44 protein-coding genes and 5 pseudogenes (1 of these 49 running past the window's edge) are annotated in these 57671 nt (G+C 73.9%); 35 read left to right on the forward strand and 14 right to left on the reverse strand.

What is annotated here, in order from left to right; genetic code table 11:
* Positions 1 to 1795: the 5' portion of an exo-alpha-sialidase gene (locus tag KYY02_RS19290; RefSeq protein WP_371239453.1), read on the reverse strand. 461 nt of this gene lie to the left of the window's left edge; the window shows 1795 of its 2256 coding nt (coding positions 1-1795); the start codon lies at positions 1793 to 1795; the stop codon falls past the left edge of the window.
* A 144-nt stretch (positions 1796 to 1939) separates the two neighbouring features.
* Between KYY02_RS19290 and KYY02_RS19295 the strand changes: the two genes are divergently transcribed.
* The 3 genes from KYY02_RS19295 to KYY02_RS19305 all read left to right on the forward strand — a co-directional run bounded on the left by KYY02_RS19295 (position 1940) and on the right by KYY02_RS19305 (position 5692).
* Positions 1940 to 2335 (forward strand): hypothetical protein, encoded by a 396-nt coding sequence (locus KYY02_RS19295; RefSeq protein ID WP_371239455.1) that lies wholly within the window; start codon positions 1940 to 1942, stop codon positions 2333 to 2335.
* A gap of 450 nt (positions 2336 to 2785) precedes the next feature.
* Complete coding sequence (locus KYY02_RS19300; protein WP_371239457.1) at positions 2786 to 3136, forward strand: hypothetical protein; 351 nt, start codon at positions 2786 to 2788, stop codon at positions 3134 to 3136.
* 504 nt (positions 3137 to 3640) lie between these two features.
* On the forward strand, positions 3641 to 5692 hold the full coding sequence (locus tag KYY02_RS19305; RefSeq protein WP_371239459.1) for a discoidin domain-containing protein: 2052 nt from the start codon (positions 3641 to 3643) through the stop codon (positions 5690 to 5692).
* A gap of 8 nt (positions 5693 to 5700) precedes the next feature.
* Here KYY02_RS19305 and KYY02_RS19310 read toward each other — a convergent pair whose 3' ends face one another.
* Positions 5701 to 7281 carry a glycerol-3-phosphate dehydrogenase/oxidase gene (locus KYY02_RS19310; RefSeq protein WP_371239461.1) on the reverse strand — a complete coding sequence of 527 codons (1581 nt, stop codon included), beginning with the start codon at positions 7279 to 7281 and terminating at the stop codon, positions 5701 to 5703.
* Positions 7278 to 7886 carry a TetR/AcrR family transcriptional regulator gene (locus tag KYY02_RS19315; RefSeq protein WP_371239463.1) on the reverse strand — a complete coding sequence of 203 codons (609 nt, stop codon included), beginning with the start codon at positions 7884 to 7886 and terminating at the stop codon, positions 7278 to 7280. Before KYY02_RS19315 ends, KYY02_RS19310 begins: the two co-directional genes overlap by 4 nt.
* Before the next feature lie 82 nt (positions 7887 to 7968).
* On the opposite strand from KYY02_RS19315, the gene KYY02_RS19320 reads away from it, so the two are divergent.
* From KYY02_RS19320 to KYY02_RS19360, 9 genes and pseudogenes are all read left to right on the forward strand, one after another.
* Positions 7969 to 9561: an FAD-binding oxidoreductase gene (locus KYY02_RS19320; RefSeq protein WP_371239465.1), complete on the forward strand. Its 1593-nt coding sequence runs from the start codon at positions 7969 to 7971 to the stop codon at positions 9559 to 9561.
* A 470-nt stretch (positions 9562 to 10031) separates the two neighbouring features.
* On the forward strand, positions 10032 to 10625 hold the full coding sequence (locus tag KYY02_RS19325; RefSeq protein WP_371239467.1) for a DUF488 domain-containing protein: 594 nt from the start codon (positions 10032 to 10034) through the stop codon (positions 10623 to 10625).
* Between the two features lie 61 nt (positions 10626 to 10686).
* On the forward strand, positions 10687 to 11031 hold the full coding sequence (locus KYY02_RS19330) for a hypothetical protein (RefSeq protein ID WP_371239469.1): 345 nt from the start codon (positions 10687 to 10689) through the stop codon (positions 11029 to 11031).
* 125 nt (positions 11032 to 11156) lie between these two features.
* Positions 11157 to 13388, forward strand: coding sequence for a catalase/peroxidase HPI (katG, locus tag KYY02_RS19335; RefSeq protein ID WP_371239471.1), 2232 nt, complete (start codon positions 11157 to 11159; stop codon positions 13386 to 13388).
* A gap of 133 nt (positions 13389 to 13521) precedes the next feature.
* Positions 13522 to 13752 (forward strand): hypervirulence associated TUDOR domain-containing protein, encoded by a 231-nt coding sequence (locus KYY02_RS19340; protein ID WP_371239473.1) that lies wholly within the window; start codon positions 13522 to 13524, stop codon positions 13750 to 13752.
* A 5-nt stretch (positions 13753 to 13757) separates the two neighbouring features.
* Positions 13758 to 14099 carry a DUF3140 domain-containing protein gene (locus KYY02_RS19345; protein ID WP_371239569.1) on the forward strand — a complete coding sequence of 114 codons (342 nt, stop codon included), beginning with the start codon at positions 13758 to 13760 and terminating at the stop codon, positions 14097 to 14099.
* Between the two features lie 474 nt (positions 14100 to 14573).
* Positions 14574 to 15536, forward strand: coding sequence for a YihY/virulence factor BrkB family protein (locus tag KYY02_RS19350; protein ID WP_371239475.1), 963 nt, complete (start codon positions 14574 to 14576; stop codon positions 15534 to 15536).
* Positions 15537 to 15684: 148 nt separating this feature from the next.
* Positions 15685 to 16218 carry a hypothetical protein gene (locus KYY02_RS19355; RefSeq protein ID WP_371239477.1) on the forward strand — a complete coding sequence of 178 codons (534 nt, stop codon included), beginning with the start codon at positions 15685 to 15687 and terminating at the stop codon, positions 16216 to 16218.
* A gap of 747 nt (positions 16219 to 16965) precedes the next feature.
* A pseudogene (locus KYY02_RS19360) lies at positions 16966 to 17232 on the forward strand (cellulose binding domain-containing protein); the annotation flags it as partial.
* 63 nt (positions 17233 to 17295) lie between these two features.
* Here KYY02_RS19360 and KYY02_RS19365 read toward each other — a convergent pair.
* Complete coding sequence (locus tag KYY02_RS19365; protein WP_371239479.1) at positions 17296 to 17718, reverse strand: DUF350 domain-containing protein; 423 nt, start codon at positions 17716 to 17718, stop codon at positions 17296 to 17298.
* 392 nt (positions 17719 to 18110) lie between these two features.
* Between KYY02_RS19365 and KYY02_RS19370 the strand changes: the two genes are divergently transcribed.
* The 4 genes and pseudogenes from KYY02_RS19370 (at position 18111) to KYY02_RS19385 (ending at position 20303) form a co-directional block, all read left to right on the forward strand.
* On the forward strand, positions 18111 to 18467 hold the full coding sequence (locus KYY02_RS19370) for a hypothetical protein (protein WP_371239481.1): 357 nt from the start codon (positions 18111 to 18113) through the stop codon (positions 18465 to 18467).
* Between the two features lie 161 nt (positions 18468 to 18628).
* A pseudogene (locus KYY02_RS19375) lies at positions 18629 to 18949 on the forward strand (ricin-type beta-trefoil lectin domain protein); the annotation flags it as partial.
* Between the two features lie 4 nt (positions 18950 to 18953).
* On the forward strand, positions 18954 to 19367 hold the full coding sequence (locus KYY02_RS19380) for a hypothetical protein (RefSeq protein ID WP_371239483.1): 414 nt from the start codon (positions 18954 to 18956) through the stop codon (positions 19365 to 19367).
* Positions 19368 to 19715: 348 nt separating this feature from the next.
* Positions 19716 to 20303 carry a tellurite resistance TerB family protein gene (locus KYY02_RS19385; protein WP_371239485.1) on the forward strand — a complete coding sequence of 196 codons (588 nt, stop codon included), beginning with the start codon at positions 19716 to 19718 and terminating at the stop codon, positions 20301 to 20303.
* Here KYY02_RS19385 and KYY02_RS19390 read toward each other — a convergent pair.
* Positions 20280 to 32081: a non-ribosomal peptide synthetase gene (locus tag KYY02_RS19390; RefSeq protein ID WP_371239487.1), complete on the reverse strand. Its 11802-nt coding sequence runs from the start codon at positions 32079 to 32081 to the stop codon at positions 20280 to 20282. The genes KYY02_RS19385 and KYY02_RS19390 overlap by 24 nt on opposite strands.
* Positions 32082 to 32208: 127 nt before the next feature.
* Between KYY02_RS19390 and KYY02_RS19395 the strand changes: the two genes are divergently transcribed.
* Both KYY02_RS19395 and KYY02_RS19400 read left to right on the forward strand, forming a co-directional pair.
* Complete coding sequence (locus tag KYY02_RS19395) at positions 32209 to 33660, forward strand: WGR domain-containing protein (protein ID WP_371239489.1); 1452 nt, start codon at positions 32209 to 32211, stop codon at positions 33658 to 33660.
* A 133-nt stretch (positions 33661 to 33793) separates the two neighbouring features.
* Positions 33794 to 34516 carry an FAD binding domain-containing protein gene (locus tag KYY02_RS19400; RefSeq protein ID WP_371239491.1) on the forward strand — a complete coding sequence of 241 codons (723 nt, stop codon included), beginning with the start codon at positions 33794 to 33796 and terminating at the stop codon, positions 34514 to 34516.
* Positions 34517 to 35206: 690 nt separating this feature from the next.
* Here KYY02_RS19400 and KYY02_RS19405 read toward each other — a convergent pair.
* Together KYY02_RS19405 and KYY02_RS19410 are read right to left on the reverse strand one after the other, a co-directional pair.
* Entirely contained in the window at positions 35207 to 36685 is a 1479-nt protein-coding gene (locus KYY02_RS19405) for a glutamate-cysteine ligase family protein (protein WP_371239493.1), read from the reverse strand.
* 92 nt (positions 36686 to 36777) lie between these two features.
* Positions 36778 to 37221: an SRPBCC family protein gene (locus KYY02_RS19410; RefSeq protein WP_371239495.1), complete on the reverse strand. Its 444-nt coding sequence runs from the start codon at positions 37219 to 37221 to the stop codon at positions 36778 to 36780.
* A gap of 139 nt (positions 37222 to 37360) precedes the next feature.
* On the opposite strand from KYY02_RS19410, the gene KYY02_RS19415 reads away from it, so the two are divergent.
* The gene (locus KYY02_RS19415) at positions 37361 to 37804 is read left to right on the forward strand and encodes a DNA-binding protein (RefSeq protein WP_371239497.1); all 444 of its coding nucleotides are present in this window, start codon (positions 37361 to 37363) and stop codon (positions 37802 to 37804) included.
* Between the two features lie 8 nt (positions 37805 to 37812).
* On the opposite strand, the gene KYY02_RS19420 is transcribed toward KYY02_RS19415, so the two are convergent.
* Positions 37813 to 38472 (reverse strand): lysophospholipid acyltransferase family protein, encoded by a 660-nt coding sequence (locus KYY02_RS19420; protein WP_371239499.1) that lies wholly within the window; start codon positions 38470 to 38472, stop codon positions 37813 to 37815.
* A 203-nt stretch (positions 38473 to 38675) separates the two neighbouring features.
* Between KYY02_RS19420 and KYY02_RS19425 the strand changes: the two genes are divergently transcribed.
* The 4 genes and pseudogenes from KYY02_RS19425 to KYY02_RS19440 form a co-directional block, all read left to right on the forward strand.
* On the forward strand, positions 38676 to 38870 hold the full coding sequence (locus KYY02_RS19425) for a hypothetical protein (RefSeq protein ID WP_371239501.1): 195 nt from the start codon (positions 38676 to 38678) through the stop codon (positions 38868 to 38870).
* A gap of 73 nt (positions 38871 to 38943) precedes the next feature.
* Positions 38944 to 39357, forward strand: coding sequence for an SRPBCC family protein (locus KYY02_RS19430; RefSeq protein WP_371239503.1), 414 nt, complete (start codon positions 38944 to 38946; stop codon positions 39355 to 39357).
* Between the two features lie 30 nt (positions 39358 to 39387).
* A pseudogene (locus tag KYY02_RS19435) lies at positions 39388 to 39872 on the forward strand ((2Fe-2S)-binding protein); the annotation flags it as partial.
* Positions 39829 to 41280 (forward strand): annotated as a pseudogene (locus KYY02_RS19440) (xanthine dehydrogenase family protein molybdopterin-binding subunit); the annotation flags it as partial. The pseudogenes KYY02_RS19435 and KYY02_RS19440, both read left to right, overlap by 44 nt.
* On the opposite strand, the gene KYY02_RS19445 reads toward KYY02_RS19440, so the two are convergent.
* Positions 41271 to 42107: a pentapeptide repeat-containing protein gene (locus tag KYY02_RS19445; protein WP_371239505.1), complete on the reverse strand. Its 837-nt coding sequence runs from the start codon at positions 42105 to 42107 to the stop codon at positions 41271 to 41273. The pseudogene KYY02_RS19440 and the gene KYY02_RS19445 overlap by 10 nt on opposite strands.
* 188 nt (positions 42108 to 42295) lie before the next feature.
* On the opposite strand from KYY02_RS19445, the gene KYY02_RS19450 reads away from it, so the two are divergent.
* Positions 42296 to 43267, forward strand: a complete 972-nt coding sequence (locus KYY02_RS19450; protein WP_371239507.1) for a pirin family protein — start codon at positions 42296 to 42298, stop codon at positions 43265 to 43267.
* Between the two features lie 590 nt (positions 43268 to 43857).
* On the opposite strand, the gene KYY02_RS19455 is transcribed toward KYY02_RS19450, so the two are convergent.
* The 4 genes and pseudogenes from KYY02_RS19455 to KYY02_RS19470 form a co-directional block, all read right to left on the reverse strand.
* Positions 43858 to 44808 (reverse strand): glycosyltransferase family 9 protein, encoded by a 951-nt coding sequence (locus KYY02_RS19455; protein WP_371239509.1) that lies wholly within the window; start codon positions 44806 to 44808, stop codon positions 43858 to 43860.
* Positions 44805 to 45182 carry a nucleotidyl transferase family protein gene (locus KYY02_RS19460; protein ID WP_371239510.1) on the reverse strand — a complete coding sequence of 126 codons (378 nt, stop codon included), beginning with the start codon at positions 45180 to 45182 and terminating at the stop codon, positions 44805 to 44807. Before KYY02_RS19460 ends, KYY02_RS19455 begins: the two co-directional genes overlap by 4 nt.
* On the reverse strand, positions 45179 to 45538 hold the full coding sequence (locus KYY02_RS19465; RefSeq protein WP_371239571.1) for an HAD-IIIA family hydrolase: 360 nt from the start codon (positions 45536 to 45538) through the stop codon (positions 45179 to 45181). Before KYY02_RS19465 ends, KYY02_RS19460 begins: the two co-directional genes overlap by 4 nt.
* A gap of 165 nt (positions 45539 to 45703) precedes the next feature.
* Positions 45704 to 45841: pseudogene (locus KYY02_RS19470) on the reverse strand (carbamoyltransferase N-terminal domain-containing protein); the annotation flags it as partial.
* A 383-nt stretch (positions 45842 to 46224) separates the two neighbouring features.
* Between KYY02_RS19470 and KYY02_RS19475 the strand changes: the two are divergent.
* The 3 genes from KYY02_RS19475 to KYY02_RS19485 all read left to right on the forward strand — a co-directional run bounded on the left by KYY02_RS19475 (position 46225) and on the right by KYY02_RS19485 (position 48217).
* Complete coding sequence (locus KYY02_RS19475; protein ID WP_371239512.1) at positions 46225 to 46419, forward strand: DUF2795 domain-containing protein; 195 nt, start codon at positions 46225 to 46227, stop codon at positions 46417 to 46419.
* Positions 46420 to 46620: 201 nt separating this feature from the next.
* Entirely contained in the window at positions 46621 to 47772 is a 1152-nt protein-coding gene (locus KYY02_RS19480) for a baeRF2 domain-containing protein (RefSeq protein ID WP_371239514.1), read from the forward strand.
* A 34-nt stretch (positions 47773 to 47806) separates the two neighbouring features.
* Positions 47807 to 48217: a DUF2795 domain-containing protein gene (locus KYY02_RS19485; RefSeq protein WP_371239516.1), complete on the forward strand. Its 411-nt coding sequence runs from the start codon at positions 47807 to 47809 to the stop codon at positions 48215 to 48217.
* 406 nt (positions 48218 to 48623) lie between these two features.
* On the opposite strand, the gene KYY02_RS19490 is transcribed toward KYY02_RS19485, so the two are convergent.
* A complete protein-coding gene (locus KYY02_RS19490) occupies positions 48624 to 49001 on the reverse strand; it encodes a DUF1330 domain-containing protein (RefSeq protein ID WP_371239518.1) in 378 nt (125 codons plus the stop codon).
* A gap of 1185 nt (positions 49002 to 50186) precedes the next feature.
* Here KYY02_RS19490 and KYY02_RS19495 point away from each other — a divergent pair.
* From KYY02_RS19495 to KYY02_RS19530, 8 genes are all read left to right on the forward strand, one after another.
* The gene (locus KYY02_RS19495; RefSeq protein ID WP_371239520.1) at positions 50187 to 51398 is read left to right on the forward strand and encodes an ATP-binding protein; all 1212 of its coding nucleotides are present in this window, start codon (positions 50187 to 50189) and stop codon (positions 51396 to 51398) included.
* Positions 51395 to 51796: a roadblock/LC7 domain-containing protein gene (locus tag KYY02_RS19500; protein ID WP_030861626.1), complete on the forward strand. Its 402-nt coding sequence runs from the start codon at positions 51395 to 51397 to the stop codon at positions 51794 to 51796. The genes KYY02_RS19495 and KYY02_RS19500 overlap by 4 nt, the downstream gene beginning before the upstream one ends.
* On the forward strand, positions 51793 to 52167 hold the full coding sequence (locus tag KYY02_RS19505) for a DUF742 domain-containing protein (RefSeq protein WP_030827099.1): 375 nt from the start codon (positions 51793 to 51795) through the stop codon (positions 52165 to 52167). Before KYY02_RS19500 ends, KYY02_RS19505 begins: the two co-directional genes overlap by 4 nt.
* A complete protein-coding gene (locus KYY02_RS19510; protein ID WP_371239523.1) occupies positions 52142 to 52744 on the forward strand; it encodes a GTP-binding protein in 603 nt (200 codons plus the stop codon). Before KYY02_RS19505 ends, KYY02_RS19510 begins: the two co-directional genes overlap by 26 nt.
* A 103-nt stretch (positions 52745 to 52847) precedes the next feature.
* Positions 52848 to 54149, forward strand: coding sequence for a cytochrome P450 family protein (locus KYY02_RS19515; RefSeq protein ID WP_371239573.1), 1302 nt, complete (start codon positions 52848 to 52850; stop codon positions 54147 to 54149).
* 106 nt (positions 54150 to 54255) lie between these two features.
* Positions 54256 to 55521 (forward strand): cytochrome P450, encoded by a 1266-nt coding sequence (locus KYY02_RS19520; protein WP_371239575.1) that lies wholly within the window; start codon positions 54256 to 54258, stop codon positions 55519 to 55521.
* Positions 55518 to 56324, forward strand: coding sequence for an enoyl-CoA hydratase/isomerase family protein (locus KYY02_RS19525; protein ID WP_371239525.1), 807 nt, complete (start codon positions 55518 to 55520; stop codon positions 56322 to 56324). Before KYY02_RS19520 ends, KYY02_RS19525 begins: the two co-directional genes overlap by 4 nt.
* A gap of 333 nt (positions 56325 to 56657) precedes the next feature.
* Positions 56658 to 57584 carry a GNAT family N-acetyltransferase gene (locus KYY02_RS19530; RefSeq protein WP_371239527.1) on the forward strand — a complete coding sequence of 309 codons (927 nt, stop codon included), beginning with the start codon at positions 56658 to 56660 and terminating at the stop codon, positions 57582 to 57584.
* Positions 57585 to 57671: the final 87 nt, after the last annotated feature.

Below are 57671 nucleotides of genomic sequence, written 5' to 3' on the forward strand. Positions count from 1 at the left end.
GACCCTTCGTCCACCACCAGTGGTGGAGCTCGCCGTCGGTACCGGCCGCCCACACGTGCTGCTGGGTGCCGTACACCACGGCGACCGGGTCACCGGCCAGGGAACCGGGGGCTGCCCAGGTCTGCTGTCGCAGTTCACCGCTGCCCTCGTCCCAGAAACTGTGCAGCAGTCTGCCGTCGGTCGCCCGTACGAACGCGTGCTGCTGACCGGGGGTCACCAGGGCCGCGGGTGCCCCGGCCACCGTGCCGGCCGGCAACCAGGTCTCCTGGATCACCGATCTGGTGGCTGTGTCCCAGAAGCGGTGCTGCAGGCCGCCGTCGGTGCCACGCACCAGTACGTGCTGCTGGGTGCCGTAAGGGAACGCCACCGTCTCACCGACGACGCCGGAGCCCCAGGTACCGCGCTTGACCGTGCCGTCGCTCTCCTCGAACCAGTGGCCGAGACCACCGGCCGGGGTGGGGGCGAACAGGTGGAGCTGGTCGGGCGAGCTCGTGGGGAGAGCCCCGGTGTACTGGTTGGCGGTCAGGGCGCCGGCGTTGTCCGGCTGGTCGAGGTCCGCCTCGGTGAAACCCGCCCACTTGATGAACTGGTGCTGGGCAGTGGTCCCCCCTTCGTACAGGATGCCGTACCGCCCCCCGGTCAGATCGACCATGTCGGAGTAAGCGGAGATGCCCTCCGTCACCAGTGCGCCCTGTGCGGGGGTCTGCCAGGTGAGGCCGTCGTCGAAGGAGGAGCGGATGGTCAGGCCCCTGCGTTCGGCGGTGTCGGCGGGCGCGGCCAGCAGCACCCGGTCGTAACCGTCCCGGTCCTCGGCGCGTATGGCCAGTGTGGAGGCCTGCACACCCGTCCTGGGCAGTGGCAGGGGTTCCAGCGGCGCGAAGTCCGCCTCGAAGGACAGCCCTTGGTCGCGGGAGACCGCGTACGCGGCTCGCACGGTGTCGGTGCCCTCCTCGTTGCGGGCCACCGCCATCAGGCTTCCGTCCGCACGTTCGAAGACGCTCAGCTCCTGGACGCCGAGCTCGGGTTCGGCACCGTGGGAGGAGGCGCCGGACTGCCAGGTGCGGCCTCCGTCGTCGCTGTAGATCAGGGCGCCGCCCTTCGGGTCCTGCAGGTGTCGGCCCGGTGCGAGCCGGAAGCCCATGCCGGCCACCATGCGTCCGGCTTCCGCGCCGCGTGTCAGCACGATGCCGTGCGAGGGACCGACGCCGAGCTGCCCCTCGCCGAGCGCCCCCCACTCCGGCTTCCACACGGCGGACGTGATGTCCCTCGCCGCTCCCCAGCTCAGGCCGTCGTCCGTGCTCGTTCGTACGAGGGCGCGCCTGTAGTTCTCGGTGTACAGCAGGACGATCTCGCCGTTCCCGGTGTTCACGATCGGGGTCGCGTTGTGCGGGAAGGCCAGGCCGCTCGCATTCTGCCTGCTCGCGGTCACCACGGTCAGCGGACTCCAGTTCGTGCCGCCGTCGGTGGAATGCTTCAGGACGATGTCGATGCGGCCGCTGTCGCCGCAGTCGTCGTTGCGGGCCTCGGCGAAGGCCAGGAGCCTGCCGCTGTCGGCGCGGACCACTGCGGGGGCGCGGAAGCAGGAGTAACCCGACTCACCCGATGCGAAGACCGTTCTGTGCCCGCCCGGCACGTCGCCGGCCGGCACCGTTTCGACGGGTGTCGCGCGCGATCCCGTGCCTGAGACGACTCCTCCCCAGAGCACCGTCAGAACCGCCAGTACGGTCGTCAGGACCGTGCCCATTCCGGCCGTGCGTCTCTTCTCGCCGTCATCGGCCGCTGTGACGTCGGACATCCCATGCCTTCCGTGTGATCAGCAACGGTCGTCAGTCTGTCGACCCGCCGTCCGGTTGTCAGCCGGGTCAGGAAACCGGAACCGGTTCCGGGTGACTTCGTCACCGGCGCGGTGAACACGCCCCTGCGAACGCGAAACCGCTGGTTGAACGGTGGCTTCCCCGGTGTCCGGGAGGAGGGACGCGGCGACGCGCCGGTGGTGCCGGACGAGGACCGGGGTGACCGTGAGAGGGTCCTCGAAGGCGTGACGGCGGCGCTCGACGGCGCCCCGTCCCTGCGGCGGACCGGGGTCCGAGCGGGAAACGGAGGCGGCGGGGACGCCGGTCAGCAGTGCACCCCGGCCGGGGAGCCGGCCGGTCACGGTGGCCCGGTCGAGAGCGGCACGGACCTCTTCCTCGGCCTGCGCGGCCGCGACCGGGGTGATCCGGCCCGGAGCGAGGCGGCGGCGCCGGCGCGGGAGGCCTGCCCGGAGTCGGCAGTCGGCAGGAGTTCCTGCCGCCGGGCCAGGACCCGCAGGTCCTCCGTCGCGCCGACGACCTGACGGTCTTCGGCCGTCGACCCGCCGAAGACCTTCGCAAGCACCGGGACGTCGCCGTCCGTCGGCACCGCGAGTCCGGCCTGGACATGTCCCAGGCCCCCCGACAGGCCCGGGGCGCTCGTGACCGATCAGGAGGAAGCCCGTTTCCCGGCCTCAGCCGGGCGGGCGCCGTGCACGGACGTGATCGTCATGTCCCCGTGCGTCCGGGACGCATCGGTCCCGGACGCGTCGGTCGCCCGCGCGCCGGCCGTGCTCGCGGTCGAGTCCAGGGCCCGGGCCGGACGGTCGTCGCCGGGCAGGCCGGTCTCGATCCCGAGGCCTTCCTCCACCGCCCGGCAGCGGGCCCGGTCCTCCACTCGCACCGGCGGCGCGGGCGAGGCAGACGCCACACCCTCCAGGCCATTCGCACCGTACGAGAAAACGCCCTGCGAAGTAGGGGTCTAGGCTGTGCCCATGGAGCAGCGGGAGATCATGCAGCGGGGCGTCGGGATCCTGACCGAGGCCCTCGAGATGCGGCGGCGGCTCCGTGCGGACCCGGACGCCGACGTGACGGGGAGCGGAGCCATCGCCCAGCTCCTGGAGGAGATGCTGCCGCGGATCCAGGTGCCGGCCGACGCGAGCGCGCGCGAGGTGGCGGCCCTCGTCACCGAGAAGCTGGGACCCGCCATCGTGCAGATCACCTCCACGCTCGCCTTCGCCTTCGTCCAGCTCGCCGAGATCCACGACGAGGGCCGTACCGACGTCTCCTCCGCCGACGTGCTGCGCTCCATCTCCCTGCACTACGAGAAGGGCGGCAAGGAGTAGTTCCGGCCGGCTGTCCCGTGCCGGGACGGCGCTCGGGCGGGCGCCCCGCCGAAGCCGAGCCCGTTTCCGCAGGGGTCCCGGTGCGCGGCCTTACGGACGCCGTTCGCGCGGCACTCCCGCCGTACGGGTTCGAGCCCTCGCACGGCGATCCGGGCGATCCGGTCGTCGAAGCCGTCGACGAGGACGGTGCGCGGGGCGTGACCCGCGCACCCGGGACGGCGCCCCACGGTGACCGGCCGGTGTTCCGCCGGCTCCCGTACGGCCTCGGTGTCACCCGCCGCACACGTCGGGCGTACCGGGCCGGGGCACCGGGGCGGTCGCCGGCCGGGACGCCGACGGAGAGGTTCAGGGGCACGGGACGATGCCACGGCCCGCGAGGTCCCGTGCGGGGCGCGCACAGGGACGGATGACGCGCGCTCCCTTGACGCCCTGCGCGCCAGTGGCGATCCTCGCCCCATATCTTTGCGCCGGTCATGACAACTCCGCAACGGAGGGACGTGCGTAATGACCACGTACCGCACACGACGGCACCCCGGGGTCGTCACGCTTCTCCTCCTCATGCTGGCCGCGGCCCTCGCACCCACGCCCAGTTCCGCCGTCGGCGGCGACTGGTGGGACCCGGTGGCCCGGCCCGCGCCCGATTCCGGGATCGGCGTCACCGGAGAGCCGTTCAAGGGCACGGACGCCGCGGGCGAGGTGCGCGGGTTCGTCGACGCGCACAACCACATCATGTCCAACGAGGCGTTCGGCGGCCGGCTCATCTGTGGCAGGGCCTTCTCCACGAAGGGGATCGCCGACGCGCTCAGGGACTGCCCCGAGCACTACCCCGACGGCTCGCTCGCCGTCTTCGACTTCATCACCAACGGCGGCGACGGCAAGCACGATCCGGTCGGCTGGCCCACCTTCGAGGACTGGCCCGCGCACGACTCCCTGACCCACCAGCAGAACTACTACGCCTGGATCGAACGCGCCTGGCGTGGCGGACAGCGGGTGCTGGTCAACGACCTCGTCACCAACGGCGTGATCTGCTCCGTGTACTTCTTCAAGGACCGCAGCTGCGACGAGATGACGTCCATCCGGCTGCAGGCCGAGCTGACGTACGACCTGCAGGCCTACGTCGACGGGATGTACGGCGGGCCGGGCAAGGGCTGGTTCCGGATCGTCACCGACAGCGCGCAGGCCCGCGACGTCATCGAGCAGGGCAAGCTCGCCGTCGTCCTCGGCGTCGAGACCTCCGAACCGTTCGGGTGCAAGCAGGTCCTGGACATCGCGCAGTGCGACGAGGACGACATCGACGCCGGACTGGACGAGCTGTACGGACTCGGCGTGCGCAGCATGTTCCTGTGCCACAAGTTCGACAACGCGCTGTGCGGGGTGCGCTTCGACGAGGGCACGCTCGGCACCGCGATCAACGTCGGGCAGTTCCTGTCCACCGGCACCTTCTGGCGGACCGAGAAGTGCGCCGGCCCGCAAGCCGACAACCCGATCGGGTCGGCCTCCGCGCCCGGTGCCGAGAAGGAACTCCCCGCGGGTGTCGAGGTCCCGTCGTACGACGGGGACGCGCGGTGCAACGTCCGCGGGCTCACCGAGCTCGGCGAGTACGCCGTGCGCGGCATGATGGAACGCAACATGATGCTCGAGATCGACCACATGAGCGTCAAGGCCACCGGCCGGGTGCTCGACATCTTCGAATCCGCGTCCTACCCCGGCGTGCTCTCGTCGCACAGCTGGATGGACCTGGACTGGACCGAGCGGGTCTACGGCCTCGGCGGGTTCGTCGCCCAGTACATGCACGGCTCGGAGGGCTTCGTCGCCGAGGCGGACCGCACCGGGGCGCTGCGCGACGAGTACGGCGTGGGCTACGGCTACGGCACGGACATGAACGGCGTCGGCGGCTGGCCGGCCCCGCGCGGCGCGGACGTGCCCGACGCCGTCGTCTATCCCTTCCGCAGCGCCGACGGCGGTTCCGTGCTCGACCGGCAGACCACCGGAGAACGCACCTGGGACCTGAACACCGATGGAGCCGCGCACTACGGCCTGGTCCCCGACTGGATCGAGGACATCCGGCGCGTCGGCGGGCAGCACGTGGTGGAGGACCTCTTCAAGGGCGCCGAGTCCTACCTCGACACCTGGAGCGCCTCCGAACGGCACCGGGCCGGGGTGAACCTCGCCGACGGCGCACAGGCAACGGCCAGTTCGGCGGAGTGGAACCCGTTCACCGGCCACGCGCCCGGCCGGGCCGTGGACGGCGACCGGAGCACCCGCTGGGCCAGCGGCCGGAGCGACGACCAGTGGCTCCGCGTCGACCTCGGCGTCACCCACCAGGTCGGGCGCGTCACCCTGGACTGGGAGCGCGCGTACGGGACGTCGTACCGCATCGACCTCTCCGCCGACGGCGTGAACTGGCGCACCGTCTGGTCCACCACCTCCGGCGACGGCGGCCTGGACACGGCCGTGTTCCCCCCCGCACCGGCCCGCCACGTGCGTGTGCAGTTCCTGGACCGGGGGACCGAGTGGGGGTACTCGCTCCGCGAGGTCGGCGTCCACGGTCGCTGACGCACGGCTCAACCGCCCTGTGGCAAGGCCCCGTCGACGAGTTCGCGCACCGCGTCGAGCGCCGCGGCCCGGTCGGCGGGGACGAGCCCGATGCGGGTGCGGCGGTCGAGCACGTCCTCGTCGTCGAGCGCTCCCTCGTGGCGCAGGGCCCAGAGCAGCTCGGCGCCGGTGACCGGGTACCCGGGCAGCACGGGCTCGCCCAGCCGGGGGTCCCGCGCGCCGAGTGCGTGCACGGCCGGCGCCTCGGTGCCGTACCGCCGGACGAGGCGGCGGGGCGCGGGCAGTCCGGCGAGGACGTGCGGCGGCGCGGCGCCCACCAGGGGCAGGGACACGGTGGGCGACGGGCCGGCCGGCAGCCCCCGGACGCGGACGGCGGTGTCGACGGCGTCCTCGGCCATCCGCCGGTAGGTGGTGAGCTTGCCACCGACGACGGTGACGACGCCCTCGCAGGAGGTGAGCACCGCGTGCCGCCGTGAGAGGTCGGCGGTTCTCGGCGCCGTACCCGAGCGCGCCGCAGTGGTGTCCAGCAGTGGCCGCAGCCCGGCGAAGGCGCCGGCCACGTCGGCACGGCGGACCGGCGCGTGCAGGACGGAGCCCAGGACGTCGAGGAGGAAGCCGATGTCCGTCTCGGGCGCCCGGGGGACCTCGGGGAGGTCGCCCTCCACGGGTTCGTCGGTGAGGCCGACGTAGACCCGGCCGTCGTCCTGGGGCAGGACGAGCACGAAGCGGTTGCTCTCCCCGGGGATCGGGATGTGCAAACCCGCGGTCAGCGGGCCGAGGCTCTCGGGGCGCAGGACGAGGTGGGTGCCCCGGGAGGGGCGTATCCGGACGCCGTCGACGAGGCCGCCCGCCCAGACACCGGACGCGTTGATCACCGCGCGGGCGCGGATCTCGCCCTCCTCGCCGGTGAGTTCGTCACGGACGCGGGCGCCCGTCGAGGTCAGCTCCAGGGCCCGGACCCGGGTCAGGATCCGTGCGCCGCGCCCCGCGGCCGTACGGGCGAGGGCGGTCACCAGACGGGCGTCGTCGGTGAGCCGGCCGTCCCAGGACAGCAGGCCGCCGCGCAGCCCGTCGTGCCGCAGCGCGGGCGCGAGGTGAAGGGTCTCCACCGCGCCGGTCCGGCGCGGCGGGGGCAGGGTGGACCGGGCCGTGCGGGCGGCCAGGCGCAGTACGTCGCCGGCCCGGAGACCGGCCCGGGCCAGGGCGGCCTGACCGCGCGGGACCAGCGGGGTGAGGGGCAGCACGAACGGCTGGGCCCGTACGAGATGGGGTGCGGTGCGCTCCATCAGCACCCCGCGTTCGACCGCGCTCTCGTGGGCGACGCCGAGCCGTCCGGAGGCGAGGTAGCGCAGCCCGCCGTGGATGAGCTTGCTGCTGAACCGGGACGTGCCGAAGGCCAGGTCGTGGGCGTCGACGGCGATCACGTCCAGCCCGCGGGCGGCGGCGTCCAGGGCCGCCCCGGCGCCCGTGGCGCCGAGACCGACGACCAGCACGTCGACGACGGGGCCGCCGACGGAGTCGGCCAGTTCACGTGCGCGCCGGCCGGCGGACAGGGACGAGGCGGGGGCGGGGCCGTCGGGGGAGTTCATGGCGTGAGGGTCCTCTCCAGGATGTCGCGCAGCTCGCCGAGGAACGCCTCGGAGGCGAGCTCGGGGTCGTCCTCGTCGGTCATGGTCCGCAGGGACAGGGTGAAGGACTGCACGATCAGCAGCACCGACCGCGCCTGCCGTTCGGGGTGGGCGGCGTGCACCGAGCCGTCGGCGTGCCCCTCGCGCAGGGAGCCGGCCAGCAGTTCCAGCAGGGCCTCCTGGCTCGCCCCGCGGCGGTCCAGCACGTAGGGGAGGAGCAGCTCGGGGTCCACGTCGAGGATCTTCCGGAAGAGCGGGTGGGCGCGGAAGGCGCGGACCGCAGCCACCAGCCCTTCGGTGATCACCTCACGCGTGGGCACGCCCGGCCGGTGACCGGGCAGCGCCCCGGAGGCCACCGCGATCCACTCCCGGGTCATCAGGTCACCGACCAGCGACCGCACGTCGGGCCACCGCCGGTACAGGGTCATCCGGGAGACCCCGGCGCGGCGGGCCACGTCGGTGAGCGTGGTGCGGCGGACCCCGACGGCCAGGACGCAGTCCCGCACCGCGTCGAGCACCACGTCGTTGTCCGAACCGCCGGAACTGTTGTGACGAATGTGCGTCATGTGTCACAGTGTAACGCCGCGGCGGCCGTCGGGCGGCATCCGCGGCCCCGTTCATTCCGACCGACCGGTGAGGACGAGAGCCATGGACATGCTGTGGAGCGGCTGGGGGGACCCGGCCGAGGCGACGCCGCTGCCCGACACGGTGATCGGGCTGTTGCGCGATCTGCTCGGCGTCGAGCCGCGCGGGGCCGGACCCCTCGCCCTCGAGGACCTGGCCGTCCCGCGGAGCCCACTGACGCCGGCCGCGCACCGCGCCCTGACCGGGGTCCTGGGCGACGCCGCCCACGTGCGCACCGACGCGGAGGCCCGCATCCGGCACACGCGCGGCAAGTCCACCCCCGACCTGCTGCGCATCCGCGAGGGCGACGTCGCCGCGGTCCCGGCCGCCGTACTCCTGCCCGGCGGTCACGACGAGGTGCTCGACGTCCTGCGGGTGTGCGCCGGACACGGCCTGACGCTGGTGCCGTTCGGTGGCGGCACCTCCGTCGTCGGCGGTCTCGCCCCCGAACGGCACGGCCCTCTCGTCGCCCTCGACCTGCGGCGCATGGACGGTCTGCTCGACCTCGACCCGCTCTCCCGCACCGCCACCCTGCAACCCGGCCTGCGCGCCCCGCGGGCCGAGGAACTCCTCGCCGAACACGGCTTCACCCTCGGCCACTTCCCCCAGTCCTACGAGTGGGCCACCATCGGCGGCTTCGCCGCCACCCGCTCCAGCGGCCAGGCGTCCGCCGGATACGGCCGCTTCGACGAGATGGTGCTCTCCCTCACCCTCGCCACCCCCGAGGGCACCCTCGACACCGGCCGCGCCCCCCGCTCGGCCGCCGGACCCGACCTGCGCCAGCTGGTCCTCGGATCGGAGGGCGCGTTCGGCGTCATCACCTCCGTGACCGTGCGCGTCCGCCCCGTTCCGCGGACCGCGGTCCACGAAGGCTGGCACTTCCCCTCCTTCGAAAAGGGGACCACGGCCCTGCGCCGGCTCGCCCAGGACGGGCCGCGGCCCACCGTGCTGCGGTTGTCCGACGAGACCGAGACGCTGATCGGCCTCGCGGACCCGGAGGCGATCGGCTCCGGCGGACGACAGGCCGCCGGCTGCACGGCCATCGCGGGATACGAAGGCACGGAGGAGGACACCGGGTACCGCAGGGAGCGCGCCACGGCCGTCCTGCGCGAGTGCGGCGGCACGCTCCTGGGAGAGGAGCCGGGCCGGCGCTGGGCGCACGGACGCTACTCGGCCCCGTACCTGCGCGACGCGCTCCTCGACGCCGGGGCCTTCGTGGAGACGCTGGAGACCGCGACGTTCTGGTCCCGCGTCCCCGGGCTGTACGCCTCCGTGCGCGACGCGCTCACCGCCACCCTCACCGGAGCCGGCACACCGCCCCTGGTCATGTGCCACATCTCGCACGTCTACGAGAACGGCGCCTCGCTCTACTTCACCGTGGTCTCCGCCCGGGGCGAGGACCCCGTGGCGCACTGGGCGCGCGCCAAGCACGCTGCGGGCGAGGCGATCCTCGCCGCCGGCGGCACCATCAGCCACCACCACGGGGTGGGCACCGACCACCGGGACTGGTACGTCCGCGAGGCGGGCCCGCTCGGCATCGAGGCCCTGCGTGCCGTGAAGCGGCGACTGGACCCGGCGGGGCTGCTCAACCCCGGTGTCCTGCTGCCCGCCGACTGATCCGGAACCCCCGGCCGTTCGTCCCCTCGCCGTCGGCCCGACCCGAAAGGCATCCCGGTGCGGCAGCTCACCGTCGTCGAACCCACCGCGGGCGCGGCCACCGAAGCGGCGGTCCCGCTCGCCCCGGCCGTGGAGGAATCCGCCGCCGGCGGGGAACCCGTGCGCGAGGTGCTGCGCCGCAGGGCGTCCGGCCCGGGGCGGACGGCGGTGGACAGGAGGTGGGTCCGCGTGCTGGAACGGTACGGCTTGGAGCCGCGCCACGAGGACGCGTCCGTCGTCCTGGGCGACCGTCCCTTCCACGCGCCGGCCCGCGCGCACGCAGACGGTGTGCGGCGTGAACCCGTACCTGTCGCCCGAAGTCCTCGAAGGGCTCGGGGAGACCGCGCCGGAGGCCTGCCCGGCACCGGAACCGGGCCGGCGCCGCGTCCGCCCGGAGCCCGCCGTCCGACCCGGCCGCCAGGAGGTGCCCCATGACCCCGCACGAGTTGTCGGCCTTCGGCCACGGCACCGCGGACCGGGAAGCGCTGACCGCACTGCTGTACGACGCGGGGATCTCCGCCGTCGTGGACGTGCGGATCGGCCCCGGCAGCCGCCGCGATCCCGACCTGGCGCGGACCAGGCTGGCCGAATGGCTCCCCGAGGCCGGCATCGCCTACCGCTGGGAACGGGACCTGGGCGGCTTCCGCAAGCTGCCGCCCGACTCGCCCGACACCGTCTGGCGCAACGCCTCCTTCCGCGGCTACGCGGCCCACACCCGAACCCCTGAGTTCGTCACCGCGATGGACACCCTGCTGGAGCAGGCCGCCCGTGAGCCCACCGCGGTGATGTGCAGCGAATCCGTGTGGTGGCGGTGCCACCGGCGGCTCATCGCCGACTTCGCCGTCCTGGCCCGCGATGTCCCCGTACGGCACCTGATGCACGACGGACGTCGCACACCGCACCACCCCACACCGGGCGTACGCCTGCGCCACGACGGGCTGTTGGTCTACGACGACACCGAAGCCGCGTCGCACGGGAAGGCGGCGGAGCGCAACCCGGAAGCCACCGACCGTTACCGGACGTGACCCAAGACTGGACCTGTTCGTTCTCTGGAATTATTCGTGTCCTGAGCTATAGGTTCGGCGCATGACCGCATCCCGGCCGCCGACCGTCGCCGAGGAGTTCCGCGGAGCGGGCCTGCGCGCGACGGCCGTCCGCGTCGCCCCCCTCGACACCGTCCGCCAAGGCGGCCGCTTCGCAGCCGGCGCGCTCGCCTCCCGAGCGCGCCGGCACCCGGGGCATGTGCCCCCGCAAGCGGTGTACGAGGCGTTGGACGCGCCCACCGACGCGGGGCTCGTGCGCCGTGTCGAGCCGGCCGGCGGCCCCGCACGCCACGAGGACCGGGTCGGGGGCAACACCACCACGTGGTGTGCCGTTCCCACGGCGTCGTCGCCGACGTCGACCGCGCGGTCGGTGGCGCGCCCTGTCTGACCGCGTCCGCCGCCCGCGGTTTCACGATCGACGAGGCCGAAGTCGTCCACCGGGGCCTGTATCCCGGCTGTTTTGCCTCCCGTAGTAGCCGAACTGCGCGAACCTCTTCGCCCGGAAGGACTTCCATGACCGAGAACCACGACGCGATCGTCACCGAACCCAAGACGGAGGAGGCGGGGGGCTGCCCGGTCGCGCACGGGCGCGCCCCGCACCCCACCCAGGGCGGCGGGAACCACCGGTGGTGGCCCGAGCGTCTCAACCTGAAGATCCTCGCCAAGAACCCGGCCGTGGCGAACCCGCTCGGCGAGGACTTCGACTACGCCGCGGCGTTCTCCGCCCTCGACCTCCCGGCGGTGAAGCGGGACATCGCGGAGGTGCTGACCACCTCGCAGGACTGGTGGCCGGCCGACTTCGGCCACTACGGCCCGCTCATCGTCCGGATGGCCTGGCACAGCGCGGGCACCTACCGCATCAGCGACGGCCGCGGTGGAGCCGGGGCCGGACAGCAGCGCTTCGCCCCGCTCAACAGCTGGCCGGACAACGCCAACCTCGACAAGGCCCGCCGCCTGCTGTGGCCGGTCAAGAAGAAGTACGGCAAGAGCCTGTCCTGGGCCGACCTGCTGATCCTCTCCGGCAACGTCGCCCTGGAGTCGATGGGTTTCACGACCTTCGGCTTCGCCGGCGGCCGCGCCGACGTCTGGGAGCCGGAGGAGGACGTCTACTGGGGCCCGGAGTCCACCTGGCTCGGCGACGAGCGCTACACCGGTGACCGGGAGCTGGAGAACCCGCTCGGCGCCGTCCAGATGGGCCTCATCTACGTCAACCCCGAAGGCCCCAGCGGCAATCCGGACCCGATCGCCTCCGCCCGCGACATCCGCGAGACGTTCCGCCGGATGGCGATGAACGACGAGGAGACCGTCGCCCTGATCGCCGGCGGCCACACCTTCGGCAAGACCCACGGCGCGGGCCCGGCCGACCACGTCGGCCCCGACCCGGAGGCCGCCGGCCTCGAGGAGCAGGGCCTCGGCTGGAAGAACACCTTCGGTACCGGCAAGGGCGCCGACACGATCACCAGCGGCCTCGAGGTGACCTGGACCGACACGCCGACCGCCTGGGACAACAGCTTCTTCGAGATACTCTTCGGCCACGAGTGGGAGCTGTTCCAAAGCCCCGCCGGCGCCCACCAGTGGCGGCCGAAGGACGGCGCCGGGGCCGGCACCGTGCCCGACGCCCACGACCCCTCGAAGAGCCACCAGCCGACGATGCTGACCACGGACCTCGCCCTCCGCTTCGACCCGGTCTACGGTCCGATCTCGCGGCGCTTCCTGGAGAACCCGGACGAGTTCGCGGACGCCTTCGCCCGCGCCTGGTTCAAGCTCACCCACCGCGACATGGGGCCCAAGGCGCTGTACCTCGGCCCGGAGGTGCCCTCCGAGACCCTGCTGTGGCAGGACCCGCTGCCGGAGCGCACGTACGACCCGATCGACGCCGCGGACACCGCCGACCTCAAGGAGCGGGTCCTCGCCTCGGGCCTGTCGGTCTCCGAGCTGGTGTCGACGGCGTGGGCGTCGGCCTCGTCCTTCCGCGGCAGCGACAAGCGCGGCGGCGCCAACGGCGCGCGCGTCCGCCTGGAGCCGCAGCGCGGCTGGGAGGCCAACGACCCCGACCGGCTGTCGACGGTGCTGCGCACGCTGGAGGGCGTCCAGGAGTCCTTCAACTCCGCGCAGACCGGCGGCAAGCGGGTCTCGCTCGCCGACCTGATCGTGCTGGCCGGCGCCGCGGGCGTCGAGAAGGCCGCCAAGGACGCCGGCTTCGACATCGAGGTCCCGTTCACGCCGGGCCGCGTGGACGCGTCGCAGGAGGAGACGGACACGGAGTCCTTCTCCGCGCTCGAGCCGACCGCCGACGGCTTCCGCAACTACCTGGGCAAGGGCAACCGCCTGCCGGCCGAGTTCCTGCTCCTGGACAAGGCCAACCTGCTGACCCTGAGCGCCCCCGAGATGACCGTCCTCGTCGGCGGCCTGCGGGTCCTGGGGGCGAACCACCGGCAGACGGCGCACGGCGTGTTCACCACGGCCCCCGGCACCCTGACCAACGACTTCTTCGTCAACCTGCTCGACCTGGGCACGACGTGGAAGTCGACGTCCGAGGACCAGACCCTGTTCGAGGGGCGCGACGCGGCCACCGGTGAGGTCAAGTGGACCGGCACCCGTGCCGACCTCGTGTTCGGATCGAACTCCGAGCTGCGCGCGCTCGCCGAGGTCTACGCGAGCGACGACGCCGGGGAGAAGTTCGTGAAGGACTTCGTCGAGGCGTGGGACAAGGTCATGAACCTCGACCGGTTCGACCTCGCCTGATTCCCGTCGTCCCGCTGCTCCGGGCCTGCCCTCCGGGGCCGGCCCGGAGGCGTGCCGCCCTCCGAGATGCGCTCGGGCCGTCGTGCCGCCAGGGTGGAACCGAGTCGACCACCGTGCGAAGGAGGCACCTGGGATGGGCAAGGGAAACGGCCGCGGGAAAGATCTCCACCGGGGCGACGAGGTCGCCTGGAGCAGCCACGGCAGCGAGACGACGGGCAAGGTCGAGAAGAAGATCACCGGGCGCACCGAGGCGGCCGGGCGCACGGTCGCCGCCTCCGAGGAGGAACCGCAGTACGAGGTGCGCAGCGAGAAGTCGGACAAGCCGGCGGTCCACAAGCCCTCCGCGCTCAGGAGGAAGAAGTGAGCGCGGTGGAACCGGAACGCGCGGACGAGACGTGGGACGAGTTCCGTGAGCTGGTCAACATGAAGCCGGCCGACCTCGAGAAGTGGCTGGCCACCGACGAGTCCCGCAGCGCGGGACAGCACGCGGAGGACGGTGAGTCGACCGGCCACGCGTCCGGCCGCCGTATCGTCGCCATCCTCCGCGCCGGGAGGAAGGACCTCTCCGACGACGACTACGCGCACATGCGCAAGGTCGTCGGCTACATCCGCCGCCACCTCGCCCAGCGTCCGTCCGGCGACGTACGGGACACGCGCTGGCGCCACTCGCTGATGAACTGGGGCCACGACCCTCTCGACGACGCGTCCTGAGACCACCGCCCCGGATCGCCCGCCGGGTCCCGAAGTCGCACGACTGTGCGGGATCCGCCCCGGCAGGGGCAGCCGGTGAGTACAACCACCGTGCACCGCCGCAGCGCCGTCCTCACCGCACCGGCCGTGTGAGCAGCGGACGGACGTCCCGTACGAGGTCCGGCAGGTGCGCACGACGTGCCCCGAGCCCGTCGACCGCGCTCTCCCGGCCGGCGGACAGGGCGCGCCCGGGCCCCCGCGTGGACGCCCGTCACCTCCCGCGAGGGCAGCACGGTGTGCGCGTCGGGGCGCTTCGCGGACCCCGGGGCCGGGGCGGGACCGTGGAACGAGGACCTCCTCGCGGAACCGCTCGCCCCGGCCCTCGCCGGCCACCCGCACCCCATCGCCGACCGCCTGCGGGCGAGAGGTGTGGCCGGGAGGAAACGGGCCATCAAAGAGTGGAGCATAGCCACTCGATGCGAGGAGCGTCCGCGTATGGGAACCGTGGTCCACGTCCCGCAGACCCGGGACATGATCGGAGAGGAACTCTCCGGGGACGAGGCGTTCGCCGCACTGCGGCACTACGGGGGCCTGCGGCTGCTGACCGACTCCCTCGCCCGCTTCCGCTACGCGGACGGCTTCTCCAACGCGCGGGCGCTCGCCTTCCAGTTCGTCCTCGGCATGGTGCCGTTCACCGTGGCGCTGGTCGGTCTGGCGACCTCCGTGCACACCGAGAGCGTGGGCCGGGTCATCGAACTCACCCTCGCCCGGATCGTGCCCGGTGCCAGCGCCGACGTCCTCGAGGACGCCTTCGGGGGGACCCGGCGCAGCGCCCACGACGACGTCGGGAGCGAGCTGGCGCTCTGGCTCGGCCTGGGCTTCGCCCTGCAGAACCTCGCCTCCGCCATGGGCCAGATCGAGCGGGGCGCCAACCGCATCTACGGGATCGAACGCGACCGCCCCCTCCCCCGCAAGTACGGCAGGGCCGTCCTCCTCGCGCTCACCGCGGGCCTGCCGCTGGTCCTCGGGTTCGTCGTGCTCGTCGCAGGCGACGCGGTGGGCGACGCGGTGGTCCGGGTGACCGGGGGATCCGGCGGCGCGGGGTGGTGGACCGCGCTGGAGCTGCCGGTGGGGCTGGCACTGGCGTGGGTCGCCTCGGCGGTGATCTTCCGCTGGTCGCCCCGGCGCGTCCAGCCCGGCTACACCTGGCTGGCCTTCGGCTCGGCCGTGCATCTGCTGCTGTGGGTCGCGGCCACGTGGCTGCTCGCCCTGTACGTCGAGGGCAGCGGCGCGTTCGGCGCCCTGTACGGGCCGCTCACCGCCTTCGTCGCGCTGCTGCTGTGGGCCTACCTCACCGCCGTCGCCCTCTTCCTCGGCATCGCCTTCGCGGCCCAGCTCGAGGCGGCGCGCGCCGGTGTCGACGCGGCGGTCCTCCCGGATCCGGGACCGGGCGCCTGACCGGCCGGGGCGAAGACGTCCGTCCGGAACTGGGCGTGGCGCCTGCGCGTTGTCGGTATGAGGTTGCACAATAATCGGAAAAGGAGATCAACTCCGGCGCCGCGCTGGGTAGACGGTCTCGTATCCCGGCTCCGGAAAGGTCCTGCTGATGTTCGCCACCGTCGACCGTCCGAACACCCTCGTCGCCCTGCCGACCGCGCACCGCCGACCGGATCACCGTCGTGGTGCACCGATAACGACCGAGTTCCCGGCCGTCCCCTCGCGGTCGCGCACCCCGGCCGCCCCTTCCCGGCCGCGCCCTTCGGCCGACACCACCCGCACCGACGTGCTACGCATCATCTCCGACCCCCGCACCCCCACGTACGTCACCGAGTACGCCAACGGCCGCCGCAGGTACAGCTACTGGCGCCCGCTCGACTCGGCCACCGGCACGGGGGGCTGTTACGCCGCCCTGCCCACCGCCGAGTGCGACGCGTTGCACGAGGCCGGACGGATCACCCTCGGTGAGCCGGTGGTGGACCCCAACCGCACGACGTACCGCGTCCGCCCCGCCGCCCGCGCCCAGCCGACCGCCCGCGCCCAGCCGACCGCCCGCGCCCAGTCCGCCGCACGCCCCGAGCCGACCGTCCGCACCCGGCCGGAGCCGGCACGCCCGGTACGGGAACGCGCCCGCGTGGCCTGACCGGGGCGGCGGCGCCGAGACTCGGCCGTGCCACCGGCGTGCCGCCCGTGACCGGATTCGTGTCCTGCTGCGGACCGTGGTGGTCGCGCGGCCGCATGTCGCGCGGAAGCTTGGCTCCCGATACCGTGTCCGGACGTGGTGTCTCGAGGTGGGGTTCCGGCCTCAGGGCAGATCGTACGCGGCCTTCGGCTTTCGACGGGATCCCGGAGGAGCCGGTCTCCGACGGGCTCGCCGACGCTATTGTCATGTTCCTGAAGTAACCCCCGCTCCGGGGGCGGTCCCATCCCCTCGGGGGCGCTGGTGCGCTTCCCCCCGGCACCGCTCCTGGCCCGAGCGGCCGCGGTTCTCGCGGGGGCGGTCAGCGGTCGCGCTCACCATGCCGACGGAGGAGCCGGGCAGCGCCGGCGCCGGAGTCTTCCGTGTCCTCCCCGGCGAGAGCGGCGCGCAGGTCTGCAAGGCGCTGGGCGCGGGCGGCGACACCGGCTACCGGTCGGGCGTACAGGGCGGCACCCACTGCGCGGCCCGGCCCGGAACGGCGCACGCCACTGCAGCGGGGCATCCAGAAGGTCCTGCTGGAGTCCGGGGCTCCACGGGGATGTTCGGGGTCTCCCCGGCCAAGTCCGGTGACTTCTCCGGCCGGCGGGACCGGCAGCTTCCGGACCTCGTCGACGGCGGCGCGAGCGGAGACTGCGTTGACGGCGGCACAGAGGGAGGCGACACGGGTCCTGCACCGCCGCCTGCCGCACGGTCGGCAGCCGGTCCGGCGGCTTCCGGGGCGAGGTGGCCGTACGCGACGACGGCGACGGTGTCCTCGACGGCTGGACCGTCGGCCTGACGCTCACGCCCGGCCGGTGCACCGGCAGCCGCCGGGACACCGGGACCGGCGGAGCGGTCACGGTGCGCGACAGCGACGAGGACGGCCCCGTGGCACCGGGCTCCACGACCGCCTTCGGCTCCACGGCCACCGGCGGCTCCTCGACGGCGCCGCACACGCTCACCTGCGCCGGCCCCTGAACCGCCACCGCCCGTCCTGCGCGTCCCGGGACGCGCAGGACGGGCGGCACGAAGGCATCCGCGTCAGGCTATGGAGGCCGAAACGACGGCGGCCACGGCGAGGTTGCAGGACGCCGTCACCCAGACCGCAGGGTGGGGCTCGGGTTCGACCAGCGTGGCGCCGAGCCGCCCCGGGGTGATGAGATCCACCACCAGGAACGCCACGGCCATCATCACCAGACCCAGCACGCCGAACGCCGCGGTCGACACCAGCCCCTTGCCGAAGTCCTCGTACGTGGTCCAGATCGACGTGAACACGATCCCGCCGATGCCGAGCAGCGCGGAGCTCAGCACCACCGCGGCGTTGCGGTTGCGCTCCTGCCAGATCTGCCGGCCGAGCTTTCCGGGCGTCAGCACGTCGACCAGGACGATGCCGAGGACCAGCAGAACCAGGCCGAGAGCGCCGTAGGCGGTGGCACGGCCGAGTCCGTTGACGATGTCGCTCATGGGGGTGCCGGCTCCGTAGCGTGAGGGATCGTGAGTGATCGCGGTCAAGGGCGACCAAAATGTAGCGCACCCGTCCGGCCCCCGTGCCGGGTGCTCCGTCACGGCCTCCGGCCGATGTCCTCCGCGCGGGCGACGAAGGGGGGCGGCGCCGTTCCTCTCCTCCGGCCCGCCGGCAGCGTCCTCGCCACCGCGGCCACGACCGGTTTGTGCGCGACCATGTCCCGCCCTCCAACGGCCTTTCCTCTTGCGGGAAATGTGGCGCATGGTGGCGCGAATGAGCGGCGACTCCACTGCATGCAAGGGAACTTGTTCGACTCGCGGGCAAGGAGTCATGCCTGAGCGCATCCGGGGCATCAGAAGTCGGTCGGACGGACCGAGAAGGAGGACCCGCCATGAGCAGGGGCAGCCGCACTCTCATCGCCCTGTACGTCACCGTCGCCCTCTGGCTCTCCTTCTGCACCGTACGTACCTGGGGCATCGTCCCCCTCTGGACCACCCTCGCGATGACGGTCGCCTCGTTCGCTCCGGTGATCGGTGTCGTGCGGGAGACCGTCATCGCCGACGAACGGCGCGCCGTCGCCGTCCTGCGGGAACGGGAGGGGCGCCGGGCGGCGTGGCGTGACGCGGCGGCCGCCGCGCTCGCCCGGGCCGAGGCGGAGGCCGCGTGCTGCGAACGCTGGTGGACGTCGTGCGCGACCGAGCACGACCCCCACTGCGCGCACCGGACCTCGTGGGGCACGACGGCGTGAACGGACGCCCGGAGACCGGCCCGGGTGCCGCATCCTCCCGTCCTGGTCCGTCCCAGGGGCTTGACGCCCTCTTGTCCCACTTCCTGAATCAGGTAGGTGCACCTTCCCCCACAACCTCGGTCGGCGTAGCCGGTCATCCGGGTCGCCGTACGGAAAGGGAGAGCCACGGCACGGCCGTACAGCTCTACGACTGCAACGGCACCTCCGCGCAGAACTGGACCGTGGGCTCCGACGGCACGATCCGCGCCCTGGGCAAGTGCCTGGACGTCGCCTCGGGCGGTACGGCCGACGGCACCCCCGTGCAGCTGTGGGGCTGCAACGGCACCGCCGCCCAGAAGTGGGTCGTCACCGGGGCGCGCGACATCGTCAACCCGCAGGCCGACAAGTGCCTGGACGTGACCGACGACAACCCCGCCAACGCCACCCGCCTGTGGATCTGGACCTGCACGGGTGCCGCCGACCAGAAGTGGACGGTGGGCTGAGCCCGTGAGACGTCCCCGCTCGGCCCCGGGCTGGACCACGGCGGTGTTCGGCCTGCTCGCCGCCGTTCTCGGCACGGTGGGCCTGGTCTCGCCGGCCGCACAGCTGTCGGTGCTCGGCCTCGCCACGCCCGGCGAGCGGGGGAGCGGCGACCACACACCGGCGTTCGTGACGGCGTCGTCGATGGCGGCGCTCAACATGGGCGTGTACTACGTGCTGGCCGCGCTCGCCGACTGGCGGGCCTTCTTCCGCTGGACGGTGCCCTTCAGGCTGCTGACCTGCACGGTGTTCACAGTCGCCGTGATCGGCGACAGGGCGCCGACGGCTTTCATCGGCGTGGCGGTGTGGGAGGGTCTCGGAGCTCTCGCGACGGGCGCCGCCCTCCGGTACGAACGGCGGGACGGGCCGGACGCGAGGTGAACACGGCGCCACCCCGGTCCGCCCCGGGGCGGCGGGTGGGTGCGGGGCCGGTCACCGCCGGGCCGCGGCGGAGGCGGACCACGGGTGGGCGGGCGCGCCCGGTCCCGGGCGCCGGGACGGCCGCCCGCGCCCCCGGTGCGGCACGTGGCGGCAGGGATGCGGGGCGAGGACGTCCGAGCCGCCTCGCCCGTTGCGCGGGCGGTCGAGCCGGTGAGGTGTCCGGCCGTCGGCCGGACATCGGGTTTCCGGCACCGTAGCTTTGCTTTTGCTTTGCCGTTCGGGAACGCGGCCGCGGTCGCGTTCGTTTGACCGGACGGACCGTGACAGCGACAGAAGAGGTGGCACCAGGTGGCGATGTTCGACCGGCTCAAGGAACAGGCCAGGGCTCTCCAGCAGTCCCAGGGCGCACGGACGGGCGGCGGCCAGCAGCACGGGCAGGGCTTCCCCCCGGGCGGCGGCCGGCAGCACGGGCACGGCTCCTCCTCGGGCGGCGGCACCAAGGCCCAGCTGATGGGGCTGTTCAAGTCGCAGCTCGCGTCGGCCAAGGCGGAGCTCAAGAGCGGCGCCTACCGGGACGCCAGCATGGCGATGTGCGCGCTGGTCGCCGCGGCCGACGGCCGGGTCGACCCGGCCGAGCGGCAGCGCGTGGAGGAACTGATCGCCTCCAACGAGGTGCTGCAGAACTTCCCGGCGGACCAGCTCCGCAAGCGGTTCAACGAGCACGTGGACCGGCTCACGGCCAACTTCGAGCTGGGCAAGGCCAAGGCGCTGGAGGACATCGCCAAGGCGGCGAAGAAGCCGGTCGAGGCCCGGGCCGTCGTCCAGACCGGCCTCGTCGTCGCCGGGGCCGACGGCAGCTTCGAGCCGGCCGAGCAGTACGCCGTGCGCGACGCCTGCTCGGCCCTCGGCCTGTCACCGACGGAGTTCGGCGTCTGACGTCGGCTCGGAAGGACCCGCACCCGGTGCGGGTTCGACGGGGTGACCGAGCAGGTGCAGCGGCGCCGCCGTGACCCCGGCTTCCTCCATGGCGTCCCAGTGGGCCCGCGCCACCGCCGCGTCCACCAGGCCGTGCACCAGCGGCAGCCGCTCGTCCGAGGCGCACAGCAGGGACTCGGTGCGGCAGGAGGCCAGGGTTCCCTCGATCCAGGGCTGGGCGAGATGGCCGGCTGCCACCGCGGCCGGGAGGTCGGCGGCGACCTCCCGGCCGGTGCGGCCGACGTGCAGCAGCCCGCCGCCCAGGACCAGGACGTCGCCCCGTTCCCGCATACGGGCGAGGGCCCGTCCGGTGTCGAAGCAGTGCGGGAAGGAATCGTCGACCACGACGGCACCGGGCCGGAGCCGGTCGACGTCGAGCACCGTCCTCGCCCCGCTCACCGCCGTCACCAGCAGATCCGCGGCGTGCACGGCGTCCGGCAGCATCCGCCGCGCCTCGACGACCTCCACCTCGCCCGCCAGGGCGCGTTCTTTCAGCCGGCGGCCGAGCTCCCCCAGCCGCGGCCCGCTGCCGCGTACGTCGCACAGCAGCAGACGCCGGGGCGGGCGGGCGGCCAGCGACAACAGCAGTTCGAGCGAGGACGCACCGATCGAACCCAGCCCGGCGAACGCCACCTCCAGGTCCGCGAGATCCCGGCCGGTCGCGTCCAGCGCCGCGTGCACGGTCCTGACCACCGACACCACCGTCGCCGCGTGCCCCGTCGTCACCGCCGACGGGTACTGCCGGTGCCGCAGCACGTCGAAACCGTATCCGGTCAGCGACGGGATCATCCCGGCGAGGGACACGCAGCGCGCTCCCAGGGAGGCGGCCAGCGACACCGCGCGAGCGGTGTGGTCCACCAGGCCGGCCCCCCGCCCGAGTTCGTCGGCGAACAGCGGCACGCACACGAAACCCGATCCGCCCAGCGGCGTGCGCACCGTCTCCAGCAGCCTCGGGCCGCCGTCGGGGAACAACAGGTCGCGCACCTCGGCCCGGGGCAGCGCCGCCTCGGACAGGCCGGCCAGCCGTGCGAGATGCTCCGGCGCCGGCAGATAGCCGACCAGAGCCGCGTCCATCGTCCCCCGCCGCTTCCTCGGCGGGGGCGCCACGACCCGGCGGTTCCCGGCGGCCCGTACCAGACGGCCGCGCACCGAGCGGACGAACCCGTCGAGCGCCGCCGACGAGAACGCGGCGGCGCAGCCCCGGACCGTGACCCGCAGCCCGTCACCGTCCGGCCGCACCGCCATGAACAGGTCCGTCGCCGACGACGGCGGCAGGAACATGCTGTCCCCCGCCTCCCACGACACCCGCAGCGCACCGTCGCCCCGCGGGGCCAGCGCGGCGAAGTCGAGGTGGGTGAAGAAGAACTGCGACGTCACGGGCAGACCGTCGGCGCGCCGGGGAACCACCTCCTCGTGGGCGCGCGCCTCCTCGGCCTCCGCCACGATCCGGCGCAGCGCGTCACCGAACTCCCCGTCCGTGAGAGGTGCCTCGGCCGCACCGGCCGGCCGCACGGGCACGGCGGTGGCGAACGGCCCGAAGATCCGGTGCGCGTCGGGCAGCGCACGGTCCCGGCCGCTGACCGCCAGACCCACGACCAGGTCCGGCCGGCCCGTCAACGCCGTCAACTCCTGGTAATAGGCGGTCAGCAGCGGGGCGTACAGCGTGGTCCGCGCGGCCGAGGCGACCTCGCGCAGGGCGGCCGTCAGCGTCGCGTCGAGCGTGAACACGGCCGACTCGAAACGCCGGTCGCCGCTCACGGCGGTGGTACGCAGCACCGGCGGCCGGTACGGGGCGTTCAGCCGGCCGGCCCGGGCCCGATGCCCCGCCGCTGCCGGTGTGCCGGCGTCGGCCACCGTCAGGGCGTGGTCGCGGAAGCCGGCCCGCGGCGCGGACGGCCCGGGCTCCGCACCGTCCGTCAACCGGTCGTACACCTCGGTCAGTTCTCGTATCAGCAGCGCCGAACTGTAACCGTCGCCGATGAGATGGTGTGCGTGCACCAGCAGGACGTGCTCCTCCCGTTCCAGGGTGAGCACCCGAAGCCGCAGCAGCGGCCACGCCCAGGGCTCCAGGCGCCGTCCGGCCTCGGCCGCGGCCCGCTCGTCCACCTCGGCAAGGCCGGCGACCGTCTCGAAGTCGACCGGTAGCCGCAGTGAGCGGGGCAGCTCCTGCTGGACGGGCGGCCGGGCACCGGCGGGAAAGACGGTGCGCAGCATGCCGTGGCGCTCCACCAGCACGTCCACCGCCCGCTGGAAGAGGTCCGGATCCAGCGGCCCGGACAGCCGGAGCCGCGCCAGCCACGTGCCTCCGCCCGGCGAGAGCGCCTCGGCGAGGAGGAACCCGCGCTGACCGGGAGTGACCGGGAACGGCCCCGGTCCCCGGTCGCCGGCCGGAACGGGCTCGGCGTCCCCGGTCGCAAGGTCCTCTTCCACAGCGGCGTCCACGGCCTCCGCCAGTGCGGCGAGGGTGCGGTGACGGTAGATCACGGTCGGCCGGGGCAGCGGCCCCGCCCGCTCCGCGAGCCGGGCGAACACCTCCAGGACGAGCAGGGAATCGCCGCCCAGTTCGAAGAAGTCGTCCTCCCGGCACACGGCGGTCACCCGCAGCACCGCGCACCAGATCGCCGCCAGCCGGCGCTCGGTCGCCGTGGCCGGAGGAGTCCTCCCGTCACCGGACGACGTGTCCGGGCCGCCGGAGACGGCCCCGGGGTCCGCCGCCAGCAGCGCCGGCCGGTCGACCTTGCCGGTCCCGGTCAGCGGCAGCGCGTCGACGGACGTGATCCGCGCCGGGACCATGTACGACGGCAGCAGCCCGGTCAGATGCCGGCGCACCTCACCCGCGACCGGCCGTCCGGCCCCCCTCCGGGTGGTGACGAAGGCGAGCAGCCGCCCCTCGTGCGCGAGCACCACGGCCCGCCCCACACCGGGACAGGTCTGCAGCGCCGCCTCCACCTCTCCCGGCTCCACCCGGTTCCCGCGGACCTTCACCTGGTCGTCGAGCCGCCCCAGGAACTCCAGGACGCCGTCCGCCGACCGGCGCACCCGGTCCCCGCTGCGGTACCAGCGCCGCCCCCCGCGCGTCGTGAACGCCTGCGCGGTCAGTTCCGGTTCGCCCAGGTAACCGGGGGTCAGACCGTCGCCCGCGATGAGCAGTTCCCCGGCCTCGCCCGCACCGCACACGGCGCCGTCGGCGCCGACCACCTCCAGCAGGGCGCCGGCCGCGGACCGCCCGATCGGCAGCCGCCGCACCTCGTCGCCCGGACGCGCCCCGATGACGTGGCAGGTGGCGTTGACGGTCGTCTCGGTCGGCCCGTACAGGTTCGCGATGCGCGTGCCGCTCCCGAACAGGTCGAACCAGCGCCGCACGTGCTCCACGGGCAGCTCCTCACCGCCGACGTGCACCCAGCGCAGCGCCGACAGGTCCACCGGCTCCACGCCCCGCGCCGCCCGCGCCTCGGCGGCCGACAGCAGCTGCTCCCACAGCGTCGGAACGGAGCTCCACACGGTCACCCGTGCCCGCTCCACGTGCGCCAGCAGCAGCTCGGGGTCCCGCAGCAGGTTCCTGGGCACGGTCACCACGGTGCCGCCCGCCATCAGCGGGGCGAGCAACTGGCGCACCGAGGCGTCGAAGCACGGCGAAGCGGTCTGCGCGAGCCGGTCCTCGGGGCCGTAACCGAAGGTGTCGACGGCCCAGTCGAGGTAGTTCTCCATCGCCCGGTGGGTGACCGGCACCGCCTTCGGGCGCCCCGTCGACCCGGAGGTGAAGATGACGTACGCGATCGCTCCGGGACCCGGCGCGGCGACGGTGCGCCCGTCGTCGTCGGACGGTTCGTCGGCCGCCACCGTCCGCACGCCGGCCAGGGTCCCGGCGAGGCGCAGGGTGGGGGAGTGGCACACCACCGTGGAGGCGCCCGTACGGGTCAGCTGATCGGCCAGTCTCGCCCGGGGGTGCTCCGGATCCAGCGGGACCCAGCCGGCCCCGGCCCGCAGGATGCCCACCACGCCCACCACCGTGTCCGCGCCCGGCTCGGTGAGCAGCCCGGCCAGGTCGCCCGGACGGACGCCGTGGGCACGCAGCCGTGCCGCGAGGGCGGCGGAGGCGCGGTCGAGCTCCCCGTACGTCAGGGACGTCTCCCCGGCGTCGACGGCGGTCGCGCCGGGGCACGCACGGAACCGGTCGAGCAGCCGGGCGACCAGGGGGAGGCGCCCGCCGGGCGGCGCGGACGGCGCCGGTCCGGGCGTGGGCACGAGCGCCGCCAGCTCCTTGCGGAACTCCCGGTCCAGACGGGCCACGGTGGCCCGCTCGAACAACGGCGCCGGGAAGTTCCACGACATGCGCAGCACCGGACCGTCCGCCCAGCACAGCAGGGACAGCCGGGTCGTCGCCGATCCGGTGCCGGCCGCGGTCGCCGTCACCTCCACCGGGCAGCCGGGGGCCGCCGCGGCCGGGAACCGGGCGAAGCTGAAGCCCGCCGGGCTCACCGTACGGGGCACGACGCCGCCGGGCAGCATCGCGGCCAGGTCCAGGCTGCTCACCCCGGCGTGCCGCTCGCTCTCCAGCCACAGGCGGCGCACCCGCTCCGCCAGCGCCACGACCGGTTCCTCGCCGTCCACCTCGCACAGCAGCGGCAGGGTGTCGGCGAGCGGACCGACGAGCCGCTCCACACCGTCGAAGCGGTCGTCGCGGCCGGCCCTGGCCACGTTCACGGCGACGTCCCGGCGTCCCGTCCACCGTGCGAGGCAGCGCGCGTACGCGGCGAGGAGCAGATGGAACAGGGACACGCCGCGCGCGGCGGCGAGCCGTTCGAGACCGGTGCTCAGCTCCGCGTCGAACGCGCCGTGGTGCTGCACGATCGGGCCGGTCGCCGGAGCGTCGGGATCACCGTCGTAGGGCAGTCGCAGGGGTGCGCCGCGCGCGGCGAGACGCTCCGCCCAGTGGCGCCGGACGGCGTCCGGCACGCCGGAGCGCCGCGTGCCCGCCGCGTACCGCGCGAAGTCCGGTGCGCAGTGCGTCTGCCGCGGTGCGGGCTCCCCGCGCCACAGCGCGGTGTACGCGGTCCACAGTTCCTCCGCGAGGAGGTTGAGGCTGTACCCGTCGACGGCCGCGTGGTGCACGACCAGCAGCAGATGGGCGAGTTCCGGCTCCCGGCGGAGCAGCACGGCGCGTACCGGCGGACCCGTCGTCAGGTCGAAGGGCCGGTTGCACACGGCGGATTCGACGCCGGCCACGTCCTCGGCGGCGCAGTCCAGCACCTCGTACCAGTCCGCCACCGCAACCGGCGCCGCCACCCGCTGCGCCGGCCGCCCGCCCGAGGTGTCCACCCGCAGCCGCAGCATGCCGTGCCGTTCCGCCAGGTGAGCCAGTGCCCGGCCGAGGACGCCGGTGTCGAGCGGGCCGCGGACCGTCAGCCGCAGGTGGCCGCGGGCCGGGACGTCCGGGTGCAGCAGGCTGCTGGTGTGCAGCGCGAGCTGGACGGGCGTCAGGGTGAAGGGCTCGCCGTCCGCGTGGTCCGGGGCCCGGTCGTCGAGGTGGGCGGCGAGTTCGCGCACGGTCCGGTGCTCGAAGAAGAGCGTGGTGGGCAGGGACCGCCCCAGCTTCCGCTCCAGCCGTTTGACGAGATCGACGGCGCCCAGCGAGTCCAGGCCCAGGGACAGGAACGGAGTGTCGTCGTCGACCGCCGTCGGCGGGACGTCGAGGGCCCGCGCCAGCAGCTCCCGCAGTACGGAGGCCGTACCGGAGGAGGCCGGGGGCCGCCCGCTCGTTCCGCCGGCCGTGGGGAGTCGCGCCGGGGCGACCGGGGGCGCCACGGGCGTCAGGTCGGCGAGGACCAGCTGTGCCGCGTCCGTGCCGCAGACCGACCGCAGGGCCGCCAGCGCGGGCGCCGTCGCCAGTGGCCGGCCGGCGGCGGTCGCGAGGCCGCCGACGCCTCCGGCGGCGAGGCCCGTCCGGCCGAACGGCCCGAGGTTCACCGACAGCCACGGGCGGCCCGCCCGCCGCTCGGCGCCGGCGAAGGAGTCGAGGAAGGCGTTCGCCGCCGCGTACGCGCCCAGGGCGCCGGCCAGGCCGGGAAGCACCGACGACACCGACGAGAACGCGACGCACACCCCGGGACGCTGCCCGTGCCGGTCCAGTGCCCCGGCCAGCAGGACGGTGCCGAGCGTCTTCGCGTCCAGCGCGTCCACCGTCTCCTGCACGTCCGTTCCGCGCAGGCTGCCGGGCCGGGCGACTCCGGCCGCGTGGAAGACGGCGTCCAGCGGGGGGAGGCCGGCGACGAGTCGTTCGACGTCCTCGGGGACGGCGAGGTCGGCCGTGACGTAGCGGGCGTCGGCGCCGAGTGCGGTGAGCTCTTCCAGCAGGCCCACGGGCGGGCGGGGGGAGCGGCCGGCCAGCACCAGGACGGGGTGGTCCCGGTCGGCGAGCTGCCGGGCGAGTGCGGAGCCGATGCCGCCGGCGCCGCCGGTGATCAGGAACGTGCCGTCGGCGGGCAGGGGGGCCGCGCCGGCCGTGCGGTCCCCGGTGCGTGGCACGACGGTCCGCACCGAGCGGTGTCCGGCCCGCCAGGCCACGGCTCCTTCCGCCTGCGGTGCCGACGTCTCGGCGAGCAGTGCCCGCAGGTGCTGTTCCTCGTCGTCGAGGGAGGAGAGGTCGATCCAGTTCGCGATCGCCTCCGACTCCTCGGGGACGGCCAGGGCGAGTCCGCCGAGGATCGCCTGGGCGGGGTTCGGGTGCTCCGGGCCACGGCCCGTGACGTGTGCGTCCCGGGTCACCACCAGCAGGCGGTGGGCGCCGGTGCGGTCGAGCAGGGCGAGCGCGTCGTGCAACGCCGTGACCGCCTCGCGCTGGTGCGCGGCGAGGTCCGCGGCCGTTTGCGGTCGAGCCGCGTCGGCGAGCAGGATCACGGTTTCCGCGGGCCCGACGGCGCCCGGCCCCTGGAGGGCGAGCCGGTCCGCCAGCCGGCGTACCGCTGTGGAATCCGCACCGGTCACCATGACGCCGGGGTGCGTCGGGGCGAGCCGGGGATGGGGGCGCGCCGCTCGGCGCTCACGGGGCGCCTCCTCCGGTGCCCGAACGGCCTGGGAGGCGCCCCCGGCGCCCACCCTCACCCGCCCCCGGCTCCGCTCGAGCAGGGGGAGCCCCGTCGCTCCAGCGGCACGACCGCCCGCGGCCGACGGTGGTGCCGCACGCCACGTGATGTCGTGCAGCAGGCCCCGTGCAGTGGGTTCGGGCCAGTGGGCACGTCGCCTGTACGGGTACGGCGGGAGCGGGATCCGGCGGTGGCCCTCGTCGAGGGTCGTGCGGTCCAGCGGTACGCCTCGGGTCCACAATCGCGCCACGGTCTCCAGCAACTCCCGTGGCCCGCCCGTCGGCACGGACACCACGAAGACATCGCCGTCCGCCGTGACCGTCCGGGTCGGGCCCAGTTCCACGAACGTGTCGTGACCCTCCTCCAGCAGACGCGCCACCGCCCGGTCGAACCGCACCGGCCGCAACGCGTGTTCGCGCAGGTGGTCCGGGGTCATCGACGGCTGCCACGCGGCGGTGAGCGTGCTCATCACCGGTGTCGTGGGCGCCGTCGGGGTCAGTCCGCGGGCCGCGTCCGCCAGGGCCTGTGCGACCGGCTCCATCAGCGGGGAATGGAAGGCGCGCGACACCCGCAACGGGCGGACCGCCGCGCCCTGTTCGGCGAGCCGTCGCGACGCCCGGCCGACCGCCTCCGGGGTACCGGAGACCACCAGTCGGCCCGGCCCGTTGTACGCCGCGACCGCCAGCTCGCCGCCAAAGGCGTCCACCAGGGCGGACACCTCCCGCTCCTCGGCGCCCAGCACGGCCGCCATGGCGCCCGGTGCGGTCGCCCCGCCCATGAGGCGGCCCCGTTCCGCCGCGAACGTGACCGCCTCGCGCAGGGACAGCATCCCGCCCGCGCAGGCGGCCGTGAGTTCACCGACGCTGTGCCCGACGACCGCGTCGGGGCGTACGCCCCAGGCGGTCAGTTGCCGGGCCAGGGCGACCCCGTGCGCGACCAGCAGCGGCTGCGCCACCTCCGTCGCGGCCAGGTCGTCCTCGGTCACGTCGCCGTCGACGCACCAGCCCGTCAGCTCCCGCCCGCACACCTCTCCGACGACCGCCGACGCCTCGTCGAGCGTGGCGCGGTACACCGGTGCCGTGGCGTACAGCGCCCGCCCCGGCCCCGGTCGCAGACCGCCCTGACCGGGCAGGACGAAGACGGTCCGGGGCCGGTGCGTCACCGTCCCGGTGATCGCGCCCCGTCGCGCCGTGGACGCCTCGGTGAGCCGTTCCCGCAGGTCGCCTTCGGCGACGAGCGCGAGACGGTGGGGCCGCTCGTCCCGTGCCGCGCCGGCCGTCGCGCAGACGTCGGCCTCGTCGAGCTCCGGGTGGTCGCGCAGGTGCTCCGCGAGCCGCGAGGTCCACGCCTCCAGCCCTTCGGCGCTGCCCGCCGAAAGGGTCAGCAGACGAGGCCCGTCGCCCGCCCGGCGCGCGGTGCGCACCGGCGCGGGCGGGGCCTCCTCCAGGACGGCGTGGGCGTTGGTGCCGCCGAAGCCGAAGGCGTTGACGCCCGCCCTGCGCGGTCCGTCCGACTCCCAGTCGGTCTCCCCGGTGACCAGGGCGAACCCGGCCCGCTCCACCGCGGGGGAGGGCGGGGCGTGGTGCAGCGAGGCGGGCAGCCTGCCGTGGCCGAGGGCCAGGACGACCTTCACCAGCGAGGGCAGCGCGGCCGCGTTCAGCAGGTGCCCGATGTTGGTCTTCACCGAGCCGAGCAGCCGGGGCCGGCCGTCCGGACGGGGCGGGAAGGAGTGCGCCAGGGACCGCAGTTCGACCGGGTCGCCGACGGCCGTGCCCGTGCCGTGCGCCTCGACGTAGGTCACCGACGCCGGGTCGACACCGCAGTCCCGGTGGGCGCGGGTGATCACCTCCCGCTGGCGCAGCGGATTGGGCGCCATCAGACTCAGCGACGTGCCGTCGTTGTTGACGGCGGTGCCGCGGACGACGGCGAGCACCGTGTCGTCGTCACGGTGGGCCTTCGCCAGAGGCCGTACGACGAGTGCCGCCCCGCCCTCGCCCGGTACGAACCCGTCGGCCGCCGAGCTGAAGGCGCGGCTGCGCCCGGTCGGCGACAGGGCCTGCGCCGCTTCCAGGGACCGGTGCGCGGCCGGGGTCAGATGCAGGTTGACGCCGCCGACCACCGCGATGTCGCACTCGCCGTCCGCGAGGCTGCGCCGGGCCAGATGCAGGGCCACCAGGCCCGAGGAGCAGGCGGTGTCCACGGCCAGGGCCGGGCCGTCCAGGTCGAGGCAGTGCGCCACGCGGGCGGCGACGAGGCCCGGGAGGTTGCCGGTCATGGCGGCCTCGGCCGGCGGCGCGGCGCCGGGGTCGGCCTCGGCGAGGACCTGCCGGTAGCCGCTGTCGCCGACGGCGGCGAAGACGCCGATCCGCAGGCCGCGTCGGCGCGGCCCGGCGTATCCGGCGCGTTCCAGCGCCTCGTGGGCGAGTTCGAGGAAGATCCGCGCCTGCGGGTCGAGCGCGCGCGCCTCCTCGGCGCCGATCCCGAAGTGCCCGGCGTCGAAGGCGGCGGGGTCGTCCAGGAAGGCGCCCCACCGCCCGTCCCGCGCCCCGCCCGTGCCCCAGCGTCCCGCGGGCACCGTCGTCACGGCGTCGCGGCCGGCGACGAGCAGTTCCCAGAACTCCTCCGGGGTACCCGCGCCGGGAAACCGGCAGGCCAGTCCCACCACGGCGGTCTCCGCGCTCCGGGCCGGCGTACCGCCCGCGGACTCCCGCTGCCCGCAGGCCTGCTGCCCCACGACGTCCAGGAGGTGGTCGGTGAGTGCGGCCACCGTGTCGTTGCGCATCACGGCCGGCCCGAGCGTCACGTCCAGCACCCGTTCCAGCTCGGCGAGCGCCTCCATCGCCTTGAGCGAGCCACCGCCCAGTTCGGCGAACCGGTCCCGGTCCCCGAACGACGGCTCCGGTGTCCCCAGCACCTTCGCCCAGACCTCCCGCACCGCTCCCCGCACCTGCGCGCGGGAGCGGGGCGCCGGCGCCGGGGCCACGGACGGCCGCGGCTGTTCCCGGCGCGCCGGGGCGGCCCCGGAGGCGGCCGTCGGCCGGTACGTCCCCGCCTCGAACCGGGACCGCATCCGCTGCCGCTGCACCTTGCCGCTGGTCGTGCGCGGGAAGGCGGACGGCGGCAGCGCGAACACCCGTACGTCGTCGTGGCCCAGCGCCGCCCGCACCCGTCCCGCGACCCGGTCCAGCACCCCGGCAGCGGAACGCGGTGGCCGGGCCCAGGCCACGAACACCGCCACCCGCTCCCCGCCGGTCGCCGGGTCGGTCGACCCGATCACCGCCGTCGTCCCGGGCGGTACCCCGGGCGTGGCCGCCGCGACCTCCTCCATGTCCGGTGCGTGGAACGTACGGCCGTTGACGAAGAGGACGTCCTTGTGCCGGCCGCTGACGCACAGCCGGCCGTCCCGGAGGAAACCGAGGTCGCCGGTGCGCAGCCAGCCGTCGGCGAAGGCGGCCGCCGTCGCCTCCGGCAGACCGTGGTACCCCCGGGCGACCTGCGGGCCACACACCTCGACGTGACCCACCCGCCGGTCGCCCAGCGGACGGCCGCGGTCGTCGGTGACCCGCACCGAGCACCCCGGAACCGGCAGTCCCACGTCCATCAACTCCACGGCGTCGCCGCCCGGTCCGCACTCCACCGCCCGTCCCCGGCTGAGCGCGGCACGCTCCAGCGCCACGGGCGCGGCCACCTCGCCCGGCGGTGGGAACGTGACGGCCAGGGTCGCCTCGGCCAGTCCGTACACGGGCGTCGCCGCCCGGGGATCGAGCCCGGACGGCCGGGTCCTGGCGGTGAAGTCCCGCCACACCGTCGCCGAGATCGGCTCGGCGCCCACCAGGAGCAGCCGTACCGTGCTCAGGTCGAGCCCGGCGAACACCTCCTCGGGGACCCGGCGGACGGCCAGCGCCAGGGCGAAGTTGGCGGCGGACAGCAGGGTGGCCCGGTGCGCGGCGGCCACCTCGAACCACAGCCGGGGGTTCTTCGCGAACGACAGCGGGGCGATCCTCACCTGCCTGGCCCGCGCGGCGAGCGGCGCCAGATGGGTGCCGATGAGCCCCATGTCGTGGAAGTACGGCATCCAGCTGACCACCACGTCCCGGTCGGTGAGCTCGGCGGCCCCGATCAGCTGGCGGAGGTTAGCCAGCACGGCGGCGTGGGTCAGCTCCACGCCCTTGGGCGACCCGGTGCTGCCGGAGGAGAACTGCAGGAACGCAAGGTCGTCCGGGGCGGCGGTGGCGGGCGACTCGACGGCGCGGGACGTCCGGAGCTCCTCCAGCCGCAGGACACGGGCGTCGTCCGGGAGCCGGCCGGCCACGTCCGCGCAGGCCTCGTCCACCGCGACCGGGGGACGGCCGAGGTGCTCCCACACGGGGCGGACCCGCCGCGCGTCGGGCGCCAGCGGCACCGGCACCAGGCCGGCTGCGAGCGCGCCCCAGAACAGGGGCTGGAAGTCCTCACCGCGGTCCGCGACCACCGGCACGCAGGCGCCCGGTGCGACTCCCGCGGCGCGGTAACCGCCCGCGACGCGCAGGGAGTCCTCCAGCAGCCGCCGGAAGGTGACGGGTGTTTCACCACCGTCCCCCCGGACGTGGACGATTACCTGGTCGGGGGTGCGGAGGGCGGCGTCCAGCAGGACGTCCAGCAGCGTTGCGGCGTTCATGGATCCGTTCGTTCACACGGGGGCGGCCGGCGGCGACGACCGACCCCATTGTCAGTGGCTGCGCCTACGGTTCGATCAGTAGGACCCGGCGGAACGGCCGCGGGTTCCGTCTGGGGAGGGCTTTGCCATGTCCGCTGGTGCCACGGTGTCGACGACGTATCTGGAGCTGTCGCAGGAGGACGGCGCCGCGCACAAGTTCTACGAAGTGACGGTCGACGGCCAGACGGTGACGGTGCGCTACGGCAGGATCGGTGCGACGGGACAGACCCAGACGACGACGTTCCCCACGGTCGCGAAGGCGCAGGCCGCCGCGGCGAAGAAGGTGGGGGAGAAGGTGCGCAAGGGCTACGCGCCGGCGGTGCGGGGACAGCGGGCTCCGCGCGCGGTGACCCGCCGTCAGGTGGCCTCGGCCCCGTCCACCGCGCGTGCCGTGGCCCCCGTGCTGTGGCGGTTCGGCACCGGCTCCTCGGCGTTCGGCATCCACGTCGACGACGAGCGCTGCTGGGTCGGCAATCAGTCCGGCGACGTCTTCACCCTGGACCACGAGGGCGAGGTGCTGGCCCGCTTCAGCCTGCCGGACGGGGTGAAGTGCCTGGTCGCGGACGACTTCTGGATCTACGCCGGCTGCGACGACGGCCGGGTCTACGACCTCTCCTCGAAGCTGCCGTTCGCCGCCTACGACATCGCCGCGGACGTCGACATCTTCTGGCTGGACATCCACGAGGGCGTGCTGAACGTCTCGGACCGCGCCGGCCGTCTCACCGTCATCGACCACGAGGACGAGCACCAGTGGACCCGCCGCAGCCAGGGCGAGCACGCCTGGATGGTCCGCGCCGACGACCGGGCCGTCTACCACGGCCACCACGGGGGCGTCACGGCCTACACGCCCGACGGCGGCGGCGAGTTGTGGCACACCCCCACCCGTGGCGGGGTGCTGTTCGGCTGGCAGGAGGACGACACCGTCTACGCCGGCACGGCGCACCGCGTGGTGCAACGGCTGTCGAAGACGACCGGCGCCGTCGAGGCCACCTACGCCTGCGACAGCGCCGTGTACTCCTGCGCCACCTCCCCGGGCGGGCGGTTCGTCTTCGCCGGCGACTCCGCGTCGTCCGTCTACTGCTTCGACCGGCACGGCACGCGCCTGTGGAAGCTCGGAACGGGAGGCGGGTCGGCGCTGTCCATGCAGTACCGCGACGAGCGGCTCTACCTGGTGACCACGGACGGTTCACTGGTGTGCGTGGACGCGAGCGAGGCCGCCGTCGCCGCGGCGCAGCAGGGCACGGTGCCGGTCGCGCGGGACGTCAAGCTCGCCGCGGCCCTGCCGACCTACGCGCCGGCCATGGCCGCGACCGCGGTGGCGACCGTCGCCCAGGCCCCCTCCGGCACCGTCGTCGTCGAATGCGTCCAGCACAACGGCCGGCTGCGCGTCCACGTCGTCTCCGAGGGCTACGACGATTCCTGGAACGTGCAGTTCCCGCGGGCGATACGGGTGCCCGGTGCACGCTACGTCGTGGACGCGCTGCACCCGGCGGCCGGCGGCTTCTACCGGGTGCGCGGCGAGATCCGCCGGCTGCGGTGACCGCCGGCGGGCGTACTCGGCGAACCCGTGAGCCCTGTGTGCGCCCCCGCACGGGCGAGGACAATGCAGTGCCCGTGATCGCCCCGTGAAGTGCCGTGCTCCCCGCCCCGTCGAGGAAAGCAGGTCGACCGTCGTGCTGTTGCGTCTGCCCACGTCCCTGTCCGAAGCTCAGCGGTGTCTGGCCGAAGGAGCGGTGCCCGTCGGCGGAGCCACCCTCGTGTGGGCCCTCTGGCAACGCGACGGTTTCCCCGAGCAGGCGATGTCCCTGCGCAGGCTTCCCCAGGCCAATCTCATGGAGCGCGAGGCGCTGGGCGCCGCCGTGCTGCTGCACCAGGTGGACGACCGGATGCCGGACGTGCTGCGCCGTGCGGCCTCCACCGTGGGTACCGGCGCCGTGCGCCGGACGGCCACCGTCGGCGGCAACATCGTGGGCAGCACCCTGCGCTGTCTGCTGCCCGCGGCGCTGGTCCTGGACGCGCGGGCGACCGTACTGGACCGGGACGGCGCCTACGAGACCGACCTGGCCGAAGTCGTGGCCAAGCGCCCTCTGCTGCTCGGTATCCGCTGGCGCGCCCCCTTGGCCAGTGGTTACCACAAGGCGGCCGGTGAGGCGGGCGGGCAGCCGCCCCTCGTCGTCGCCACCGCCGTGCACGCCGGGAGCGACGGTGCCCGCCGCCTCCTCGTCGCCGTCCGGGACGGCGACGAGGTGATCAGCGAGACCACGCCCTGTGACACCGGAGCCGAGGAGGCGCTGAGGACCCTGGACCGTACGGACCTGGGATCACTGTCCGCCCAGGCACGGGACGAGGTGCGCCGCGAGGTGACCGCGGTCCTGGACCGCACCGCCGGCCGCTGACGTCGGCGGGCCACCCGGACCGTCCGGGCGGCGCACCGGCGCACCGGCGCACCGGCGCACACCGCTCGGCGGACCCGCGGGGGCCGTCCACCCGTCGGCGGGTCCACCGGACGACGCCCCGCTCGGCCGCGCCCTCGGCAATCGCCGGGCCCGGGGAGGACGGTCCCCGACATGTCCTGGAACGCGACGAGCAGGACGCCTGTACCGTCGAGGTGCTGAGGGGGGGGCGCCCCCCGCGGGAGCGGACAGGCGGGCCGGCACATGTCCGGGGATCGCAGGTCGCCGCAACCGTCGCGGGGCCGCGGGGCCGGGCGTCACCAGGGGGGCGGGCGCCACGGCTGCTCCCCGGACGCCGACGAGACACGGCAGGAGGGACCCTGAGCGTCCGCCGTTCCTTCGCCGCGGAGGGGCACGCGCCGTCGCGCGGAGCGGGCCGCACGCACGTGGAGGAGGAGCGCCCCTCGGTCCCGGGTGAGGTCGCGCGCAGTGAGGCGCGGCGGGGCGGGGAGTATGCGGACCGGGGTGAGGAGGGCAGGCGGGGCACGGGCCGCCGGGGCCGCGGCGGCACCGAGGACGATTCCGCCTTCACCGGGCTCCACCGGAGCCGACCCCGGCGACCCCGGCGCCGGGCGCCGGCAGGGCGGACCGACGGACGGCGCACGGGGCCGGCCCGGGCGCCCGCCGCCGGGGTCAGTCGACGGGCCAGGTGTGGACCGGGGCGTTGAGGTGCATGTAGTCGATGTACTGCTGTGTCATGCGCCGCAGCGCCTCGTGCCGGCCGCAGTGCGCCGAGGCCTCGATGTGATGGAACATCTCCTTCTGCCACACCGCCCCGTTGCGGCCGGTGACACAGCGCTGCTCGATGACGCCGAGCAGCGGCTCGCGCCAGGCGCCGTCCATGCCGGAGCGCTCCAGCCCGCGGTGCGCCAGCGGCAGCAGCCGCCGCAGGACCAGTTCGGACGCCGGCACCTCGCCCATCCCGGGCCAGTACAACCGGGCGTCGATGCCGTACCGCGCCGCCGTCCGCAGGTTGTCCTCGGCGGCGGAGAAGGACATCCGTGACCACACCGGGCGGTCCTCCTCCACCAGGGCCCGGGTCAGTCCGTAGTAGAAGGCGCCGTTGGCGAGGGTGTCGGCCACGGTCGGGCCGGCGGGCAGCACCCGGTTCTCCACCCGCACGTGCGGTTTGTCCTGGGCGACGGCGTAGACCGGGCGGTTCCAGCGGTAGATGGTGCCGTTGTGCAGGGTCAGTTCCCCGAGCTCGGGGATGTCGCCGCGCTCCAGTGTCTCGGCGGGGTCCTGGTCGTCGCACAGGGGGAGCAGGGCCGGGAAGTAGCGGAGGTTCTCCTCGAAGAGGTCGAAGACGCTGGTGATCCAGCGCTCCCCGAACCACACCCGGGGCCGTACCCCCTGCACCTTGATCTCCTGCGGGCGGGTGTCGGTGGCCTGCTCGAACAGCGGGATGCGGGTCTCGTGCCACAGCTCCTTGCCGAACAGGAAGGGGGAGTTGGCCGCGAGCGCCACCTGGACGCCGGCGATCGCCTGCGCCGCGTTCCAGTAGGCGGCGAACTCCTCCGGGGAGACCTGGAGGTGGAACTGCGTGCTGGTGCAGGCGGCCTCCGGAGTGATCGTGTCCGCGTAGGTGCGCAGCCGGTCGACGCCGGTCACCTCGATGTGCAGGTCCTCCCCGCGCGCCGCGAAGATCTGGTCGTTGAGCAGCCGGTAGCGGGGGTTCTCCGACAGCGCTCCCTCGCCGACGTCCTCCTGGCGCAGGGTGGGGAGGACGCCCGTCATGATCAGACGGGCGCCGACCGACCTGGCGCGCTCCTCCGCGTGGTTCAGCGCGTCGCGGATCTCGGACTCCCAGGAGTCGGGGCCGCCCGCCGTGAGCCGCCGCGGCGGGATGTTGATCTCGAGGTTGAACCGGCCCAGCTCCGTGGCCCAGGCCGGGTCCGCGATCGCCTCCAGCGCTTCGGTGTTGCGCATCACGGGCTCGGCCCGGTCGTCGACCAGGTTCAGCTCGATCTCCAGCCCCACCTGGGGCCGCTCGGCCTCGAAGCGCGACTCGCGCAGCATCCGCGCGAACGTCTCCAGGCACTCCTGCATCTTGATCCGGTAGCGGCGGCGGTCCTCGCGGGTGAAGGTGAGCGCCGGGACGTCCCGTCCCATCGGTCTCCTTCCAGGGCTCTCGTCCTCGGAACCTGACCACCCCAGACTCGCATCAGAGGGCGGGTCCGACCACGCGAGTTTGGCCCGTCGTCCTAGGCGTCCTCGGCCAGGAAGGCGGTCAGGCCGTCGAGGAGCATGGTGCTGCCCTGCTCGGCCATGCCGCGCTCCTCCGCCGTGTCGCACGTCTGGCGGAGCGCGATCCGCGTCCGGCCGCCGTCCTCGGCGAGTTCCACGGCCATCACCGACGGCTCGGGCTTCCCGGGCACGTCCATCCCCACCACCAGCAGGCGGTTCTCGACGACGTCGAGGCAGGACCCGGTCAGCGGGAACTCGCCGCCGTCCGGCGTGACCGTGGTGGCCTTCCAGGCGCCGCCCGGCCGTACGTCCATCTGGACGGAGCCGGGCGCGGCGTACGCCCACCGGGCGTAGCGGTCCGGAACGGTCCACGCCTGCCACACCCTGCCCACGGGGGCGTCCAGCGTGCGGGTCAGGTGGTAGGAGAAGGCGTTGCCCGTGGTGGTCCGCTCGGTGCTCATGGCGTTGCCCCCTCGTCCTGTGTCCCGGTCGGCGGGTGAGTCCGTCGTAGGTGCAGACGTGCGGGGGCGCGGGGAGTCATCGGCCTCCGGAGAAAATTTTCCGTTGACAACATAATGTTCACTCTGTGATGCTCGTGCCATGTCTGCGACGGCCCACGACCAGTCCGACGACCCCTTCACACCGTCGAACTCCGACGCGGCACGGGCACAACGGGTGCATGCCTCCCTGTTCCGCATCGCCGAGCGGCACGCGGCCACGGACGCGCAGCGCCGCCGCCAGATCCACCCGGGCGTGATCGGCCCGCACGAGGCGGTCAGACTCGTGGCGTTCCTGCTCAGCGGCGCCGCGCTGCCCGAGGACGGCGAACCCGAGGTGGACCGCGCGGACATCACCGCCGCGCTGAGCCTCGTACCGCGTGCCCGCGCAGAGATGGACGAACTGGAGGTCGGCCTCCTGCAGATGGCGCGCGGGCGCGGCATGACCTGGCCGGAGATCGCCTTCGGCCTCGGTCTGCGCAGCCCGCAGGCCGCCCGGCAACGCTACGAACGCCTGGCCGGCCGCACCGACACGGACGACCGGTAGCCGCTCGGTCAGCCGTCGTGGGCCGGCTCGCCCGCGGCCCGGGCGGCCCGCCGCCAGGCGGCGGCGACCGCCCGGTGAGCCGTCTCCGTACCGGCCGCCGTCCCGGGCGGCAGGCGCACGGGACGCCCGATGTGGACGTGGAGGCGCGGACGGCGCACCGGAGCGGTGAGCACACCGGCCAGTTGCTTGGCGACCGGCCCGGAGGACAGCCGCCGGGCCCCCGCCTGCCCCACGGGCACGACGGCGGCTCCGGTCGCGGCCGAGAGCCGTGCCAGACCGGTACGGAACGGCCGGGGCGGGGCGCACCCCGCGTCCCGACGCGACGGCAGACCCCCTTCCGCGTAGACGAGCACATGGCGTCCCGACCGCACCGCCTCCGCCGCGGCCTCCAGCGCGTCCGCCGCGCGGGCCGATCCCCGGTGGACGGGAACATGCCCGCCCTTCGACAGAGCGCGTCCCAGCACCGGCACCCGCCACAGTCCCGCCGTCGCCAGGACGGCCGGTGCCACGCCCACCCCGCGCAGGGCGGCCAGCACGAGTGCCGGATCGGCCATCGAGTCGTGGTTGGCGACGAAGACGCTGCCCGCGGGGAACGGCCCGTCGGTCTCACGGGTGACGGTGAGCCGCCCGAACAACGGCAGCAGGACGGCGGCGGTACGACCGAGCAAGGGAGGTCCTTCCGGCAGACGGGTTCCTGCCGGCCAGCCTCGGGCGCGGCGGACTCCCCGCGCCTGAGTACGCGTACTCGGACCGGCGGTGCCGCCTACTCGGCCCGGGGCCGCAGACCGGGGCTGAATCACCCCGGGCACCCCGGGTACCCGCCAGGTCCTCGCGCGGACACGCCGCGCCGCCCCACCACGGGAGGCTGCCCATGGCCGACCTCGCCCCGATCGGCCCGCAGAGTGTCCTCAAGGGCGCCGACCGCCCCGCCGGCCGGGACGACCCCGTCTCGGTGGCGAAGAGCGACGGCGCGCAGGACATCCTCGTCGAGAAGCCGGGCCGGACCGGCACCAAGCGGTTCGACGGCCCCCACGAGGCGCGGAAGGCGGTCCTCGGCGACGCATAGCGCCGTGTCCCGGGGCTGTCCGCACGGCCGGTCCCGGACCTGCCGGACAACCGAGACGAGAGACGGTACCGCGATGACCGAGTACGAGCGTTCACACACGATGCCCGCATCACCCGAGCAGGTCTTCGACCGGGCGGCCGACGTCGACCGGATGGGGGACTGGCTGCCCGAGGCCCTGCACGTGCACGCCGAGGAGCTGCCCACCGTCACCGTGCACGAGGACCGCTCCGACGAGGACACCTCCGCGCTGCTCCGTGCCCAGCGCGACCAGATGCGGCTCGAATGGGGCACGCGGGAGCAGGGCGGCTACACCGGCTGGCTGCAGGTCGCCGGCATCGGCAGCGGGGCCAGCGAGGTCACGGTGCACCTCTCCTTCTTCGACGACGGCCACGACCCGGGGGAGAAGGCCGTCGGCGACGCCCTGGACTCCAGCCTCCGGCGCCTGGAGGAACAGGTACGGCTCCGTGCCGACGACGCCGCCGACTGACCGTCCGTCCCTCCGGAAGGCCACTCCACCATGAGCAGTGAGCCCACTCCCGAGCACCGCTCGGACACCGCGCTCGGGGTCAACGGCAAACCGCACGCCCTCCGCCTCGACCACCGGCGGGTCCTGCTGGACGTGCTGCGCGAGGCCTCGACCTCACCGGGGCCAAGAAGGGCTGCGACCACGGCCAGTGCGGGGCCTGCACGGTCCTGGTCGACGGCCGCCGCGTCAACAGCTGCCTGCTCCTGGCCGTGTCCCTGGACGGCTGCGACGTCACCACGGTGGAGGGCCTCACCGACGGCGGCGACGAGGAGCTGCACCCCCTGCAGCAGGCCTTCCTCGACCGGGACGCCTTTCAGTGCGGGTACTGCACACCGGTACAGCTCTGTTCCGCCGTCGGCACCCTCGCCGAGGCCGGGGCCGGCCACCCGTCCCAGGTCACCGACCCCGCCGTCCCCTCCGGACGGCCCGTTCGTCGTCGCCGACCACGTGGGCGGCGGCTTCGGCTCCAAGGGAACCCCGCGCCCCGACGTCGTACTCGCCGTCATGGCCGCCCGGGAGACCGGCAGGCCCGTCACCGTCGCCCTGCCCCGCCGTGACATGCCCGCCCTCGTCGGCCACCGGGCCCCCACCCTGCACCGGCTGAGGCTCGGCGCGGACACCGACGGCCGGCTGACCTGCCTGACCCACGAGATCGTCACGCACAGCTCCCGCGTCAAGGAGTTCGTGGAGCAGGCGGCGGTTCCCGCACGCGTCATGTACGCCACCCCGAGCAGCCGTACGCTCCACCGCGTGGTCCGGCTCGACGTGCCGACCCCGTCCTGGATGCGCGCCCCCGGTGAGTGCCCCGGCATGTACGCCCTGGAGTCGGCGGTGGACGAACTCGCCACCGCTCTCGGCACGGACCCGGTCCGGCTGCGTTTCCTCAACGAACCCGAACGGGAACCGGACAGCGGCAAACCGTTCAGCAGCAGGCACCTCACGGAGTGTCTGCGCGAGGGCGCCCGCCGCTTCGGCTGGGACCGCAGAAACCCCCGCCCCCGTACCCGGGCGGAGGGGCCCCTGCTCCTCGGCACGGGCGTCGCGGCTGCCACCTATCCCGTCCTCGTCCAGCCGTCCGCCGCCGAGGCATGCGCACTGCCGGACGGGACCTTCGTCGTCCGCGTCAACGCCACCGACATCGGTACCGGGGCCCGTACCGTGCTCGCCCAGGTGGCGGCGGACGCCCTGCGCGTGCCGCTGGACCGGGTACGGGCAAAGATCGGCGACAGCGACCTGCCGTCCGCGTCCCTGGCCGGGGGATCCTCCGGAACAGCCTCCTGGGGGTGGGCCGTGCACGACGCGTGCACCAGGCTCGCGGGCCGGCTGGGCGGCCTCACGGGACGGCTGCCCGACGAGGGCGTCACCGCCCACGCCGACACGACGGGCCGGGCGAACACAAAGAGCCCTTACTCGCGCCACGCCTTCGGGGCGCACTTCGCCGAGGTCGCCGTCGACTCCGTCACCGGCGAGGTACGGGTGCGCCGGATGCTCGGTGTCTTCGCCGCCGGACGCATCCTCAACGCCCGTACGGCACGGTCCCAGTTCGTCGGCGGCATGATCATGGGGCTGGGCATGGCACTGACCGAGGGCAGCACGATGGACGCCGCGTTCGGAGACTTCACCGAGTCCGACCTGGCGTCGTACCACGTGCCCGCGCACGCCGACGTGCCCGCCGTAGAGGCGCACTGGATCGACGAGCGCGACGGCCACCTCAACCCGATGGGCAGCAAGGGGATCGGCGAGATCGGCAACGTGGGCAGCGCGGCCGCCATCGGCAACGCCGTCCACCACGCCACCGGCGTCCGCTTCCGCGACCTCCCGCTGACCCCGGACAAAGTGCTGAACGCACTGACGGGACAGGCTCCCCGCGCCTCCTACCAGTGAGCAGGCCTGCCGAGGGAGGCGGGCAGCACGGTGGCCGCGTCGCCCCTGGCCGCGTTCAGCTGCGCCTGGGTGAGGAAGAGGGCGCCGGTGAGGTCGGCGCCGCCGAGGTCCGCGTCGCGCAGGTCGGCGCCGATCAGGTCGGCGTCGCGCAGATCCGCCCCGCTCAGGTCGGCGGCGACGAGGAGGGCTCCGCGCAGACTGGCCCCCCTGAGACCGGCGCCGGACAGCCTCGCGCCCATCAGATCGGCTCCGCGGTGGTCCTTCCTGCGGCCCGGGACACGGGCCCGGACGAGCTCACTGGCGCGCAGCAGCAGCGGGTTTACCTCGCCGCGCAGCGCGTTCACGTCCAGCGCGGTGATGGACTCGGCGCTTCCGCGGGTCAGGACCTCGATCCGGGCCAGCGCCCGCCGCAGCTCCTTGTGGACGGGCCGGGCAGCCGCGAGGTCGAGGGCCTCGGTGAGGTACCGCAGCAGCTCGTGCAGCTGCCGCATCACGGGGAAGACCTCGAACATGGCGCGCGCCGACTTCGGCGCCCGGCGCCAGTCGACGCCGCCGAAGGTGACCTGCGAGACCTTCTGACCGGCGCCGAAGCAGTCGAAGACGGTGCAGCCGGGGTAGCCCCGGTCACGCAGCCGCTCGTGGATACCGCAGCGGAAGTCCGTCCGGAGGTGGGAGCAGGCCTGCCCGGCGGCCTTGTCGACGGCGAAGTCGGCGGAGCGGGCGAAGGGCAGGGCCACGCAGCACAGGCCGAAGCAGTCGGCGCAGTCGGCCCGGAGGTCCGTGCGGCCCTCGGGCGAGGGAGGGGCTTCGTGCTGCGGTGACACCATGCGTACTCCAGTCGTGCGACGGGCACCGCGCGTCCGCGGGGCTCCGGGACCGGTCCTCATTCTCGCAGACGGCCCACGAGGCCCGTTCTCGCCCTTCCGGCCCCTCTCGCGGGATCATGGGATGTCCGGCCTGCCGTCGGCGGTCGAGCCGGAAGTGGAACTTTCATGGGTGGTGGAGGGATCAGCGCATGAGCAACACGGAGACACGCCCGACGGAGACGGTCTGCGGTGCGGACGCCGACGGACCGCCCCCGCCGGGCATCGAGGTCCTCACGCCGAGGGAGGTGCCCCTCGGCGGCCCCCGGGCCATGCGGGTGCGGCGGACCCTGCCCCAGCGGGCACGCACCCTCATCGGCGCCTGGTGCTTCGCCGACCACTACGGCCCCGACGACATCACCGAGTCCGGCGGCATGCGCGTCCCCCCGCACCCGCACACCGGCCTGCAGACGGTCAGCTGGCTGTTCAGCGGCGAGATCGAACACCGCGACAGCCTCGGCAGCCACGCCTACGTCCGGCCCGGCGAACTCAACCTCATGACGGGCGGGCAGGGCATCAGCCACTCCGAGGTCTCCACCCGCAGCACCCGCATCCTGCACGGCGCGCAGCTGTGGGTGGCCCTGCCCGAGGAACACCGGGACACGGCCCGCGACTTCCGGCACCACGTCCCCACCCCGGTCGCACTGGACGGCGGCGAGGCGCGCGTCTTCCTGGGCACGCTCGCCGGCGACACCTCACCGGTGCGCACCTTCACCCCGCTGCTCGGCGCCGAGATCACCCTGGACCCGGACTCCCGTGTGACCCTCGACGTGGACCCCGGCTTCGAACACGGGGCCCTCGTCGACACCGGCGACGTCCTCCTCGCCGGCACGCCCCTCGAGCCGGCCGAACTCGGCTACGCGCCCCCCGGCCGCACCGCCCTCACCCTGGCCAACCGGGCGAACGTACCGGCCCGCCTGCTGCTCCTGGGCGGACCGCCCTTCGAGGAGGAGATCGTCATGTGGTGGAACTTCATCGGCCGGTCGCACGACGACATCGTCCGGGCGCGCGAGGACTGGACGACGGGGACCCGTTTCGGCGAGGTCCACGGATACGAGGGGGCTCCACTGCCCGCGCCGGAGCTGCCGAACACACCCTTGAAGCCACGGGGGAGGGTACGCTGACCTGCGGGAACGTGGATCTTGAGCAAGGAGCTCGAGATCGCTGCTGCGCCTGGGGACCAGGGCACCGACGCGACTCCGCCCGGTCCGCATCCGTCAGCACGCCGCCGGGTTCCCCAGGAGGAACGCCTCGGGAGCGGCCGACCGGCCACCTGAGAGGCGGGACCGGGCAGGCGGTCCCCGTCCCTCGCTGTCCGTGGTCCGCCGGGCCTCGGTCCACGTGACGGCGGGTGGAAGAGCGCCGCTGCACCTCCTCCGGCATCCGTATCCGCGCCTCCCCCTCCGCCGTCAGTGCCCGGCGCTCGCGCAGCACCCACGGCCACGCGGCCGCGGCCTGCGCGAAGGCCCGGAGCGACACGGTGTCACGGGGCGCCGTGCGGGCCGGGTGCACGGTGCGGCGCAGTGCGGGACCGGCCGGGCGGCGCAGCCAGGTGAACCGCAGCGTGTTGCGGAGGGCGTGCGCCCGGCGCAGCGTCGCGCCCCGCGCACGGGGATCTCCGGCCGCTCGGGGAGGACGAGCAGGAGGCGCCGGGTGCGGGCCAGGCTCTCCGCGCGGTTGCGGGGGGCGATGACGACGTTCGTGGAGGCGCGGTTCATGAGGAGCGGAGGAGTGGATCCAGGGCTTCCAGCACGCGCTCGGGGCGGATCCGCAGCAGTGCCGGGTCGGTGCGGCGGCCGTGCGGATCGCCCTGCGGGCCGGGATGCCACAGCACTTGGTGGCGCGGGTGCGCGGGCGGCCCCCAGTGGCGGGGCGGGACCGGGCCGAAGAAGGTGACGGTGGGGACGGCGAGGGCGACGGCGAGGTGGGCGATGCCGGTGTCGCCGCTGACGACGGCGCGGGCACCGGCGACCAGGGCGGAGAGCCGGTCGAAGGGGAGGCCGCCGCCGAAGACGTCGGTGTCGGGCAGGCGGGCCCGCTTGGCGAGCCGTGCCACCAGGTCGTCCTCGCCCGCACCGCCGGTGACCACGACGCGGTGGCCGCGCCCGCGCAGGGCGGTGGCGACAGCCGCGTAGCGGTCGACGGGCCAGCAGCGGGAGGGGGAACCGGCGCCCGGGTGCAGCACGACCGCCCCCGGGGAGGGGGAGAGGCCCGCGGGGCGGGGCAGCAGCAGGTCGGTGGGGTCGGCGGGAATGCCGTAGAACTCCAGGAGGCGGCACCAGCGGTCCCGTTCGTGCTCCTCGGCCCACCACGGCGGCCCGTCGATCTCCGGGGTCTCCGGGTGGGCGAAGGCGAACAGCCGCCGTGGGCGCAGCGTCTGGAGCAGGCGGTGGCTGGGTGGTCCGTTGCCGTGCAGGTCGACGGCGACGTCGGGCGGGGGACCGTCCCAGTCGAGGCCGCGCGGTACGGCGCGCCCCGGGGCGGAGGCGGGCAGCAGCCGGTCGACGGCGCCCGTCGCCACGGCGACCGGGGCCAGTTCCGCCGGGGCGGCCAGCACCAGTTCATGCTCGGGCAGCCCCCGGCGCAGGGCGCGCAGCGCCGGCACGCCGGCGAGAAGGTCGCCGAGGCCGAGGGCGCGCAGGACGAGCAGGCGGGGGCGCGTCATCGGGATCCCTCCGCCGCCCGGGCCATGAGCGCGGTCGAGGACCGCCCGTCGAGGTACGGCAGCAGGACCGCCTGCCCGCCCCACTCCCCGAGCAGCGCCGCCTCGGGCAGGTCCGCGCCGGTGCGGTCACCGCCCTTGCCCCGGACACCGGGGCGCAGGTCGGTCAGCAGCCGCTCCGGCGTGTCCTCGTCGAAGACGGCCACCGCGTCGACGCACCCCAGGGCGAGCAGTACACGGACCCGGTCGGCCCGCGGGCTGACGGGCCGGCCCTTTCCCTTGCGGCGCCGTACCGACGTGCCGGAGTCGGCGCGGACGACGAGGCGGTCTCCGATGCGGCGGGCGGCCTGGACGCCGACTCCGATGTCGCCGATCACGGCGGCCCGCCCGGGTGGGGCGTGCGGCCGGCCGTCGAGGTGATCGTCCCCGGCCGGGGTTCGCGGCAGGGGCGGCCGTCGCCGGGACCGTGCGGGCAGACGGCCCACACGTCGAAGGGGCCGAGCAGGGCGTCGATCCGCTCGTTGACGCGGCGGACGTCGGCGGTGGGGAGCAGCCCGCGGGCGACGCCGGACTGGTTGGTGCCGACACCGGTGCCGATACCGTGTGCGCGGAGCAGACCGAGTGCCTCGCGCGCCCCGTCGACCGGGCGGACGCGGTCGGGATCGCCGTTGTGGGGGACGTCGTGGACGGGGGTGCCGTCGCGGTCGAACAGGACCGGACGGATCTCGTTCACGACGTCACCTCCGGCCAGTGGCCGGCGTGACGGTGGCGCCACAGCCCGCTCGGCCGGCGCCAGGTGGCGGCGGGCGGGATGAGCACGCTCGTGACGAGCATGGTGTTCACCCCGTGCCGGGCGCGCGGTCCAGGGGCGATGCGCGCCCGGGCGAACTCGCCGGTGCGCCGAGAACGGCAGCGGGCGTTTGCCGTGCTTGCGCCGGCTGAACCGCTCCTCCCCGGCCGCCGCGACCGTACGCCCGTCCGCGACGAGGGCGGCGGCCGGGTCGTGGAACAGGGCGTTGACACCAGGAATGCGCATGGAGGGTACTCCGTCCCGGACGACGTGCGGGGGCGCTCTGGCCTCGCGGGTCTCGCGTCGCGGTCATCTCAAACACTTGGAGACAACCGGCTCGGAGATCCCCGTGTCCGTCGCTCTCCCGCTCGGTGACCGTACGTCGCTTCGGTGGCCGCTGGGCGATCACGCGGGGGCCCGCAGCGTGCGGGCGGCCGTCACGACTCCGCGCGGTCCGGACCTCCACGGAACCGGGGCCGGCATGTGCCACGGGCGGTGCCGCCCACCTCACGGGGCACCGGGGCGGACGGACCGACATGCGCCGCCCCCTCCGCTGTGGACACGATGTACCTGCGGGCCCGGCATCACGGGCCCCACCGGAGGTCCGTCAAGACGGCGAGGAGACCACCATGGCGAACATCAGCCCGATCGACCTGCAGAAGGCGCTCAGGGGCGCCGACTACCCCGCCAGCCGCGACGACCTGGTCACGCTGGCCAGAAACAACGGTGCGGACGACGTACTCGTCGACGTACTCGTCGATGCCCCTGCGGGCGAGTTCGACGGGCCGGACGATGTCCAGAAGGCCGTGTTCGGGGACGAATAGCACGGACCGTTCCTGAGCGCACCGGTGTCGGGCTGCCGGCCCTCTCGAAGGACGACATGAGGACCGACGGGCCGGCGCGGCCGGGCGGACGGCGCTCCGGCCGTGGTCGGACCATGCAGGGTGGGACTCGCATGCCGGTTCGCGGTGTGTCTCTCGCCCTGCTTCGGGCACCCGGTCCGACAACGGACCGAAGGAGGAAAAGTGCAGCTGTCTTTCCTGCAACCGCTCTTCGACCGCCCGGGCCCGTGGGCCACCGTGTACTTCGACCCCGCACAGAACGACGAGTCGGGTGCCAAGCGGCGTGAGCTGTCCGTGCGCGAAGCGTGCCGGACGCTCGAGGAGGAGGGTGCTGACACCGCTACCACGGAAGCGGTGCGTGACGCTCTCCTGCAGATCGGACCCGCGGAGGACCCGGCGGGCCGAGTGGTCTTCGCGGCCGGGGGCGAGGTGGTGCTCAGCCACCGGCTCTCCCGCCCGCCGCAGCGGCAGATCGCCTGCTGGGCCCCGCTGCCCCGGCTGACGCCGCTGCTGGAGCTGGCGGGTCAGGACCCGGTCTGCCTCGTGGCGTACATCGACCGGACGGGCGCCGACTTCGAGGTGCGCGGGGCGGTCGGACCGCGGTCCGCGGGGCAGGTCGAGGGGAAGCAGCACCCCGTGCACCGTACGGCTTCGTCCGACTGGTCCGAGCGGCATTTCCAGCTCAAGGTCGAGAACACCTGGGAGCGCAACGCCGGTGAGATCGCCGAAGCGCTGAGTGCGGCCTACGAGGAATCCGGTGCCGACCTGATCCTCCTGGTCGGTGACCCTCGTGAGCGGCCGGCCGTGCACGAGAAGCTCCCCGAGGAGGTCCGCCGGGTCACGACGGAGACCGAGCACGGCGGCCGCGCCGCGGGGTCCGCCTCTCCCGCGCTGGAAGAGGCCATCGAGCAGGTCCGGCAGCGGTACACGCGTCACCGTGTCGAGGAGGCGCTCGACCGCTTCCGGGCCGGCCGTGTGGGTACCGACCGGCCCACGGAGGCGGTGGAAGGCATCCCGGCGCTGGTGGAAGCGGCCCGGGAACACCGCATCGACACACTGCTCGTCCGGCCCGACGGGCCGGAGCTGGACCGTGAGACGTGGGTGGGGGCCCGGCCCGACCAGGTCGCGGCGCGCCGGAGCGATGCCAGGACGCTGGGGGAGAGCGATCCGACGGCGGTACGCGCGGACGACGCGTTGCTGCGCGCAGCCGCCGTCACCGCCGCCGACGTACTGGTCGTTCCCCCGGCGGACGAGGACGGGGCGGACGCCACGGACGTCCCGACGGGCGGGCTGGGCGCCCTTCTGCGCTGGACCTACGAGACGACTCCGGCGTGACGGCGGCACAGGCGAGAGAGCGAGGTGTGGAGGAATGACGGAACGAGGAAGCAACCCGGTCGGTCCACGTACCGACGACGAGATGAAGCACGAGCTGGAAGGGCACCTGCGTTCCGGCCGACCCACCCACGTGGAGGAGGCGAGCGACCCGGAGCCGCCGGCGGACGACGACATCCGGGTGCACCCGGGCGGACCGGTGCCTCCTCCCGGCGAGGAACGCGACCGGGCGCGCGCCCGGTCGGAGGCGGACTCCCTGCGCCTCGAACTGGCACGTCACCTGGACCGCACGGCCTTCCCCGCCGACCGGCGGCCGGTGCTGGACCTCCTGGAGGCGCACCGCGCACCGGGCCCGGTGCTGGAGGCGGCGCGGAGTCTGCCGGAGGACGGCGCGTACGCCGATGTGACCGAGATCGTCGAGGCGCTCGGTCACCGGCCCACACGGTGACGACGGGAAGCAGGCGGACGGCTTCCGCGTGGCCGGACCACGTACGGGAGGTGAACGTCGAGGCAGCGGTACACCCGTTCCCCGCGCTACCCGGTGCCGCGCATTCGTGCGGCACACCGTCCGACGGAGGACGCCTCCACCGTGCTGAGGGAGGTCTCCCGGCACAGCTGTGCCGGTGGCCGGGGACGACGGGCTGACAAGCCCGGTCACCGCCCGGGACCCGACCGCACCGACGCCGGCCGAGGGAGGAAGCGCAACGAGCCGCACCGCAGGGGAGGTGTGCGGCCCGGCGCCGCCGAAGCGGAGAGCCGCCGTCGAGGACCCGCGCCGCAGGAGCCGACGGGGCGTGAAGCCCCGCTACCGGTGACCGGACCCGCAGGACGCGGACAGGGCACGGCCCTCGTGATCACCGGTCGCGACCGGAGGGCCAGGGGCTGGTCGGTTGGAGCACGGCCTCGGTCAAGGCCCGGGAGCGCAGAACGGTGATCTCCTGGTACTCGGGGTCGGCCACCATGCGGCCGAACGCCGCGCGGTCGGGGTAGCGGACGAGCAGCACCGCGTCCCAGGCCTGCCCGTCCTCGGCGACCAGGGGAGTGCCGCCGTCGCCGGCGTAGAGCAGCTCGCCTCCGTACCGCTTCAGGAAAGCGGCCGCCCGTCGCGAGTACTCCGCATAGGAGGCGCGGCCGTCGGGAGCGAAGCGCAGCAGGTTGAGCATGACCACGGGGCCACCGGGATCCTCCTCCATCAGCCGTGCGAGATCGGCTCCCCGGGGGTCGACGGCCATGGGCTCCTCCTTCTCGTCGTGGGCGGCGCACCGGTTCCGGCCGGACGAGGCGCCGGGCAGAAGCCTAGGGGACAGTCGGCCCTTTTGCATACCGTCCGGTCGGTCCGTCCTTCGGTGTGCGCCCGGCCCCGGGATCGCCGCGGCCTGCCGTGCTCGCGGAGGGCCGCCAGCGGTTCTGACGGTTCCGAAGGAGAGGAGTGGACCGAGGCCCGTTGCGACTTCTGTCCCCGGCCGGTGCCGGTGACGGAGGTGCCGCGCGGTGGTCGCAGGTCCTCGGCCGGCCGACAGGGGCGGGAGCCGAGCGCCCGGCCGTCAGCCGAGTGAGGTGATCAGGTCGTTGCCGGTCTGTTCGCGGCGGCGGCAGCCGGAGTTCCCTCCTGGCGGGCGCACGTCGATCGTCGGCGCGCACCGTCGTCCGCCCGGGACTCCGTGCGGGCATCCACGCGGCGTTCGGCCCGCGGTGCCCGGAGGCGGGACGGCCGGGGGGAGTGAAGCCGCCGGCCCGCCCTCGGGCCGTCCGGGGAGGAGGGCCGGCGCCCGGTGCGGTGCGGCGGCCGGGGCGAGGGGAGCCGGGCCCTCTTTACGGGCCTTTCGTCTGCCTGCGCCCCGGAGGTCCGTCATGCACCGGCCGCGGCCGGGCACCGTCCAGGACCGCGAGCGGTACCCGGACGGCACCGGCGACCAGGGCGTCCGCGACGAGGACACCGCGATGGACGGAGCGATCGCCCGCAGGCCGTGAGAACTTCACCCGCGTCCGGCCCCCGGCCCACGCCGGCGTCACGTTCACGTGGTGTTCACGTGGCCGCGAGGCGACGGCGGGGCCGTGTGGATTCCCTCGCCGCCGCAGGTCGTGTCACCGATTCCCCCTGACGCGCGGAAGGGCGTGCCGCGACGACGGCACCGGCTCGCCGACGCCGGAGGAGGGTGGGGCGTGTGGGTCTCGTGAGGGTCGCCGGGTGACCTCTCGAACAGACAGGCAGCAGTCGCCCGCCTGCTAAGATCATCGAACTTTCAGTAGGCTGGCGGCGCGTCACGAACGCGTACGGGGGACAGTCTCTAAGGCCCCATCGCTGAGGAGTTGAGGCTTGGTCCGCCGTGGGTCCGCGCCGTTCGACGGCCCGGACCCGTCCCACGCCCGCGCGGACCTGCCGAGCTCCCGGCGGGATGCGACTTGAAGAGAGTCTCATGACGTTATTGATAGGGGATCCGCTGTTGTGGATCCTGCTTGTGGTGCTCGCCGCTGCGGTGTTCGCCGTGCAGCGGGCTCGGAGAACCAATCTGACGCTCCGAAGAACGAAGAAGGACCTGGAGGCCCAACTGGCGCAGGCCCAAGGCCGGATCGGCCAGCTTCAGGAGCACATCACCGCCCAGGACACCCGGCACCGCGGTGACCTTGCGGACGTCCGGGCGGACGCGGAGTCGTCGACCAAGGCGGTGCTGAAGTCGGCGATGGGCACGCTCCAGTCGCTCGCCGAGGAGCAGCAGTTGCTGCTGGACGGGTTGTTGCAGAAGTACGGCAACGACACCGAGGTGCTGGCGGACCTGATGTCGGTGGACCACACCGGCAGCCAGTTCAGCCGCCGGGCCAAGGGCATCTCGGTGCTGTGCGGCGGATGGCTGGGCCGGCGCGAGGGCGTGGCGACCGTCTACGACGTGGCCCGCAGCGCGCAGGGCCGCATCAAGGACTTCAACCGGGTGAGCATCCACGCGCAGGCCAGCGTCGCCGTCACCAGCAAGGCCGTCGAGCCGGTGGCGGTGGTCCTCGCCGAGCTGCTGGACAACGCGACCACGTACAGCGCTCCGGGCACACCGGTCGAGGTCAACATCCAGGCCGTGCCGACGGGCGTGTGCTTCATCGTCGACGACGCCGGTCTGGGCATGGACCAGGAGACCAAGGACCGGGCGGCGGCGCTGCTGACCGCGGACGGCCCCGTCGACATCACCGGCCTCGGCGACCCGCCCCGGTTCGGGTTCGCGGTGTGCGGCATGCTCGCCGCCCGGTACGGCTTCGCCGTCTCCGTCGGTTCGGTGTCCCCCTACGGCGGAGTGCGCGCAGTGATCCGAGTGCCGGAAAGCCTTCTGGCGGCCGAGGCCGTCACCCCCACCGAACCCGCCCGTGAGCCCGCGGACCGGGGTGAGGAGAGCACCCCGCAGCGGCTGGCGCCCGTCCCGGTCGGCCCCTCGCACGTGGTGGGCACGACGACCGGCGGGCTGCCCAAGCGCCGCCGGCGCCAGGGGCCCATCTCGGTGGTGCCGGCCCCGCAGGACACGGTCGGCATCGAACAGCAGACGTCCGAGTCGGACGGTGAGGTGACCGCGTCGCGCCTGGGGGCGTTCGCGCGCGGCACCCAGCTCGGGCGGACCACGAAGACCACGGAAGGACCTGACCACCAGTGAACACCGACCTGTCGTGGGTGCTGAACGACGTGCTCGAGGTGCGGGGCGCCCGCCACGCGGTCCTCGTCTCGGGTGACGGCCTGCTGCTGCAGCGTTCGGACGAAATCTCACGCGACGACGCCGAGACGAACGCCGCCGCGATGAGCTCCATGCAGTCCCTGAGCCGGGCGGTCGCCGGTTTCGTCGGGGCGGGGCACGGCATCTGGAAGCAGACGCTGCTGGAGTACGACGGCGGCTGGATCTTCCTGATCGCGGCCGGGCAGGGTGCCTACCTCGCCGTCTCGGCGGCGCTGGACGTCGACATGGAGGCCATGTCGTTCCGCATGCAGAAGACGGTGGCGGCGCTGAGCAAGGCGATGAGCGTGGCGCCGCGCTCGGACAACGGTGTCGGCGTATGACGACGCCCGGTGAGGAAGCCCCCGTCACCAGTGACTTCGTCCGCTCCTACGTCATCACGGGCGGCCGGAGCCTGCCGTCATCGGACGAACTCGCGCTGCACACCTTGGTCACCCTGGCTCCCGAGCGGACGCTTCCGCTGGGGGCCGGTCCCGAGGTCAGGGCGATCTGGGAGCTGTGCGCGGGCGGTTACCTGTCGGTCGCCGAGGTGGCGGGCCACCTCGGCCTGCCCGTCGGGGTGGCCCGGCTGCTGCTCACCGATTTAGCGGAGCAGGGACACCTGCTGCGCAGGGCCGAACCGCCCCGGGCCCAGAACGTCGACAGAGCGACCCTCGAGAAGGTTCTGAATGGACTCCAATCCCTCATCGGCTGAGACGGACCAGAAGTCCATCTACGTCTCCAGCGCGGTGACCAACGCCGCCAAGATCCTCGTCGTCGGGCATTTCGCCGTGGGCAAGACGACCTTCATCGGCTCGTTGTCGGAGATCACTCCGCTGCGCACCGAGGAGAAGATGACCCAGGCGTCCGTCCACGTCGACGACCTGCGGGGCGTGGCGGACAAGACCACCACCACGGTCGCCCTGGACTTCGGCCGCCTCACCCTCAGCGACGACCTGGTGCTGTACCTGTTCGGCACCCCGGGACAGCAGCGCTTCATGCAGCTGTGGGAGGACATGGCCCGCGGCGCGCTCGGGGCCCTGCTCCTAGTCGACCCGGGTCGTCTGGAGGAGACCTTCCCGGTCATCGACCTCGTCGAGCGGTACGGCCTGGAGTACGCCATCGCCGTCAACTGCTTCGACCCCGCCGTCACCTACGCCGAGGCCGAGGTGCGCGAGGCGCTCGACCTGCTTCCGGACACCCCCGTCGTCTACTGCGACGCCCGTGACCAGCAGTCGTCCGCCAAGGCGCTGATCGCCCTGGTGCGTCACCTGCTCGACCGCGCGGCCTGACCGCCCCGCGCCCGCCCGGACCGGGAACAGCGGTTCTTCGACCCCTAAGGAAGACTCCATGGATCCCCAAGCACCGTCCGCCGTCACCGTCGGCAGATGCCCGATGCACGACGCCGCGTTCGCCGCCGACCCCCAGCAGGTCTACGACCGGCTGCGCGCCCACGCCCCGGCCGGGCCCGTCGAGCTCGCCCCCGGCGCGGACGCCACGCTGGTCGTCGGCCACGAGACGGCGCTGCGCGTACTGCAGAACACCGAGCTGTTCGCCCGCGACGCCCGCCGCTGGAAGGCGCTCAACGAGGGTCGTATAGGCATGGACAATCCGGTGCTGCCCATGATGGCGTACCGGCCCAACTGCCTGTTCACCGACGGGGCGGTGCACCTGCGGCTGCGCAAGGCCGTGGTGGACAGCCTGGCCCGGCTCAACATCACCCGGATCCGGCGTGACGTCGAGCCGATCGCCGACTACCTGCTCGACCGGTTCAGCGAGCGGGGCCGCGCCGATCTGCTCAACGACTACGCCAAACTGCTTCCGCTGCTGCTGTTCAACAAGCTGTTCGGCTGCCCCGCGGACATCGGCGACACCCTCACCACCGCCATGTCGTCGATCTTCGACGGCAAGGACGCGCTGCGCGCCAACGAGGACCTCACCGCCTGCCTGATGGAGCTGATCGCGCTCAAGCGGCGCCACCCCGGTGACGACGTCACCTCCTGGCTGATCCAGCACCCGGCCGGGCTGACCGACGAGGAGCTCAAGGACCAGCTGGTGATGCTGATGGGGGCCGGCGTCGAACCCGAACGCAACCTCATCGGCAACACCCTGGTGCTGCTGCTCTCCGGGGCCGGCGGCAGGCAGAGCGGCATGCTGATCGAGGAGGCCCTCGACCATGTGCTGTGGAACCAGACGCCCATCGCCAACTACGCCACCCACTACCCGGTCCAGGACGTCGACCTCGGCGGCCACGTGGTGGAGGCGAACACTCCGGTCGTCATCTCCTTCGCGGGCGCCAACAGCGACCCCGCGCTCGCCGAGGCCCGCCGTACGCACAGCAAGGGCGCCCATCTGGCCTGGGGAGCCGGCCCGCACGCCTGCCCCGCCAAGGACCCGGCGCAGGTCATCGCGACCACCGCGATCGAACGGCTCCTCAACGCGCTGCCCGACCTCGCCCTGGCCGTGCCGGAGGAGGACCTGCAGTGGCGGCCGGGGCCGTTCCACCGGGCCCTGGTCACGCTGCCCGTGACCTTCAGCCCCACGCCCGCCACCCGGATGGCGTCCGCGCTCCAGGGCCGGGCCCAGGCACCGGGTGCGCAGCAGCCCTTCCAGGAGGCCGCGTCCGCGCCGGTCCGGCAGGAGCCGGCACGGAAGAAGGGGTTCTGGAGCAGTTTCCTGGACATCTTCCGTGTCTGAGGCACGGCATGTGACAGGAGCAACACGCAGAGGCGCATGACACAGGAGGATGGGCGGGTAGGTTCCGGCGGTGTTGATCAGTAGCGCCCAGCAGAAGGAGCTCTGTGTGACCACCGTCGGCGACATACGCGGTACCGTCCAGGACCGCCGAGCCGTCATCTCCCTTCTCCGCCGCCTGCGTTCCGACGAAGGGCAGGCCGACCCCCTTCCCATATGGGAGGGGATGCGCGCCCTGGGGGACGTCGTGCGCGCCCCCTGGGGCGGTTACTTCGTCACCGGGTTCGAGGCATGCAGCCAGGTCCTGCGCGGCAGGAACTGGCTGGTGCCGGACTTCGCCTGGCAGGAGCGGCAGCCCGATCCTGAGCGCTGGCAGGCACCCGCCACCCGTGAGATGACCCGCACCCTGCCCCGCCTCAACGCCCCGACGCACACCTGCCAGCGGCGCGCCCTGGGCAACCCGTTCGACCGCACCACCCTGGAGAGCATCCGGCCCCGGGTCGCCACTCTCGCCGCCGGCCTGCTGGACGGCCTCGAGGAACGCCTGCGTGCCGACGGGGAGGCCGACTTCGTCACCACCGTCGCCGAGCAGCTCCCCCTGTTGACCGTGGGCGACTGGCTCGACATCCCCCCGGAGCACCACGCGCACATCCTGGACTTCACCCATCGGCAGGTCTACGCCCAGGAACTGCTGCCCACCAAGAGCGAACTCGCCGTGTCGGCCCGGGCCACGCTGGAGATGCGGGCCTACTTCACCGAGTTGATCCGGCAGCGGCGGGCCCGCCCCGGCAACGATGTCCTCACCGGCTGGATCCACCACTGGGACGCCCAGTACCCCGACGACCGGGCCGCCGCGGACCAGGTGATCTACGACCTGACGATGTTCATCACCATCGCCTCGCTGGAGACCAGCGCGGTACTGCTGGCCAACGCCGTGTGGTTCCTCACCCAGGACCCCTCCCGCGCCGCATGGCTGCGCCGGCACCCGCAGCACATCGACGACGCGGTCGAGGAGACACTGCGCTACGACCCGCCGGTGGTCGTCAACTCCCGTGTCGCCGCGGACGACACCGTCCTCGCCGGCACACCGATCGCCAAGGACACCACCGTCCACGTGCTGTACGGGGCGGCCGCCCACGACCCCCGCCGCAACCCGGCCCCCCATCTCTTCGACATCCGGCGCGGAGGCGGCCACCTCACCTTCGGCGGCGGCGCCCACTACTGCCTCGGAGCGGCGCTCGCCCGGCTGGAGGCCCGAGAACTGCTCACCCAGGTGTTGGAACGTTTTCCCACGCTGCGGCCCCTCGAACCCCCCGCCTACGACACCTCCCGGGTCGTCTTCCGTCGCATCACCTCCCTGAGAGTCACCGCATGAACGCCCTGCCCCCCGCCGAACAGTTCGCCGGGCTCCCCGCCGCACCTCCCTCCGGCCGGACGCTCAGGACCCTGCGCACCCTCCGGCAGGGACCTCTCCTCACCGTCGAACTGAACGTCCCCGAGCAGGGCAACGCCGTCACCGACGCCATGCTGGACGACCTCCTCACCGTCCTCGACGACCAGGACCCGTCGGTACGGGTCCTGGTGCTGGCCGGCGCCGGCGACGACTTCTGCCTCGGCGGCGACCGCGGCGAGTTCGCCGAGCACCTGGCCCTCGACCCCACCGGCGGCGGCATCCGCGCCTCCGGGACCCGCGCCCGGCGCGTGTGCGAGGCGCTGACCGCCAACCCCGCCGTCACCATCGCCCGTGTCCAGGGCAGGGCCATCGGCGCCGGACTGGCCCTCGCCCTCGCCTGCGACCTGCGGGTCGGCGCCGGCACGGCCACCTTCCGCCTGCCCGAACTCGCCCTCGGCCTGCCCACCGCCTGGGGCGGGCTGCTCCCGCGCCTCATCAGCGAGGCGGGGGCCGCCCGCGTCCGCGACATCGTCCTCACCGGGCGCGTCTTCGACGCCCACGAGGCCCACTCCCTGTCGATCCTGCAGAAGGTCGTCCCCGGTGACGCCCTCGACGCGGCCGTCACCGCCTGGGCCAAACCCGTCCTGCGGCGGCCGGCTCCCGCCCTGCGGGTCACCAAGGCGCTGCTGCACTCCCTCACCGCGTCCACCCGCCTCGCCGACGCCTCGGTCCTCGACCCCGAACTGATGGCGGCGGTCCTCACTCAGCAGCACCGGCCCGGCTGACCGCAGGCGCGCCACCCGGCGGCCGGTCGCGGCGATCCGCACCGGGCAGGCGGGCGTCTTCGGCAGGATGCCGGCGTCTCCCGCCACACCCACGACACCGCCGTCGAGGAGCCCGGCCGCCGCCGGGTCGTCCCGGGCTCCTGGCCGTGGACCGCCCCGGCCGCTGGTGCCGGACGGCCCGCCGCCGAGGTCGTCGGCCCGCAGAATCCGAGAACGCCCCCCACGGCCCCGGCACACCGCCGCGCCCGCGCGGCGGCCGGCACGCCCGGCGCGTGATCCACGGTCCCGAAAAACCGTTGCGCTCCGGGCCCCGCGACCGGATTCTTGTGCCTCATGCCCTACGCAACGCGTCCCGCGGCGCTCACCGACGCGCCCGCCGTCACCGAACTGCTCAACAAGGTCGACGAGATCGAGATCGGCCGACCCGAGACCGACCTGCACACCGTCGAGGCCGATCTGAAGCATCCCGATACCGACCTGGAGCGGGATTCCTGGCTCACCTGGGACGGGGACCTCCTGGTGGCGTACGGGCTGCTGTGGGACGAGTCCGACGGCGAGCGCATCGACATCGACCAGTACGTCCTGCCAGGCCACCAGGAGGCCGCTGCCCGAATGCTGCAGGCCATGGAGGCCAGGGCGCTGGAGAAGGCCCGCGAGAACGGGGCGGTACGGGCGGTGGTGCATCTGCACCTCAATGTGGCGCCCACCCTCGACACCGGACTCCTCCGGGCACGCGACTGGCGGATCGTACGCCGCTACCACGTGCTGCGCCGCCGCCTGGACCCGGCGCGGGACCCGTTCCCCGAGGTGCCCGCAGGCGTGCGGGTGCGCAACTGCGTCGCCGAGGCGGACCGGTCGCGTGTCCACGCGCTGTACCAGGAGTCCTTCGCCCACCACTTCGACTTCCAGCCGCGTACCTGTGAGGCGTGGCTGCACGACATCGACGCCGAAGGGCTGGACTGGTCCCTGGTGTGGATCGTCGGCACCGAGGACCTGGGGGACGTCGGCTTCCTGCTCGCGCGGAACGACCGCGAGGCCATGGGGTGGATCCGCAGCCTCGGTGTGCTGCCCGCGGCCCGCGGCCGCGGACTGGGCGGATTCCTGCTGCGGCACGCGTTCGCGGCGTTCGCGGCGCGCGGACGGGACGCCGTCGGGCTCGGCGTGGACACCGAGAACGCCACGGGGGCGCCCCGGTTGTACGACCGCCACGGCATGACGGTCCACTACGCCGTCGACACCTGGGAGGCGACGGTCGGCTGACGCCGGCGCACCGGCCCGGGCGCACCCGGCGCCGGCTGCGGCACGCTGCTCCGGTACGTCCGGAAACGGGTCGGCACCAGCAGCCAG

Origin of the sequence: Streptomyces pimonensis (genome assembly GCF_041380215.1) — a bacterium.
Taxonomy (GTDB): domain Bacteria; phylum Actinomycetota; class Actinomycetes; order Streptomycetales; family Streptomycetaceae; genus Streptomyces; species Streptomyces pimonensis.

Coding starts and splice junctions, on each gene's coding strand:
- KYY02_RS19395 (WP_371239489.1), top strand. CDS start 32,209: ATGTCCGCTGGTGCCACGGTGTCGACGACGTATCTGGAGCTGTCGCAG.
- KYY02_RS19315 (WP_371239463.1), bottom strand. CDS start 7,886: ATGACGCACATTCGTCACAACAGTTCCGGCGGTTCGGACAACGACGTG.
- KYY02_RS19415 (WP_371239497.1), top strand. CDS start 37,361: ATGTCTGCGACGGCCCACGACCAGTCCGACGACCCCTTCACACCGTCG.
- KYY02_RS19350 (WP_371239475.1), top strand. CDS start 14,574: ATGGGAACCGTGGTCCACGTCCCGCAGACCCGGGACATGATCGGAGAG.
- katG (WP_371239471.1), top strand. CDS start 11,157: ATGACCGAGAACCACGACGCGATCGTCACCGAACCCAAGACGGAGGAG.
- KYY02_RS19305 (WP_371239459.1), top strand. CDS start 3,641: ATGACCACGTACCGCACACGACGGCACCCCGGGGTCGTCACGCTTCTC.
- KYY02_RS19525 (WP_371239525.1), top strand. CDS start 55,518: ATGAACGCCCTGCCCCCCGCCGAACAGTTCGCCGGGCTCCCCGCCGCA.
- KYY02_RS19515 (WP_371239573.1), top strand. CDS start 52,848: ATGCACGACGCCGCGTTCGCCGCCGACCCCCAGCAGGTCTACGACCGG.
- KYY02_RS19445 (WP_371239505.1), bottom strand. CDS start 42,107: ATGGTGTCACCGCAGCACGAAGCCCCTCCCTCGCCCGAGGGCCGCACG.
- KYY02_RS19410 (WP_371239495.1), bottom strand. CDS start 37,221: ATGAGCACCGAGCGGACCACCACGGGCAACGCCTTCTCCTACCACCTG.
- KYY02_RS19495 (WP_371239520.1), top strand. CDS start 50,187: ATGACGTTATTGATAGGGGATCCGCTGTTGTGGATCCTGCTTGTGGTG.
- KYY02_RS19475 (WP_371239512.1), top strand. CDS start 46,225: ATGGCGAACATCAGCCCGATCGACCTGCAGAAGGCGCTCAGGGGCGCC.
- KYY02_RS19505 (WP_030827099.1), top strand. CDS start 51,793: ATGACGACGCCCGGTGAGGAAGCCCCCGTCACCAGTGACTTCGTCCGC.
- KYY02_RS19530 (WP_371239527.1), top strand. CDS start 56,658: ATGCCCTACGCAACGCGTCCCGCGGCGCTCACCGACGCGCCCGCCGTC.
- KYY02_RS19490 (WP_371239518.1), bottom strand. CDS start 49,001: ATGGCCGTCGACCCCCGGGGAGCCGATCTCGCACGGCTGATGGAGGAG.
- KYY02_RS19330 (WP_371239469.1), top strand. CDS start 10,687: ATGACCGCATCCCGGCCGCCGACCGTCGCCGAGGAGTTCCGCGGAGCG.
- KYY02_RS19485 (WP_371239516.1), top strand. CDS start 47,807: ATGACGGAACGAGGAAGCAACCCGGTCGGTCCACGTACCGACGACGAG.
- KYY02_RS19340 (WP_371239473.1), top strand. CDS start 13,522: ATGGGCAAGGGAAACGGCCGCGGGAAAGATCTCCACCGGGGCGACGAG.
- KYY02_RS19405 (WP_371239493.1), bottom strand. CDS start 36,685: ATGGGACGGGACGTCCCGGCGCTCACCTTCACCCGCGAGGACCGCCGC.
- KYY02_RS19510 (WP_371239523.1), top strand. CDS start 52,142: ATGGACTCCAATCCCTCATCGGCTGAGACGGACCAGAAGTCCATCTAC.
- KYY02_RS19325 (WP_371239467.1), top strand. CDS start 10,032: ATGACCCCGCACGAGTTGTCGGCCTTCGGCCACGGCACCGCGGACCGG.
- KYY02_RS19370 (WP_371239481.1), top strand. CDS start 18,111: ATGAGCAGGGGCAGCCGCACTCTCATCGCCCTGTACGTCACCGTCGCC.
- KYY02_RS19355 (WP_371239477.1), top strand. CDS start 15,685: ATGTTCGCCACCGTCGACCGTCCGAACACCCTCGTCGCCCTGCCGACC.
- KYY02_RS19455 (WP_371239509.1), bottom strand. CDS start 44,808: ATGACGCGCCCCCGCCTGCTCGTCCTGCGCGCCCTCGGCCTCGGCGAC.
- KYY02_RS19430 (WP_371239503.1), top strand. CDS start 38,944: ATGACCGAGTACGAGCGTTCACACACGATGCCCGCATCACCCGAGCAG.
- KYY02_RS19310 (WP_371239461.1), bottom strand. CDS start 7,281: ATGAACTCCCCCGACGGCCCCGCCCCCGCCTCGTCCCTGTCCGCCGGC.
- KYY02_RS19390 (WP_371239487.1), bottom strand. CDS start 32,081: ATGAACGCCGCAACGCTGCTGGACGTCCTGCTGGACGCCGCCCTCCGC.
- KYY02_RS19300 (WP_371239457.1), top strand. CDS start 2,786: ATGGAGCAGCGGGAGATCATGCAGCGGGGCGTCGGGATCCTGACCGAG.
- KYY02_RS19450 (WP_371239507.1), top strand. CDS start 42,296: ATGAGCAACACGGAGACACGCCCGACGGAGACGGTCTGCGGTGCGGAC.
- KYY02_RS19425 (WP_371239501.1), top strand. CDS start 38,676: ATGGCCGACCTCGCCCCGATCGGCCCGCAGAGTGTCCTCAAGGGCGCC.
- KYY02_RS19365 (WP_371239479.1), bottom strand. CDS start 17,718: ATGAGCGACATCGTCAACGGACTCGGCCGTGCCACCGCCTACGGCGCT.
- KYY02_RS19320 (WP_371239465.1), top strand. CDS start 7,969: ATGGACATGCTGTGGAGCGGCTGGGGGGACCCGGCCGAGGCGACGCCG.